We start from the raw sequence: 57,671 nt of genomic DNA, 5'->3' as shown, positions 1-57,671 counted from the left end.
GAACAAATGGCGCAGTGGTTAGCCGAGCTGCGTCCAGACCTGACGTTCCCACATCAGGCAGGTGAGACGGCAGATATCAACGTCGCTTACTGCCCTGAGCGCGTGCTGCCAGGCCAGGTGATGGTCGAGCTTATCAAGAACGACCGTGTCATTGGCGGTATGACGCCAGTGTGTTCTGCTCGTGCGAGCGAACTGTACAAAATCTTCCTGGAAGGCGAGTGCGTAGTAACGAACTCCCGCACGGCAGAAATGTGCAAGCTCACCGAAAACAGTTTTCGGGACGTGAATATTGCCTTTGCCAACGAGCTTTCACTTATTTGTGCTGATCAAGGGATCAACGTCTGGGAATTGATTCGCCTGGCGAATCGACATCCGCGCGTTAATATTTTGCAGCCAGGCCCTGGGGTCGGCGGGCACTGTATTGCGGTTGATCCGTGGTTTATCGTGGCGCAGAATCCGGAACAGGCACAACTGATTCGTACCGCGCGTGAAGTCAACGACGGTAAGCCGCACTGGGTCATCAACCAGGTGAAAGCGGCCGTTGCTGATTGCCTCGCAGAAACAGGCAAACGGGCCAGTGAAATTACGATTGCCTGCTTCGGTCTGGCCTTTAAACCCAATATTGACGACCTGCGTGAAAGCCCTGCCATGGAAATTGCTGAGATGCTCAGCGCCTGGCATAGCGGTAAAACGCTGGCTGTTGAGCCAAACATCCACCAGTTGCCGAAAAAGCTGGTCGGGCATTGTGAATTAGCCACTACCGATGAAGCCCTCGCGCAAGCTGATGTATTGGTGATGTTGGTTGATCACCAGGTATTCAAAGCCATTCCGGTCGAGCAAGTTCAGCAACGCTGGATTGTTGATACCAAAGGAGTCTGGCGCTAAACCACGCCAGGCACTGAAAAAGCCCATGACGCTTTTATCTCTTCCTGTTTACGCAAGAATTGAATCTCTTGACTGGGAGAATCAATTCTTTGCCGTGAACAGCGCAATTCTGCGTTTTGCAGAAGACGCCCCGCTGCTGACTTCACAAGATCTTGACGCGTTTTCCCGCGTGCAGGCGAAAATCGCTACCCATCAAACCGCGCTGTTGGATGGTTTACAGCAACTTGGTTTTCAACTGGTTGAAGGGGAAGTCGATTTTGCACTCACCGTTGGCACGCAAAATGCTGCACTTGCAATGCCGCGTGCGACCCACGCTGACATCCCTACTTTGCGGGATTTGGCTGCCCAAATATTCAAACAAAGCCGTTTTCGCGCACCCTGGTATCAGCCTGCGGATAGTGGCCGATTTTACGCCCAGTGGATTGAGAATGCCGTGCTCGGCACCTTCGACCATGAATGCCTGGTGCTAAAAAGTGGCGAAGCGGTACGGGGTTTTGTGAGCATGCGCCAGCTCAGTGACACTGAAGCGCGTATAGGATTACTCGCTGGACGCGGAGTGGGCGGACAGTTAATGGATGTCGCCCGTTCATGGTGCCAGCAACGCGGTTTACACACGCTGCGAGTGGCTACGCAAACCAGCAATACTGCTGCTCTGCGACGTTATATTCAAAGCGGTGCCAATATTGAAAGCACCGCCTTCTGGTTATACAGGTGAAAAAATGATCCCATTTAATGCTCCTCCAGTAGTAGGTACCGAAATCGAATACATGCAGGCTGCGATGGGTAGCGGCAAGCTCTGTGGCGATGGCGGTTTCACTCGCCGTTGCCAACAGTGGATGGAGCATCGTTTTGGCAGCAAAAAAGTGCTGCTGACGCCATCCTGCACCGCCTCGCTGGAAATGGCGGCACTCCTGTTGAATATCCAGGTCGGCGATGAAGTGATCATGCCGAGCTATACCTTTGTTTCGACTGCCAATGCGTTTGTATTGCGCGGGGCTAAAATTGTGTTTGTTGATGTTCGTCCGGACACCATGAACATCGACGAGAAGTTGATTGAAGCGGCTATCACCGAGAAAACGCGTGCAATTGTTCCGGTTCATTACGCGGGGGTTGCCTGCGAAATGGACACCATTATGGCGATTGCGACTAAACATAAACTCTTTGTGGTGGAAGATGCCGCACAGGGTGTGATGTCGACCTATAAAGGCCGCGCCTTAGGAACAATTGGCCACATTGGCTGTTTCAGCTTCCATGAAACCAAAAACTACACCGCAGGCGGTGAAGGTGGGGCGACGCTGATAAACGACGCATCGCTTATCGAGCGTGCGGAAATTATTCGCGAGAAAGGCACCAACCGCAGCCAATTCTTCCGTGGGCAGGTGGACAAATATACCTGGCGCGATATTGGTTCAAGCTACCTGATGGCAGATCTGCAAGCCGCGTATCTTTGGGCGCAACTGGAAGCCGCTGAAAAGATTAACCAACAGCGTCTGAAACTGTGGCATGCCTATAACGACGCGCTGGCACCTCTGGCTAAAGCCGGGCGCATTGAACTGCCATCGATTCCAAAAGACTGTGTGCAGAACGCGCACATGTTTTATATCAAACTGCGTAATATTGACGATCGCAGCGCGCTGATTGCCTATCTCAAAGAGGCAGAAATTATGGCGGTGTTCCATTACATCCCATTACATGATTGCCCGGCTGGCGAGAAGTTTGGTTACTTCCACGGCGAAGACCGTTTCACGTCTAAAGAAAGCGAGCGCCTGCTGCGCTTGCCACTGTTCTATAACCTGTCTCCAGCGAACCAGCGTACTGTTATCAATACGTTGTTAAGCTTCTTCTCCTGATATGTCACTCGCGAAAGCCTCAGTGTGGACCGCAGGGTCCACGCTGGTAAAAATTGCTGCTGGTTTGCTGGTGGTGAAACTGCTGGCCGTGGCATACGGCCCAAGTGGTGTTGGGCAGGCTGGAAACTTCCGCCAGATGGTCATCGTTTTAGGTGTGCTTGCCGGGGCGGGGATCTTCAATGGCGTGACGAAATATGTCGCGCAGTACCACGACCAACCCGAGCAGCTGCGCAAAGTTATCGGTACGTCATCAGCCATGGTGTTGGGCTTCTCGACGCTTTTAGCCATTATTTTTGTGGTGGCGGCAAAGCCCATTAGCCTTGGATTATTCGGGCATGAAAACTACCAGGGATTAGTGCGTCTGGTTGCGCTCGTGCAAATGGGTATTGCCTGGGCGAACTTGTCGCTGGCCATCATGAAAGGGTTTCGTGATGCGGCGGGTAATGCGCTGGCACTGATTGGCGGCAGTCTGATTGGCGTATTGGCCTATTACATTTGCTACCGCCTGGGCGGTTATCAGGGGGCGCTGTTGGGACTGGCGTTGGTGCCTGCGCTGGTACTGATTCCTGCTGGTATTATGTTGGTTCGCCGCGAACACGTACCGCTCGGTTATCTCAAACCGCAGTGGGATAAAGTCTATGCCAGCAGTCTTGGCAAGTTCACCATCATGGCGTTGATCACCTCGGTAACGTTGCCGGTGGCATACGTGATGATGCGAAATCTGCTTGCCGCGCATTACAGCTGGGATGATGTCGGAATCTGGCAAGGTGTTAGCAGTATTTCGGATGCGTATCTGCAATTCATTACCGCTTCGTTTAGCGTGTATTTGCTGCCAACGCTTTCCCGCCTGACCAGCAAACATGACATCAGCCGCGAGATTCTTCGCTCACTGAAATTTGTGCTGCCCGCTGTAGCTCTGGCGAGTTTTACCGTCTGGCTATTGCGTGATTTCGCCATCTGGCTGCTTTTCTCGCATAAGTTTATTGCGATGCGCGATCTTTTCGCCTGGCAACTGGTGGGTGACGTACTGAAAGTGGGCTCCTACGTATTTGGTTATCTGGTGATAGCCAAAGCCTCGCTTCGCTTCTATATTTTGACTGAAATCAGCCAGTTTGCATTATTGACCGGTTTTTCGCATTGGCTTATACCTGCGCATGGTGCGCTCGGCGCGGCGCAGGCATATATGGCAACGTATATCATTTACTTCACGCTCTGTTGCAGCGTTTTTCTTATTTATCGTAGACGAGCATGACGACACTGATTCACGTTTTGGGATCGGATATCCCGCATCATAATCAAACGGTACTGCGTTTCTTTAATGACGCACTGGCTACCGCGAATCCGCACGCCCGCCAGTTTATGGTGGTGTCACAGGACGACTCGCTGCTGTCGGCTTTTCCGACGCTTGCTGTCATGCTTTATCCAACCAAAAAAGCGCTGGCACAGGCCGTCACTAAAAAGGCCCGTGCCAATCGGAAACAACGCTTTTTCTTCCATGGTCAATTTAATAGTGCGTTGTGGATTGCCCTGCTGACGGGTGGTTTGAAACCCGCTCAGATGAACTGGCACATTTGGGGCGCCGATGTTTATGAAGCCTCCAGTAGCCTCAAGTTTCGGCTGTTTTACTTGCTGCGTCGCATCGCGCAGGGCCGAGTAGGACGCGTGTTTGCAACCCGTGGTGACCTGAATTATTTTCGTGAACGCCACCCGCGCGTGCCGGGGGAACTGATTTATTTCCCGACGCGTATGGACCCATCGCTCAACATGCTTGCCAACAGTGAACCTAAAACAGGCAAAATGACGGTGCTGGTCGGCAATTCGGGCGACCTGAGCAACCAACATATTGCCGCACTGAAAGCTGTTCACGATCAGTTTGGCGATACGGTTCGCGTGGTCGTGCCAATGGGTTATCCGGCCAACAATAATACTTATATCAATGAAGTGCGGCAGGCTGGGCGAGCGTTTTTCAGCGAAGAAAATCTGCAAATTTTGACCGAAAAAATGGAATTTGATGATTACCTGGCGATGTTGCGTCAGTGTGACCTCGGCTATTTCATTTTCGAACGCCAACAAGGAATCGGCACCCTTTGTCTGCTGATTCAGGCGGGGATACCCTGCGTGTTGAGCCGCAAAAACCCTTTCTGGCAGGATATGACGGAGCAGCACATTCCGGTGCTATTCGCCGGCGACCCGCTTGATGAGCCGATTGTGCGCGAAGCGCAGCGTCAGCTACGCTTACTGGATAAACAGCAAATTGCCTTCTTTAACCCTAATTACATTGATGGGTGGATTCGGGCGCTGGACATTGCATCAGGAGAAACCGCATGAGTTTGCTGCAATTTGGCGGTTTGTTTGTGGTCTGGTTTGTCTCGGTAATGTTCATTGGCATTTTAACGTACCAGGAATTCCGCCGGGTACGTTTTAATTTCAATGTCTTCTTCTCGCTATTGTATTTGCTGACGTTTTTCTTCGGCTTTCCGTTTACCTGCACATTAGTCTTCCGCTTTGGGGTGTCAGTCGTTCCAGCAGACGTTCTATTGCAAGCGCAGCTAGCAGCCGCGTGCTTTTATGGCATCTATTATGTTGCCTACAAAACACGCTTGCGGGAGAAACGAAGCAACGCGGTTCGGCAGCCTGTGTTTACGATGAATCGCGTTGAAACGCATTTGACGTGGGTGATGCTGGCCGTAGTGGCATTGGTGAGCGTCGGCATCTTCTTTATGCATAACGGTTTCTTGCTGTTTAAACTGCATTCGTACAGCCAGATATTCTCCAGCGAAGTCTCAGGCGTTGCGTTAAAACGCTTCTTCTACTTCTTTATTCCCGCGATGTTGGTGGTCTATTTTCTCAAGCAGGATGGCCGTTCCTGGATGTTTTTCCTGGTCAGCACCGTCGCGTTTGGTTTGTTGACTTATATGATTGTCGGCGGGACTCGCGCCAATATTATCATCGCGTTCGCCATCTTCTTGTTCATCGGTATTATTCGCGGCTGGATTTCGTTGTGGATGCTGGCGGCAGCGGGGATATTCGGCATTGTCGGCATGTTCTGGTTGGCGCTAAAGCGCTACGGTATGGACGTGAGCGGCGACGAAGCGTTTTATACCTTCTTGTATCTGACGCGCGATACTTTCTCGCCGTGGGAAAATCTCGCGTTACTGCTGCAAAATTACGACAAAATTGAGTTCCAGGGCCTGGCACCGATTGTCCGTGATTTCTATGTCTTTATCCCCACCTGGTTATGGCCGAGTCGTCCGGGCATCGTGCTGAATAGCGCGAACTACTTTACCTGGGAAATCCTCAACAACCATTCAGGGCTGGCGATTTCACCGACGTTAATTGGATCGCTGGTGGTTATGGGCGGCGTGTGGTTTATCCCGCTGGGTGCCGTTGTGGTGGGTCTGATTATCAAATGGTTTGATTGGTTGTATGAACTGGGCAACCGGGAAACCAACAAGTATAAAGCTGCCATTTTGCATAGCTTCTGTTTCGGGGCCATCTTTAACATGATTGTGCTGGCGAGAGAGGGGCTTGATTCCTTTGTTTCCCGCGTGGTGTTTTTCATTGTGATTTTTGGTGCCTGCCTGTTGCTGGCAAAACTCCTTTACTGGTTATTTGATAGTGCGGGATTAGTTCATCAACGGCTACGTCGTTCGCCACGCGTGATGTCTGACTCCCAAAATGCATCACAAGGAATATCATGAACGAGCTAACTACCGCTCCGTCTTATGCGATTCGCGGCCTGGAGCTTTTGGGCTGGCGCGATATGCAACATGCTTTGGATTATCTCTACGCAGGTGGCTCGCTGCGTAGTGGGACGCTGGTGGCGATTAACGCTGAGAAAATCCTTGCTGCTGAACGTGAGCAAGAAGTGCGAACGTTAATCGAGAATGCAGAATACAAATACGCAGATGGCATCAGTGTTGTGCGCTCGATTCGTAAAAAGTTTCCGGGGGCCGTGGTGTCGCGTGTACCAGGAGCCGATCTCTGGGAAGCATTGATGCAGCGTGCCGGGCGGGAGGGGACACCTGTGTTTCTGATTGGCGGCAAACCGGAAATACTGGCGCAAACTGAAGTAAAGCTGCGTGGGCAGTGGCAGGTCAATATTGTCGGTAGTCAGGATGGCTACTTTAAACCCGAACAACAAGCCGCTTTATTCGAGCGTATTCGCGACAGCGGTGCGGCGATAATCACGGTCGCGATGGGATCGCCACGCCAGGAAATCTTCATGCGCGATTGCCGCAAGGTTTATCCTGATGCTTTGTATATGGGCGTGGGTGGCACCTACGATGTTTTCACCGGCCATGTGAAACGTGCGCCAAAGGTCTGGCAAAACCTGGGTCTGGAGTGGTTATATCGATTATTGTCGCAACCGAGCCGCATTACGCGTCAAATTAAGTTGCTGCGATATCTGGGCTGGCATTACACAGGACGGCTGTAAGCGGCAGTGTTTGTAGAGATAAAGCGAGTTTAGCGGGTGTTTTTGGCTGTATAATCATCAGAATGTGCAAAGCGTAACCAAATGCGCATTTTATTGAAATAAGCACTAGACAGGTGGGCATGAAGGCCGTAATATCCGACCCCGCAACGGCGCTATGCGCCCGTAGCTCAGCTGGATAGAGCGCTGCCCTCCGGAGGCAGAGGTCTCAGGTTCGAATCCTGTCGGGCGCACCATTATTTGAATGGCGCTGGAGCTGCGGCGGCTCAACTTTCTTAGAAAGAAGACCGCGCGAAAAGATTTACAGTGGTGGCTATAGCTCAGTTGGTAGAGCCCTGGATTGTGATTCCAGTTGTCGTGGGTTCGAGTCCCATTAGCCACCCCATTAATTTAGTGATATTGCGAAGGTGGCGGAATTGGTAGACGCGCTAGCTTCAGGTGTTAGTGTTCTTACGGACGTGAGGGTTCAAGTCCCTCTCTTCGCACCATCTCTAAGTTAAGCAATAAGAAGTGAAGCAGTATTTCGGCGAGTAGCGCAGCTTGGTAGCGCAACTGGTTTGGGACCAGTGGGTCGGAGGTTCGAATCCTCTCTCGCCGACCAAATTCAAGAAAACCCAATCGAAAGATTGGGTTTTTTTACGTCTGTAGTTTAAAGAGGATAAGAATCTCCGAAGGAGGTTTGAGCCGAGCGAAGCGAGACAACGTTGCTTTAGCAACGGCCCGCAGGGGAATAATCCTCTCTCGCCGACCAAATTCAAGAAAGCCCAACCGAAAGGTTGGGCTTTTTTACGTCTGTAGTTTACCGTTTCGTAGGTCGTATCAGCGCAGCGTCATCCGACACCCTTGCGAAAACAGTCCATCTCAATCCCAGTCTCTTATTTGCGACATTCCTGCTTTTGTTGTCGCCGTTTGGTGACTCATAACTCATTGATATAAATAACTAGTTTTGATTGCCTGTTTATCTGTCTCTAAATGGAGACATTTATGCTATCCAACCAGGGTCCTTAAACAGCCAGCGCTGCGCCAACAATGAATCGCATAACATACTGATCAAAAAGAAATTACATTGTCATATTAATTTCGAATACAAACCTGGCATGCATCATGCAATAATATATGTGTAGATGCTCATTCCACTTCTTATGTTTGCTTAGGCTTCATAAACCCAGGAATGACGCAGAGCCGATTACGGTGCTTATCGTCCACCGACAGATGTCGTCTTTCAGACCTCATCCAACACCATGGACACAACGTTGAGTGAAGCACCACTTAGTTGTCATACAGACCTGTTTTAACACCTGCCTATTGGCAGGTGTTTTTTTTTGCATACGGAGAGGGAATTCGAGAAAGGAAAAGGGCGAAGAGATCGCCCTTGGGTGTTACGAACCCGTGTTGTTTTGCAGAGTGAGCAGCAGACCGTCACGGCGCATCAGAGCCGCTTCTTCCGGGTTATGCAGCTTATCCAGGCAATCAGCCAGCCATGCGTAATCAAAAGCGTCTGGGCGCTGTTTAATTGCCTCACGGAAAGCCTCGGATGCCTGCTGCCATTCACCGTGTTTCATCAGCAACTGGCCGAGCGTGCTGTATAACAACGGACGATCGCCCTGCGTTTTGATCTGCTGGCGCAGAGCTTTCTCAAGCTGCTCCGGATTGCCAGATTTCAGGCGCGGCATCAGTAATATCAGACGTTCGTCATAATGGCGCTTCAGGCCATCAAGAATGATTTCCTGCGCGGCGTCATGATCGTCACATTCAATAAGATGCTCTGCCATCGCGACTTGCAGCACGGTTTCGTGGCGAGTCTTACGGCTTTGATTCTTCCACCAGGTTTTCAGACCATCGTTGCCTTGCTCCGCCATTGCCTGATCCATCAAGCCAATCCAGGCTTGCTGTTGCAATGCGAGGCGATGAGTTTCGTCACCAATCTGTACTTTGTCCATCGCTGGCAAAATATCGAGTAACGAACCCCACGCACCGGTGCGGACATATGCCATTTCTGCAAGACGCAGAACCTCAGGATGGCGCGGAGAAATCTCCAGCAGCTTATCGACACCATGACGCGCGGCATGATTTTCATTGCGGGCTAACTGCAAACGAACACGGGTAATCTCGACCGGTAATTGATCGTTATCTGCCAGTTCGGAAGCTCGTTCAAGATGCTGATTGGCACGAATTTCATCCCCGCGTTGCTGTGCAGCTTCGGCCGCCATAAGGTAGTTCACCACAGGTTGCTCGGCATGATCGGCATTTTTCAGCATCAGCTTTTCAACTTGTTGGTGATCACCTTCAGCCAGTTTCAGCAATGCAGCTTTTGTTTGCTTACGTGCGCGACTGCTCTTGCGCCCAACAAACCAACCACGAGTACGAGCACCGGTGCGGAATACGCGGCGCAGCACCCATTCAATGGCGAAGAGCACTACCATGGTCAGGATCAGAATGATCACCAGACCCGTGACGCTGGTTTCGACGTTGTAGTTGTCAGTCTGAATCAGAACGTAACCCTGGTGCCCGGCTAACATTGGCCCAAGTACGATCCCGGCGATCAGCAGCAGAAAGAGTAATAAGACTTTAATCATGCTTATTCTCCTTGAGCGGGTGCGGGAGCCTGTTCAGGCGCGGGTTCTGCTGGAGCACTGGCATTTGCAGCGGGTTGAGCGAGCAAATTACGCACCCGAGTCTGCATCAGCTTTTCCAGCAGCGGCTGGCTTTCCAGAGTTTGCGGGACATCCATATTGATGGTTTGCTGGCTGAGCGAGTCCAGATCATCAAGGAAAGATTTTGTCACGCTGTCGCTGGTGTCGTAATAAGCACGCACCCAGGTCGAAACATTTTCCAGCGATTGCTTGTAGGTTTCTTCCTGATGACGTGGCACTGCTTGCGCTGCAACCAGCAAGCGCGAACGGATGTTCTCACGCAGATAAACATCCTGGTTCGGAGCCAAAAGCGGAACGGCGGTTTCATCGCGGCGACGAATAGTAATGAAGCTATCCATAAAGTTGTGCCAGCTTTTGGTCAGATTTTGACGCCATTCAGTCACGGTAGAAGAAAGTTCACTACCATCGGAATCCATCGGCGTATCGTCGGTATCGTTATCCGCCAGACGCAGGTTATCAACTTGATTAGAAAGCTGATTGAGCTTGAGAATTATCCCGTCGTAATCAACCTGAGTAATCGCAGACAGCGTTGATATGTCGTCTGTTAGCGCACGACGAACGGGAAGCAGGCTTGGGTCATTCATATCTGCCAGGCTGGCATCGGCACTTTTCAATAATGCGGCGGCGGTCGTGACGTCCTGATCGCTCCACAGTTTGCGCCCTGCCAATTTCACCAGGAAGTCGGATTGTGCCAGCAGCCATGTTTTCGCATCGCTGCCAGAAATAGTAGCGACTTTTTGCTGTACTTCATTCAGTTCACGCGCCAGATTTGCCTGTTGGCGATTCGACTCTTCAAGCGCAGTGGCCTGCTGCTTGATGGTGGCTTCCAGAGCTGATTGCTGCTGCTCTTGCTGCTTTTGGATCGCGGTCAGTTGCGTTGCCAGAGCATCGCTGGTGGTGTTTTGTGCCGCCACCTCATGCTTACCGTAGCTGTACAGACCTGCACCCAGCGCCAGAGCAATTGCAATGGCGATAGCGCCCAGCGCAATGCCTGCAATACCACTACGATTTTTTTGTGGTGGTTGTTCTGGAAGCGGTTTGTTTTCTACCGCAGGTGTGGTCTCTTCAACCATGGCGGAGGTGTTCTGTTGTTCCGTCATTGTGGCATCCCATATTATTTACCCTTCATGCTTCAAGCCGCCTTCCTGGAACTCGAATTATTTTGGGTCAAGGTTTATTGTAATGCGCGAAGCAGCGCATCATTGTCAGCGTTATCGGCGACCCGAATATCTTGCCAGCCCAATTCCTGGGCAAGGCCTGCCAGACGCTCACTGACGACGATAAGCCGGCAGTGGAGTAACCAATTTGTTCGATACCATTCGGGAATGAGTGCATAAAGTTGTTGTAGCATTTCACCGCTCGTTACGACCAGCGTTGAAACCCCACGTTCGCGCCAGCGAAAGGCTTCTTCCGTTCCATCATAAATCCTGGCATTTCTTTGGTAGCATTCGCAGAAAATGACCTCTGCGCCGCGTTCTGCCAGCGTTTCGCCCAACAGTTCACGACCACCATTCCCACGCAAAATGAGCGCCCGTTTCCCGGCAACATTTTGTAATTCAGGTAATTGTAGCAACACTTCCGTCGTTTCTCTGTCTTGCGGATAACGAACCGGTAAATGGCTAACAGTGTGAAAAGCTAACGCAGTTGTACGTCCAATAGCAAACCAGGCAAGACTTGCAGGCCATGACATAGCGTTCTGCTTTAATTGCGGATGAGCAAAATGTATAACGTGCTGCGATAAAAGGAATACCAGGTCACCTTCGGAAAGGCTCGCCAACATGGACGGCAATTTATCCAACTGCCGCCCCGGGGAAAACTCGATGAGAGGGAAGCTATACGCCACCTGCCCCAGTGCGCGCAGTCTGCTCACTAATTCATCCCCTGCGGGGGAAGGGCGGGTGACCAGTATCGTCATGCCGGAGCATCTCCGTCATAAACGGCGGCAAGAATTTCGCGCGCGCCTTTATCGAGAAGCTCTTCTGCCAGCGAAACGCCCATGACTTCGGCGTCTTCTGGCTTACCGCGGCGTTCACCACGTACCAGAATCGAGCCGTCAGGTGCGCCCACTAATGCCCGCAGCCATAGCTCACCGTCTTTCAATTCTGCATAACTGCCAATCGGCACCTGGCACCCACCTTCAAGGCGCATATTCATGGCGCGTTCAGCACGGACGCGAGTTGCAGTCTCTTCATGGTTAAGTGAAGCGAGCAGTGCTTGAGCGTGCTCATCATCAAGACGGCATTCAATCCCCACCGCGCCCTGGCCTACAGCGGGCAGAGACACTTCCGCTGGTAATGCGTAACGGATACGTGATTGCAGACCAAGACGGTTCAGCCCGGCTACTGCCAGAATAATCGCGTCATAATCACCGTTGTCGAGCTTACCCAGACGGGTGCCAACGTTGCCGCGCAATGAACGAATCACCAGATCCGGGCGGCGTTCGGCAATCTGACACTGGCGGCGTAGGCTTGAAGTACCCACGATGCTGCCTGCGGGTAAATCATCCAGACTGGCGAAATTATTCGAGACAAAGGCGTCGCGAGGATCGTCGCGTTCGCAAATGGTCACTAAACCTAAGCCTTCAGGAAATTCGACCGGCACATCTTTCATTGAATGCACGGCAATATCTGCCCGGCCTTCAAGCAGTGCGAGTTCCAACTCTTTGACAAACAATCCCTTACCGCCTACTTTTGCCAGCGGTGTATCAAGAATGATATCGCCACGCGTAACCATAGGCACCAGTTCAACCGTGAGCTGGGGATGGCACGCTTCGAGGCGTTGTTTGACATATTGTGCTTGCCAAAGTGCTAATGGGCTTTGGCGAGTGGCAATTCTTAATACATTGTCTAACATTGCTTGTTACCGTAATTATCGTCCCTGACCATCCTACCACTCTTCAAGGAAGGCTGTCAGTTTCAACGGGTTTGCGGAAAAGAGGGACATATTTCGTATTATGGAAGATAAAGCGGGTAGACGGTAAGGAACTTGGCGAGTAGCGCATCTTTCTTTACGGTCAACCAGCAAGGTGTTAAATTGATCACGTTTCCAGCAATTCTTTGCCTTGTCGTTTATAATAGAGGCAATAACCGGGAAACGGGTTTTTTCGTAATACTGAAACCATCAGGCGATATGTCTTGTACCTCTATATTGAGACTCTTAAACAGAGACTGGATGCCATTAACCAACTGCGTGTAGATCGCGCACTTGCTGCCATGGGGCCTGCTTTCCAACAGGTCTACAGTCTTCTGCCAACATTGTTACATTATCATCACCCGCTGATGCCAGGTTACCTTGAGGGTAACGTTCCACATGGCATATGCATCTACACGCCTGATGAAACCCAACGTCACTACCTCAACGAACTCGAATTGATGCGCGGCATGCCGCCGCAGACAACAGAATCGGGTGAATTGCCTATCACTGGCCTTTATTCAATGGGCAGTACCTCGTCCGTTGGGCAGAGCTGTTCATCCGATCTGGATATTTGGGTTTGTCACCAGTCATGGCTCGATAACGACGAGCGCCAGTTGCTGCAACGTAAATGTAGCGTGCTGGAAAGCTGGGCCGCTTCGCTAGGTGTTGAGGTCAGCTTCTTCCTGATTGATGAAAACCGCTTCCGCCACAACGAAAGCGGCAGTCTGGGCGGCGAAGACTGTGGTTCTACCCAACACATCTTGTTGCTCGATGAATTCTACCGCACCGCAGTACGCCTGGCGGGTAAACGTATTCTGTGGAGTATGGTGCCTGGCGACGAAGAGGATCATTACGATGATTACGTGATGAGCCTCTACTCGCAGGGCGTGCTCACGCCAAACGAATGGCTGGATCTCGGTGGTTTAAGCACGCTGTCGGCGGAAGAGTACTTTGGAGCCAGCCTGTGGCAGCTCTATAAAAGTATCGATTCACCTTATAAAGCGGTGCTGAAAACGCTGCTGCTGGAAGCCTATTCCTGGGAATACCCGAATACTCGTTTACTGGCAAAAGACATTAAGCAGCGCTTGCATGATGGCGAGATAGTCTCCTTTGGGCTTGATCCGTACTGCATGATGCTGGAGCGTGTGACCCATTACCTCACGCAAATCGAAGACACTGCGCGCCTGGATTTAGTGCGTCGTTGTTTCTATCTGAAAGTGTGCGAAAAACTGTCTCGCGAGCGTGCCTGTGTAGGCTGGCGTCGTGAAGTTTTAAGCCAACTGGTCAAAGACTGGGGCTGGGACGAACCGCGTCTGGCGATGCTCGATAACCGCGCTAACTGGAAAATCGACCAGGTTCGCGATGCGCACAACGAACTTCTGGATGCGATGATGCAAAGCTATCGCAACCTGATTCGTTTCGCTCGTCGTAACAACCTCAGCGTCAGTGCAAGCCCGCAAGATATCGGTGTATTGACCCGTAAACTGTACGCAGCGTTTGAAGCGCTACCGGGTAAAGTCACGCTGGTTAACCCGCAGATTTCTCCTGATTTGTCAGAACCGAACCTGACCTTTATCCATGTTCCGCCGGGTCGTGCTAACCGTTCAGGTTGGTATCTCTACAACCGTGCGCCAAACATGGATTCGATCATCAGCCATCAACCGCTGGAATATAACCGTTATCTTAATAAGCTGGTGGCATGGGCCTACTTCAACGGCCTGCTGACCTCGCGCACCCGCCTGTTTATTAAGGGCAACGGCATTTGTGATTTGCCAAAATTGCAGGAAATGGTGGCTGACGTTTCGCACCACTTCCCGCTGCGTTTGCCTGCGCCAACCGCCAAAGCGTTGTATAGCCCGTGCGAAATTCGCCATCTGGCGATTATCGTTAACCTCGAATACGACCCGACGGCGGCATTCCGCAATCAGGTGGTTCATTTCGATTTCCGTAAGCTGGATGTGTTCAGTTTCGGGCAGCAACAACAGTGCCTGGTGGGAAGCGTTGACCTGCTTTACCGCAACTCCTGGAATGAAGTGCGTACCCTGCACTTCAACGGCGAACAGTCGATGATTGAGGCGCTGAAAACCATTCTGGGCAAAATGCACCAGGATGCCGCGCCACCGGATAGCGTTGAAGTGTTCTGCTATAGCCAGCATCTGCGTGGGCTTATCCGCACCCGCGTTCAGCAATTGGTTTCTGAATGTATCGACTTCCGTTTATCGAGCACACGTCAGGAGCCGGGCCGCTTTAAAGCGCTGCGTATTTCTGGCCAAACGTGGGGGCTGTTCTTTGAACGCCTGAGCGTATCGGTGCAAAAACTGGAGAATGCGGTCGAGTTCTACGGCGCGATTTCCCATAACAAACTGCATGGCTTGTCGGTGCAGGTTGAAACTAACCAGCAGGTTCAGTTGCCGCCGGTGGTAGATGGTTTTGCCAGTGAAGGGATCATTCAGTTCTTCTTTGAAGAATCGAATGAGGACCAGGGATTTAATATCTATATTCTGGATGAGACTAACCGGGCAGAGGTTTATCACCACTGTGAAGGAAGCAAAGAAGATTTAGTGCGCGACGTCAGCCGCTTCTACTCGTCTTCACACGACCGCTTTACCTATGGCTCAAGCTTTATCAATTTCAACTTGCCACAGTTCTATCAAATTGTGAAAGTAGATGGGCGCTCACAGGTGATTCCATTCCGCACCCAGGCCATTACAGCAGCGACGCCGGCTAATCATGACGATAGCTCAACCCCGCTGCTTCAGCAGTACAGCAATAGCTAGTTAAAGCTAACTGGCTCTCCAGCTTGCTGTGTGCAGGCTTCTTCCAGCAACTGCCAAAACTCTGCGCCGCTGCGGTCGCAAATCCACTTATCGTCTTTCAGATTAAAATGGTAACCCCCACTTTTGGTGGCAAGCCACACCTGATGTAAAGGCTCCTGGCGGTTGATAATAATCTTGCTGCGATTCTCAAAACTTAGCGTCAACACGCCACCATTGATTTCGCAGTCGATATCACTGTCACCATCCCAGTCATCCAGGCGTTCTTCGATTGTTGACCACAGGCCGTCGGCCAGGCGATGAAATTCACTGTCGTTCATATGTTTTTCTCAGTTGTTCGTCTTTACGGCAGTATAAAAGCAACGCCCGCCAATAGAAAAGAGTATTGCTTTTCAGGGATCACCTGCGATGATAGAAGACAGAATATTGGATTACAGGCATCTCAATAATGAAGAAAATTTTCTGCCCACTGGCACTCTTGCTGGCACTTTCCAGTCTTTCTGGCTGCGGTCTTAAAGGGCCTCTGTATTTTCCGCCCGCTGATGGCAAAACCAAGCCTACGAGCCAGGTAACACCGGATAAACAAACACAATCTACCGCGCCGGAACGTAACGACCGTGGGACTGATAACGCACCGACTCAGGTTATCTACTAGAAAACATTTAAAAAGTAGCCGCGTATATGGAGCAGAAGATGCAGTTCTCAAAGATGCATGGCCTTGGCAATGACTTTATGGTCGTCGACGCGGTGACTCAAAACGTCTATTTCTCCCCTGAGTTGATTCGTCGCCTGGCAGACCGGCATTTAGGTGTGGGTTTCGATCAGCTGCTGGTGGTTGAACCGCCATACGATCCCGACCTCGATTTCCATTACCGCATTTTCAATGCCGACGGCAGCGAAGTCTCACAATGTGGCAACGGCGCACGCTGTTTCGCTCGTTTTGTGCGCCTGAAAGGGCTGACCAACAAACGCGATATTCGTGTCAGCACCGCCAATGGCCGCATGGTTCTGAGCGTGACGGAAGATGAACTGGTGCGTGTGAATATGGGCGAGCCGAATTTCGAGCCATCCGCCGTGCCGTTCCGCGCCAACAAAGCGGAAAAGACCTATATTATGCGTGCCGCCGAACAGACCATTATGTGCGGCGTCGTGTCGATGGGTAATCCGCACTGCGTTATTCAGGTTGACGAAGTGACGACCGCCGCCGTAGAGACTCTGGGGCCGGTGATGGAAAACCACGAACGCTTTCCTGAGCGGGCGAACATCGGCTTTATGCAAGTCGTGACCAGAGAACATATCCGCCTGCGTGTTTATGAACGTGGTGCCGGAGAAACACAAGCTTGTGGCAGTGGCGCTTGCGGCGCAGTCGCCGTGGGCATTTTGCAAGGAATACTTGCGGAACAGGTTCGCGTGGAGCTGCCTGGTGGCCGTCTTGATATCGCCTGGAAAGGGCCGGGAACCCCGTTGTTTATGACCGGCCCGGCGGCCCACGTCTATGATGGATTTATACATCTATGAAGAATGCCGAGGAACAGCAAGAAGCCGTACTGGAACTGGATGACCGCATGGTGGCGGAATATCTGCTGCGTCATCCCGATTTCTTTATTCGTAACGCCCAGCATGTAGAACAGATGCAAGTGCCGCATCCGGTACGCGGCACGGTTTCGTTGGTTGAATGGCATATGGCGCGTAGCCGTAACCACATCAATTTTCTTGAAGAAAACATGACCTTGCTGATGGAGCAGGCGAGTGCCAATGAAGGTTTGTTCTACCGCTTACTGAAGCTGCAAGGCCGTCTGGCTTCTGCCACCAGCTTGCAGGACATGCTGAACCGCTTGCATCGTTGGGCGCGCGAAATGGGTCTGGCGGGCGCGAATGTGCGTCTTTTTGCAGACCGTTGGCGGATTGGTGCTCCTTCTGATTTCACCCATCTGGCATTGAATCGCCAGGCTTTTGAGCCGCTGCGTATTCAACGTCTGGGCGACAGGCAGCATTATCTTGGGTCATTAAATGGCCCTGAATTACTGGTCGTTTTGCCTCAGGCGAAAGCGATTGGCTCGGTGGCGCTTTCTCTGATGGGCAGCGATGCGGATTTAGGCGTACTGGTATTCAGTAGCCGTGATCCCCAGCATTACCAGGAAGGGCAAGGTACACAATTACTGCATGAACTGGCGCTAATGTTGCCAGATTTGCTGGAGCGTTGGGTCGAGCGAGTATGACCGACTCCCAGCTGCAAACCGCTGTTGAGGGTTTTCTGCGTTACCTGAAAGTGGAGCGCCAGTTAAGCCCGCTTACTCTGCTCAATTATGGCCGCCAGCTTACCGCGATAATCGGCCTGGCAAGCGAGATGAAACTAAGTACCTGGCAACAGTGCGATGCTGCCGCGGTTCGTTCAATCACGGTTCGCAGCCGCAAAGCGGGGCTTGGGCCATCAAGCCTGGCGTTACGCCTTTCTGCATTACGCAGCTTTTTCGACTGGTGTGTTAGCCAGGGTCAACTCAAAGCCAATCCCGCAAAAGGGATTTCCACGCCGAAAGCGGGTCGCCACCTACCAAAAAATATCGACGTCGATGACGTGAGCCGCCTGCTGGATATCGACATTAACGATCCGCTCGCGGTACGCGACCGTGCGATGCTTGAAGTGATGTACGGCGCGGGGTTGCGTCTCTCCGAACTGGTGAATATGGACTGTCGCCACATCGATCTGGCGACGGGTGAAGTGTGGGTGATGGGGAAAGGCAGCAAAGAGCGTCGGGTGCCGGTGGGGAAATCTGCGGTCACCTGGATTGAGCACTGGCTGGATCTGCGTGAGCTTTTTGGCCCGGACGACGATGCGTTATTTCTCTCAAAACTGGGGAAACGCATCTCGGCACGCAACGTTCAAAAACGCTTTAGCGAGTGGGGGATAAAACAGGGGCTAAACAGCCATGTGCATCCACATAAACTGCGCCATTCATTTGCCACGCATATGCTGGAATCGAGCGGGGATCTGCGCGGCGTGCAGGAATTATTAGGCCACGCCAACCTTTCTACTACGCAAATCTATACCCATCTCGACTTCCAACACTTAGCCTCGGTGTATGATGCAGCCCATCCACGCGCTAAACGAGGGAAATCGTAATGCACTTTTACCGCCCACTTGGGCCTATCGCCGCGCTCACTTTTGATCTCGACGACACGCTGTACGACAACCGCGAAGTGATTACGCGTACCGAACGTGAATCAATGAGCTTCGTGCAAAATTACCATCCGAAGCTTAACCACCTGCAACGTCAAGATTTTCTGCATATTCGGCATGCGCTGCGCCTCGCAGAACCGGATATTTACCACGATGTGACCGAATGGCGTCGCCGTGCCGTTGAACAAGCGATGCTGGATGCGGGTTTGTCAGCAGATGAAGCAGCCGCTGGCGCACTGGCTTGTATGGCGAATTTCGCCCACTGGCGCAGCCAAATCGACGTGCCGCAAGAAACGCACGACACATTAGCAAAGCTTGGTGAGAAATGGCCGCTGGTGGCGATTACCAACGGTAACGCCGAGCCGCACCTTTTCGGCCTCGATAAGTACTTCAAGTTTGTACTGCGCGCCGGCCCTCACGGTCGCTCTAAGCCATTCAACGACATGTATCACCTGGCGGCTGAAAAGCTCGATGTGCCGCTCGGCCACATTCTGCATGTGGGTGATGACCTGACGACAGACGTCGCCGGAGCCGTTCGCTGTGGGATGCAGGCATGCTGGATAAACCTGCGTGATGGCGATCTGATGCAGATTAATGACAGCCGTTTATTGCCACATCTGGAAATTTCGCAGTTGGCATCCCTCACCGCGCTGATATAATCTGATTAATTCTGTATAAAACCACAGTATATTTTTATCTCCTCAACGGCGGTGCCAATGGACGTTTCTTACCTGCTCGACAGCCTCAATGACAAACAGCGCGAAGCCGTCGCAGCCACGCGTAGCAACATGCTGGTGCTGGCAGGGGCGGGTAGTGGTAAGACGCGCGTATTAGTGCACCGCATTGCGTGGTTGATTAGCGTGGAAAACTGCTCGCCGTATTCTATTATGGCGGTGACGTTTACCAACAAAGCGGCGGCGGAAATGCGCCACCGTATCGGCCAGTTGATGGGAACCAGCCAGGGCGGTATGTGGGTGGGCACTTTCCATGGCCTTGCACATCGCTTGCTGCGTGCGCACCACATGGACGCTAACCTGCCGCAGGATTTCCAGATTCTGGACAGCGAAGATCAGCTGCGCTTGTTAAAACGCCTGATTAAAGCCATGAATCTCGATGATAAACAGTGGCCGGCACGCCAGGCCATGTGGTTTATCAACGGCAAAAAAGACGAGGGTTTACGTCCGCATCACATTGAAAGCTATGGCAACCCGGTCGAGCAAACCTGGCAGAAAGTGTATCAGGCCTACCAGGAAGCCTGTGACCGCGCAGGCCTGTTGGACTTTGCCGAGCTATTGCTGCGTGCGCATGAGTTGTGGCTGAACAAACCCCATATTCTTAACCACTACCGCGAACGCTTTACCAACATTCTGGTGGACGAATTCCAGGATACCAACAGCATTCAGTACGCGTGGATTCGCATGCTGGCGGGCGATACTGGCAAAGTGATGATCGTGGGTGACGATGATCAGTCAATCTACGGGTGGCGCGGCGCGCAAGTTGAGAACATCCAACGCTTCCTGACCGATTTCCCCGGCGCACAAACCATTCGCCTTGAGCAAAACTACCGTTCCACCAACAACATTTTGAATGCCGCCAACGCCCTTATTGCGAACAACTCGGGTCGCTTAGGCAAAGAGCTGTGGACGGATGGCAGCGACGGCGAGCCTATCTCACTTTATTGCGCATTCAACGAATTAGATGAGGCGCGTTTTGTGGTTAACCGCATCAAAACGTGGCAGGAAGCAGGCGGAGCGCTCGAGCAGTGCGCGATTCTGTACCGTAGCAACGCCCAATCGCGTGTGCTGGAAGAAGCATTGTTGCAGGTCAGCATGCCATATCGCATTTATGGCGGCATGCGCTTCTTCGAACGTCAGGAAATCAAAGATGCACTCTCGTATCTGCGCCTGATTGCCAACCGCAATGACGATGCGGCGTTTGAGCGCGTGGTTAACACGCCAACGCGTGGCATCGGCGATCGTACATTAGACGTAGTGCGTCAGACCTCCCGCGATAAACAACTCACATTGTGGCAAGCCTGCCGTTTGCTGCTGCAAGAAAAAGCGCTGGCGGGACGTGCGGCCTCTGCGCTGCAACGATTTATGGAACTTATCGACGCACTGGCACATGAAACTATCGATATGCCGCTGCACGTACAAACCGACCGGGTTATCAAGGACTCGGGCTTAATGATTATGTATGAGCAGGAAAAGGGCGAGAAAGGCCAGACGCGTATCGAAAACTTAGAAGAACTGGTCACGGCAACGCGCCAGTTCAGCTATCAGGATGAAGACGAAGACCTGATGCCGCTGCAAGCATTCTTGTCTCACGCGGCACTTGAAGCCGGTGAAGGGCAAGCCGATACCTGGCAAGACGCAGTGCAACTGATGACGCTGCACTCGGCGAAAGGGCTGGAGTTCCCGCAAGTATTCATCGTCGGTATGGAAGAGGGCATGTTCCCAAGCCAGATGTCGCTGGATGAAGGCGGACGCCTGGAGGAAGAACGCCGCCTGGCTTACGTTGGCGTGACGCGAGCGATGCAAAAACTCACGATTACCTATGCCGAAACCCGTCGTCTATACGGCAAAGAGGTGTACCACCGTCCTTCTCGTTTCATTGGCGAGTTGCCTGAAAACTGTGTGGAAGAAGTTCGCCTACGTGCCAGTATCAGCCGCCCGGTTAGCCATCAACGTATGGGAACACCGATTTCCGAAAACGACACTGGCTACAAACTTGGGCAGCGTGTCCGTCATGCAAAATTTGGTGAAGGCACCATCGTTAACCTGGAAGGGAGCGGCGAACATAGCCGGGTTCAGGTGGCATTCCCAGGACAAGGAATTAAGTGGTTAGTTGCCGCTTATGCACATCTTGAAACCGTGTAAGTCAGCGGAATAACTCATAGTTTTTTACGCTTTTGCTACCCTTTAAACACCGAGGGTATTTATTCGCAAGCGGTGTCCCGTTGCGTGTTGACGCCATATTTGTGGTGGCGTAACATGCGCGCACGATTACGCTAAGAGGACACTCGCCTTGGACACACCCAGTAAATACTGGCTCAATTACCTGTCATCCAGGTACAACCACTAAGGCTATCCTCGAATGCTGATAGCCTTAGTGGTTGTCGGCGACCCCATATCTCGTATATCCCGTCGCAATGAGTCAGACTTTTTAATGGTCTGAAACCTATATTGTTTCTGTCTGTGTGCCAACCGAACTGTCCCTGATATTTTTTTGCATTGGGAGTACCGGTCATGCTGAGCGCATTTCAACTGGAAAACAATCGTCTGTCCCGTCTTGAATTAGATGAGGCCGATAACCTGAGCAATTCTGTTTGGGTTGATTTGGTCGAGCCTGAAGAGAGCGAGCGTCAGCGCGTGCAAACGGAACTTGGTCAAAGCCTGGCAACCCGCCCGGAACTGGAAGACATCGAAGCATCCGCGCGTTTCTTTGAAGACGAAGACGGTTTGCACATCCACTCATTTTTCTTTTATGAAGATGCAGACGATCACGCGGGCAACAGCACCGTGGCATTCACCATTCGTGAAGGCCGCCTGTTTACGCTGCGTGAGCGTGAACTACCTGCATTTCGCCTCTATCGTATGCGCGCTCGTAGCCAGAATATGGTTGACGGCAACGCCTATGAATTACTGCTCGATCTGTTTGAAACCAAAATCGAACAGCTGGCAGATGAAATCGAAAACATTTATAGCGACCTCGAAAAACTCAGTCGTGTAATCATGGAAGGGCACCAGGGCGATGAATATGACGCCGCGCTTTCTACGCTTGCTGAGCTTGAAGATATCGGCTGGAAAGTCCGTTTGTGTCTGATGGATACCCAACGCGCGCTCAACTTCCTGGTGCGTAAAGCACGTTTGCCGAGCGGTCAGCTTGAGCAGGCGCGTGAGATCCTGCGCGATATCGAATCCCTGTTGCCACACAACGAATCGCTGTTCCAGAAGGTGAACTTCCTGATGCAGGCGGCGATGGGCTTTATCAACATCGAGCAGAACCGCATCATCAAGATCTTCTCGGTGGTATCGGTCGTATTCCTGCCACCGACGCTTGTTGCATCCAGCTACGGGATGAACTTTGAGTTTATGCCCGAGTTGAAACTGAGCTTCGGTTATCCGGCGGCGATTATCGTCATGATCCTCGCAGGCCTCGCGCCGTATCTCTACTTCAAGCGTAAAAACTGGTTGTGAGATGAAAATGAGAAGGGAGCCGATTGGCTCCCTTTTTTACTTCTGCGCGACCGCGCGCGCCGCTATCCGCGAATTTCTCTGCGTATAAACCGCATCCAGGATAAACAACGCCAGCGCTGCCCAGATAAACCCAAAGGTCAGCAACTTATCTTTGCCCACCACTTCACCGTAGAACGTTACTGCCAGCAGGAACATCAGCGTTGGACCAATATACTGGAAGAAACCCAGTGTCGAGAGGCGCAAACGCGTTGCCGCAGCGGTGAAACACAGCAATGGAATCGTTGTTACCACGCCCGCGGCAATCAGCATTAAGTTCAACGACATTGAGTTTTGCCCCATATGGCTGGTTGAGCTATCAGCGATGCCAAATAAGTAAATTGCGGCAATGGGCAACAGCCACAGCGTTTCTACTAACATGCCGGTTTGTGCATCCACGGCAATTTTCTTACGCACCAGGCCGTAAAACGCGAAGCTAAATGCAAGACCAAGAGCGATGACTGGCAGCGAGCCGAATGTCCAAAGCTGAACCAGAACCCCACAAGCAGCAAGGCCCACGGCTACCCACTGCATTGTGCGGAAACGTTCGCCGAGAAAAATCATCCCCAGCAATACGTTAACCAGCGGGTTGATGAAATAACCCAGGCTGGCTTCCAGCATGTGATTGTTATTCACCGCCCAAATGAACAGTAGCCAGTTACCACCAATCAGCACCGCCGAGAGTGCCATGGCAAAAACCTTCTTACGGTTCTGGCAGGATTTTTTCACCTGTGGCCACTGGCGGCTCAGACTAATCAGCACCACCATAAAGAAGAATGACCAAATCACGCGATGCGTCAGGATTTCATCAGCCGGGACATAGTTAATTAACTTGAAATATGCAGGCGCGATACCCCACATAAAGTACGCCGCCAGCGCAAGTAACACGCCCTGGCGGGTTTGTTTCGCATCCATGAAAAGAACTCGTTGGTAAATAGTTTGCAAATAGTAACAGGATTTATCTTCTCACCCTACCATGTAGGTCGCCGTCGCACTGGCGATATGCAGCTGGTCTTCGTTGTGTAATTCCACACGCGCAACCGCGACTTTATTCCCGGCACGCAGCAGGCTGCTGCTGGCGGTAAAACGTTGCCCGCGCCCAGGTCGCAGGTAATCGACACGCAGGTCGATGGTGCCCATTTTCGACAGACGCTGGCGTAGTTCTTCTTCGCTAATGCTGTCGTGGCGAGTCAGCGTGCTGCCCACGCAAACCAGGCCAGCCGCGACGTCTAGCGAAGAGGCAATCACCCCGCCGTGCAAAATACTTTGTGCCCAGTTTCCTACCATCATCGGCTGGTTATTGAAGCAAAGCTCGGCGTAGTCTTTCTCGTAACGTATGAGTTCCAGACCCAGCGCCCGGTTAAAAGGCATGTGATAAACAAAAATCTCACCAACCAGTTGGAGGGCAGCTTCAGGGGTCAGAAATGGGGTAGACATGGATCATCCTCGATCAAAGCAAAAAACGTAATGTTAATTATTTGTTTATTTTATGCTTCGCAATCGTTGATTGCCACTTTAAGAAATGTAGACCGAGCGTGCACATTCATTCCTATGTAGAATGTGTCTCAGAAAATAATTTGAAACCTTTTTTATTCAGGAGAACATTGCCGATGCGCACGTTTCTGGGATGGTTAGTGGCTGCAAGCCTGTTGCCTCTGACTGCTTACGCACAGGAAGCAACGATCAAACAAGTGCATGACAAACCCGCCGTACGCGGTAGCATCATCGCCAATATGCTTCTGGAACACGATAATCCATTCACGCTCTATCCGTATGAAACTAACTATTTGATTTATACGGTGACAGACGACCTCAATAAAGAAGCGATCCGCAGTTACAACTGGTCTGATAATGCCAGAAAAGACGAAGTGAAATTCCAACTGAGCCTCGCGTTCCCTATCTGGCGTGGCATCGTCGGGCCAAATTCCGTCCTGGGCGCTTCTTATACTCAGAAATCCTGGTGGCAGTTGTCGAACAGCGGTGAATCTGCACCCTTCCGCGAAACCAACTATGAGCCGCAAGTTTTCCTGGGCTTCGCAACGGACGAGTCATTCGCGGGTTGGACATTGCGTGATGTTGAATTTGGTTATAATCACGACTCCAATGGTCGTTCCGACCCAACTTCCCGGAGCTGGAACCGCCTCTACACGCGTCTGATGGCGGAAAACGGTAACTGGATGGTGGAAGCGAAGCCGTGGTATGTCATTGGCAGCACTGATGATAACCCGGACATCACGAAATACATGGGCTATTACCAGTTGCGTGTCGGCTACCAGTTTGGCGATGCCATTCTGAGTATGAAAGGCCAGTACAACTGGAATACCGGCTACGGCGGTGCGGAATTAGGCTTTAGTTATCCGGTGACTAAACACGTTCGCCTCTATACCCAACTTTATAGCGGCTACGGCGAGTCATTAATTGATTACAACTTTAACCAGACACGCTTCGGTGTCGGCGTTATGCTTAACGATCTGTTCTAAGAAATTGGCGGTTTTTGTGGTGGGGAAAGCGTGACACAGGCGGAAGTAATTAATCAGGCAGTGCTGGCCAGACAGGTTTTGCAAGATACCTTTGGCTATCAACAGTTCCGCCCGGGTCAGGAAACCATCATCGAAACGGTGCTGGAAGGGCGCGATTGCCTGGTTGTTATGCCAACCGGCGGTGGTAAATCCCTGTGCTATCAGATTCCGGCCTTGGTATTTGGCGGGCTAACGGTTGTCGTCTCCCCGCTGATTTCCCTGATGAAAGACCAGGTCGATCAGCTGCTGGCAAACGGTGTGGCGGCGGCCTGTCTTAACTCCACGCAAACTCGCGAACAGCAGCAAGAAGTGATGGCGGGTTGTCGCACCGGGCAAATCCGCCTGCTTTATATCGCACCAGAACGTTTGATGATGGATAACTTCATCGACCAAATCAGCCACTGGCATTTGTCGATGGTGGCGGTGGATGAAGCGCACTGTATTTCTCAGTGGGGTCACGATTTCCGCCCGGAATATGCCGCATTAGGCCAACTGCGCCAACGCCTGCCGACGGTGCCATTTATTGCCCTCACCGCAACGGCTGATGACACCACGCGTGCTGATATCGTGCGTCTGCTTGGCCTGCACGATCCGCTAATTCAAATCAGTAGCTTTGACCGCCCAAATATCCGATACATGCTGATGGAGAAGTTTAAACCTCTCGATCAATTGATGCGTTACGTACAAGACCAGCGCGGAAAATCCGGCATTATTTACTGCAATAGCCGCGCAAAAGTTGAAGACACCGCCGCGCGTCTGCAAAGCAAAGGGATCAGCGCTGGCGCTTATCACGCCGGGCTTGAACACCAGGTTCGCGCCGAAGTGCAGGAAAAATTCCAGCGCGACGATCTGCAAATTGTTGTCGCCACTGTGGCTTTTGGCATGGGTATCAACAAACCCAATGTGCGGTTTGTCGCGCACTTTGATATCCCACGTAACATCGAATCTTACTACCAGGAAACCGGTCGCGCCGGGCGTGACGGCCTGCCTGCGGAAGCGATGCTATTTTACGATCCGGCCGATATGGCGTGGTTGCGTAAATGCCTCGAAGAAAAGCCGGTCGGGCAATTGCAGGATATCGAGCGCCACAAACTCAACGCGATGGGCGCATTTGCCGAAGCGCAGACTTGTCGCCGCCTGGTGTTGTTGAATTACTTTGGAGAAGGCCGCCAGCAATCTTGCGGCAACTGCGATGTTTGCCTCGATCCGCCGCGTCGCTACGACGGGCTGGTGGACGCGCAAAAAGCACTGTCCTGTATTTATCGCGTCAATCAGCGCTTTGGTATGGGTTATGTCGTGGAAGTCCTGCGCGGTGCCAATAACCAACGTATTCGCGAGTTTCAGCACGATAAATTACCCGTTTATGGCATTGGCCGTGACCAGACCCACGAGCACTGGGTTAGCGTTATTCGCCAGCTGATTCACCTCGGCGTGGTGACGCAAAATATTGCCCAACACTCGGCGTTGCAACTTACCGCAGCGGCTCGCCCGTATTTACGTGGCGAAGAACCGTTAATGTTGGCGGTGCCGCGTATTGTGGCCATCAAATCGAAATCCAGCCCGAAAGTGTTCGGCGGCAATTACGATCGCAAACTGTTTGCCAAATTGCGCAAGCTGCGTAAAGCCATTGCGGATGAAGAAAATATCCCGCCCTATGTGGTGTTTAACGATGCCACGCTTATCGAAATGGCTGAACAAATGCCGCTCTCTCCGGGTGAAATGCTGGGCGTTAACGGTGTCGGTACACGAAAACTGGAACGCTTTGGCCGCGAGTTTATGGCACTTATTCGTAGCCATGTCGACGGCGAAGATGAGTAGTAGCCAGTCCTGCACGAACGTGGCAGGATAACCTTTCATTGAATATTTTTTGCGCGAGTTATTTCCTATGTTGATGCTTTTCCTCACGGTGGCGGTTCTACATATCGTCGCATTGATTACCCCTGGCCCGGATTTCTTCTTTGTCTCGCAAACAGCCGTTAGCCGTTCACGTAAAGAAGCCATGATGGGTGTGCTGGGTATTACCTGCGGCGTCATGGTCTGGGCCGGTGTGGCGTTGCTCGGCCTTAACCTTATCCTTGAAAAAATGGCATGGTTACACAGTATTATTATGGTCGGCGGGGGCTTGTATCTGTGCTGGATGGGGTATCAGATGCTGCGCAGTGCATTGAAAAAAGAAACGGTTAAGCCGACAGAAGAAGTCAGTGTTGAGCTGGCTCGCAGCGGGCGTAGTTTCCTGAAAGGCTTGCTGACTAATCTCTCGAATCCTAAAGCTATCATTTACTTCGGCAGCGTGTTTTCACTGTTCGTCAGTAATGATGTTGGCAGCGCCGAGCGTTGGGGGTTATTCGTGATGATTGCCCTGGAAACCTTTGCCTGGTTCACCGTCGTTGCCAGCTTGTTCGCACTGCCGCAAATGCGCCGTGGTTATCAGCGCGTTGCGAAGTGGATTGATGGAGTTGCCGGTGCCTTGTTTGCCGGATTCGGCATTCACCTGATCATCTCCCGTTAATTATGCCTGGCGTGCTCCGGCAAGGAGTGCGCCAACCAGCATAAACAGCGAACCAAATACGCGGTTCAACGCTTTCATCTGCTTTGGCCCTTTAATCCAGCCTGCAATTCGCGTCGCCAGCGTCGCATAGCCAATCATCACAATAATATCGACCACTACGGTGGTTACGCCGAGCACTAAATACTGCGCCGCCTGTGGCTCATGGGGTGCGATAAACTGCGGGAAAAGTGCAGCCAGAAACACAATGCTTTTGGGGTTGGTCAGGTTCACAAAAATTGCACGTTTAAACAGGCGGCTGCGTGGTTGGCTCGTGGCGAGAGTGTTCAAGTCAATGGCACCTGCGGCACGCCATTGCTGAATGCCAAGCCAGATAAGATAAGCAGCCCCCGCCCATTTCAGAATTTCAAATGCCAGCAGTGAACGTGAAAACAATGCGCCGAGGCCAATCCCAACTAATACGATGTGAATCGCCAGCCCGGTTTGCAGCCCGGCAATCGACGCCGCTGCTCCTCGATAGCCATGGCTAATGGCCGTAGTCATCGTATTTATCGCCCCGGAACCGGGTGAAAGACTCAGGATTATCGTGGTCAAAAGATAGGTTAACCACCACTCAACGCTCATGTGAAATTCCCTGGATGGACACTTTTATGCCACAATACGCTATTGTTGATGAGCGTGCTACGAATCACAAAAAAGCGATATGACTCAGCATAAAAATGGATGGTCAAACAGGGAAAACGCCTTTGCGGCTTTCACCACCGGTCCGTTGATGGACTTCTGGCGACAGCGCGAAGAGTGTGAATTTTCAGGCGTCGATGAAGTGCCGGTACGCTACGTACGGTTTCGCTCGCAGGATCATGACCGGGTGATTGTTGTTTGCCCTGGGCGCATCGAAAGCTACGTCAAATATGCTGAACTGGCTTATGACTTATTCCATTGTGGATTCGATGTTTTAATCATCGACCATCGTGGACAAGGCCGTTCAGGGCGCATGCTATCGGATTCGCATCGTGGCCATGTCGCGAGATTTAGCGACTATGTCGACGATTTTGACCGCTTTTATCAACATGAAGTCGCGAATGGCCCGTGGAGAAAACGCTATGCGTTAGCGCATTCCATGGGCGGTGCCATCATCACTTTGTGGCTTGAAAAAAACTCACAATGTTTTGATGCGGTTGCACTTTGTGCGCCAATGTTTGGCATCGCGCTGCGCTGGCCGGATTGGATGGTGCGCCATATTCTTGACTGGGCCGAGGGACATCAGCGTTTTCGTGAAGGTTATGCAATCGGAACAGGCCGCTGGCGCGCTCTACCATTTGGCGTTAATGTCCTGACCCATAGCCGTGAACGTTACCGCCGCAACCTGCGTTTTTATGCTGACGAGCCAGCATTGCGGGTGGGCGGGCCAACGAATCATTGGGTAAGAGAAGGGATACTCGCAGGAGAACAGGTTTTAGCGGGAGCCACTGCTATCACCACGCCGATTTTTATCCTGCAGGCAGAAGAGGAACGTGTGGTGGACAACCGCGCCCATGACCAATTCTGTGAAATTCGAGCCGCGGCGGGCAACCCTTGTGAGGGGGAAACACCTTACGTCATAAACGGTGCGTATCATGAGATCCTGTTCGAAAAGGACGATATGCGGACCGAAGCGCTGAATGCCATCATCGCTTTTTTTGATAGGCATAACTAAATACCGACTTAAACACCAGAGGTTCCAAATCCTATGTACCATGTCGTTGCGTCTGACTTAGATGGCACGTTGCTGTCCCCCGATCACCTTCTTACTCCGTATGCAAAAGAAACGCTGAAACTGCTCACTGCTGAAGGAGTTAATTTCGTCTTCGCAACGGGTCGCCACCATATCGACGTGGGGCAAATTCGCGATAACCTCGAAATCAAAGCCTACATGATCACCTCTAACGGCGCGCGCGTGCATGATACTGACGGCAACCTGGTGTTCAGCCACGATCTCGACCATGACATCGCTCAGGATCTCTTTGGTGTCGTGCATACCAATCAAGATATCGTGACCAACGTCTATCGCGGCGATCAGTGGTTTATGAACCGCCATCGTCCTGAAGAGATGAAGTATTTTAAAGAAGCCGTGTTTAACTACAGCCTGTTTGAGCCAGGTTTGCTGGAAGCCGATGGCGTCAGCAAAGTGTTCTTCACCTGTGATTCTCACGAAAAATTGCTGCCGCTGGAGCAAGCGTTGCTCGCTCGCTGGGGCGATCGCGTGAACGTGAGTTTCTCGACGCTGACTTGCCTGGAAGTGATGGCAGGTGGCGTGTCAAAAGGCCATGCGCTGGAAGCGGTATCCAAAGCGATGGGCTACGGCCTGAAAGACTGTATTTCCTTTGGCGACGGCATGAATGACGCTGAAATGCTCAGCATGGCGGGCAAAGGCTGCATCATGGGCAACGCTCACCAGCGCCTTAAAGACTTGCTGCCAGAGCTGGAAGTCATCGGCACCAACGCTGATAACGCGGTTCCACATTACCTGCGTAAGATGTTCCTCGGTAAAGATTGATTCGTGAAATCGAGTGGTGAATAAATCACCACTCGTCAACCAAATAGTTCAGCTCCGGTTCATACCCTTCGCTACAATGGTGAATAAATTGCCTGTAGTTGAGACTTCATCGTGCCGTTACTCATCATCACCACCATTCTGTGGGCCTTCTCTTTTAGCCTGATTGGCGAATACCTTGCCGGGCATGTCGACAGCTATTTTTCCGTGCTGATGCGCGTCGGACTTGCGGCGTTAGTGTTCCTGCCGTTCCTGCGTTTCAAAGGCTACAGCGCGAAAACGCTGCTGCTGTACATGCTGGTGGGCGCGTTACAACTCGGTGTGATGTACCTGTTTAGCTTCCAGGCTTATCTCTACCTCACCGTTTCTGAATTCCTGCTGTTTACGGTAATGACGCCACTTTACGTCACGCTGATTTACGACCTGATCAGTGGCAACAAACTGCGCTGGGGCTATGCGTTAAGCGCCGGGTTGGCGGTGATTGGCGCGGCGATTATTCGCTACGACAAAGTCAGCGATCACTTCTGGATTGGACTGTTACTGGTGCAGGGCGCAAACATCTGTTTCGCCATCGGGATGGTGGGTTATAAACGCCTGATGGAAACGCACCCGATGCCGCAACGTTGCGCATTTTCGTGGTTCTACCTCGGGGCGGCAGTCGTGGCTGTAACAGCCTGGTTTGCGCTTGGGAACCCGCAAAAACTGCCGACGACAAATCTGCAATGGGGCATTCTGGTGTGGCTTGGGGTTGTCGCGTCAGGATTGGGGTACTTCATGTGGAACTACGGTGCCACGCAGGTGGATGCGGGCACGCTCGGCATCATGAACAACGTGCATGTTCCGGCGGGGCTGCTGGTTAACCTCGCCATCTGGCAAGAGCAACCCCACTGGCCGAGTTTTATTATTGGTGGGTCGGTGATAATGGCTTCGCTATGGGTACATCGCCATTGGGTCGCTCCGCGTTCTTCACAAACGGCAGATGCTCGCAAGCGTGTGAACGCGTCGAGCGAATAAAGGCTTCCGTCACCGGTTGACGCTGCTCGCCATCGCGCACGGCTGCGTACAACCGGCTCCACAGTCCTTCACCCAGGGTTTTGGTCACAACCAGACCCTGGCGTTCAACATTCTCCACTACCCAATGCGGCAGCGCGGCAATTCCCATGCGTGCCGACACCATCTGAATCAACAACAACGTGTTATCGACACTTTTCAGCGACGGACTTACGCCCGCTGGTTGCAGGAAATGCCGCCAGATATCCAGACGTTGGCGCTGGACCGGGTAAATCAATAACGTTTCGCTGCTCAAATCTTCCGGCTCAATACGCGTTTTATTCGCCAGCGGGTGATCCGTGGCCAGCACCAGGCGCACTTCATAATCAAACATCGGCGAATAGTGCAGACCGCTGCGCGGCAGGATGTCAGACGTTAACACGATATCCAGCTCACTTTGTTGCAGAGCAGGCTGCGGGTCGAACGTCACGCCAGATTTGAAATCCAGATCCACCTGCGGCCAGGTTTTATGGAAGTTTTCCAGCGCGGGCGTCAGCCACTGAATACAGCTATGGCATTCGATTGCGATGCGAAGCCGGGTCTGGTGTGGTTCGTTACAGGCCTGTAGCGCGCGGCTTATCTGCGGTAACACTTGTTCAGCCAATTGCAGTAGCACCTCGCCCTGCGGCGTAAACCGTAGTGGCTGACTTTTACGGACAAACAGGCGGAACCCAAGCCGCTGCTCCAGATCGCTGAACTGATGAGAGAGCGCCGATTGGGTTTGATGCAACGCGGCGGCGGCGGCGGCTAAAGAGCCGCAATTTCGTAACGCCTGGAGCGTCCGCAGGTGTTTGATCTCGATCATGAAAGTCCTTCACTTCGGCATGAGCAAATTGCGCTTGAGGAATATACAGTACATTTGCAAGATGGCGGTGTAAACATCTGGATGGCTAAATACGAAAAATTCCTCAAGGGGCATAACATGACAATACTTAATCACACCCTCGGCTTCCCACGTGTTGGCCTGCGTCGCGAACTGAAAAAAGCACAAGAAAGCTACTGGGCAGGCAACTCCACTCAGGAAGAATTGCTGGCGGTGGGCCGCGAACTGCGTGCTCGCCACTGGGAACAACAAAAAGAAGCTGGTGTGGAACTGCTGCCAGTGGGCGATTTCGCCTGGTACGATCACGTTCTGACCACCAGCTTGCTGCTTGGCAATGTGCCGGCTCGTCATCAGAACGCGGACGGCAGCGTCGATATCGACACTTTATTCCGTCTGGGCCGTGGCCGTGCACCCACTGGTGAGCCAGCCGCAGCCGCTGAAATGACCAAATGGTTCAACACTAACTACCACTACATGGTCCCGGAATTCACCAAAGGCCAGCAGTTCAAACTGACATGGACACAGCTGCTGGATGAAGTAGACGAAGCGCTGGCACTCGGCCATAACGTAAAACCTGTGCTGCTTGGCCCGGTCACTTATCTATGGCTGGGTAAAGTGAAAGGCGAGCCGTTTGACCGCCTGAGCTTGCTGAAAGATATTCTGCCGGTTTACCAACAGGTGCTGGCTGAGCTGGCAAAGCGTGGCATCGAATGGGTGCAAATCGACGAACCTGCTTTGGTGCTGGAGTTACAGCAAGAATGGCTGGATGCGTTCCAACCGGCTTACGATGCACTGGCGGGTAACGTTAAACTGCTCTTGACCACCTATTTTGAAGGCGTGACGCCCAATCTGAATACGATTACGGCGCTGCACGTTCAGGGTTTGCACGTCGATTTCGTGCATGGCAAAGACGATATCAACACGCTGCATCAACAACTGCCAGCCAACTGGCTGCTGTCGGCGGGTGTGATTAATGGCCGTAACGTCTGGCGTGCTGATTTAACGGAGAAATATGCGCAACTGCAGGGTCTGGTGGGCAAACGTGATCTTTGGGTTGCCTCTTCTTGCTCGCTGTTACATAGCCCAATCGACCTGAGCGTTGAAACCCGTCTGGATGCAGAAGTAAAAAGCTGGTTTGCCTTCGCGCTGCAAAAATGTGCCGAGTTGTCTTTGCTCACTGATGCGCTGAACAGCGGCAACACTGAAAAACTAGTTGAGTGGAGTGCGCCAATTCAGGCTCGCCGCCATTCACAGCGTGTCCATAATGCGGCAGTTGGCAAACGTCTGGCGACCATTACGGCGCAAGACAGCCAACGCCAGAGTGACTACGCCGATCGTGCCGTGGCACAGCGCCAGCGCTTCAATCTCCCGACCTGGCCGACAACGACTATCGGTTCATTCCCGCAAACGACGGAAATTCGTGGCCTGCGCCTGGAGTTCAAAAAAGGTAACCTGGATGCGAATAACTATCGCACCGGTATCGCCGAACATATCAAACAAGCCGTTGCTGAACAGGAACGCTTAGGTCTGGACGTGCTGGTGCATGGTGAAGCGGAACGTAACGACATGGTGGAGTATTTCGGCGAGCATCTCGACGGTTTCGTATTTACGCAAAATGGTTGGGTGCAGAGTTACGGTTCCCGCTGTGTGAAACCACCGGTAGTGATTGGTGACATCAGCCGCTCGGAAGCGATTACCGTGGAATGGGCGAAATACGCGCAATCCCTGACCGACAAACCGGTAAAAGGCATGCTGACTGGTCCGGTGACCATTTTGTGCTGGTCATTCCCACGCGAAGATGTGAGCCGCGAAACTATCGCTAAGCAAATCGCATTAGCGCTGCGCGACGAAGTGGCAGATCTGGAAGCTGCAGGTATCGGCATCATCCAGATTGATGAACCCGCTCTGCGCGAAGGTTTACCGCTGCGCCGTTCCGACTGGCAGGCGTATCTGGAATGGGGTGTGGAAGCCTTCCGCCTGAACGCTGCCGTGGTGCGAGACGACACGCAAATCCACACGCATATGTGTTACTGCGAGTTCAATGACATCATGGATTCTATTGCAGCGCTGGATGCAGACGTGATCACCATCGAAACCTCGCGTTCCGATATGGACCTGCTGGAGTCATTTAAAGAGTTTGAATACCCGAATGAAATCGGGCCGGGCGTATATGACATTCACTCACCGAATGTGCCGAGCGTGGAATGGATTGAAGCTCTGCTAAGGAAAGCGGCAGAGTCTGTTACGGCAGAACGTTTGTGGGTGAACCCGGACTGCGGTCTTAAAACCCGTGGCTGGACGGAAACTCGCCAGGCACTGGCAAACATGGTGAAAGCGGCACAGAATCTGCGTAACGCTTAAGTAAAACGGTGGATGACGCTGGCGCTTATCCACCCTACAAAATTTAAACGTGTATGCCGGATAAGCACAGCCTCATTCGGCATTATTGCTTTTTCTCTATCTTCCAGTTTCTGGGTTCGATGGTCTTACAGAGTTCTAAGTCAGTGACATAATAATTGCCGAGTTTTTCTTGCGGGCAATTACTATAAGGTGAAAACGCCAAGCCGATGGGGATTAGGAATGCGATGATGAGACATACTATGCTGATAATTAAACTAAATGCTCCATAAATTCTTCCAATGAAGGTTTGGGTCGTTGGGGGTTTTATTCCTCTCATGAAAAGTACTCGAAGTGAAATTAATATAAAGTAAATATATATTGGGGTTCCTGCTGCTCCAGCGACAGCTTTAGTATGGTAAACGATAATTTCATCATGCATATATAATGAGTGAAGGTCATACATTGGTACGGAGAAGAAAATAAAATAAAGTACGGCGGACATAATTGCTATCAAAACGACAGCAGCGCCACGATACAGGAGCCATTCTAAAATAGTTTCTCTACTCATGTCTTTCTAAGGTCCAGTTTTTGTAATCGATGTTTTTGCATAGCTTTAAGTCTGTAACATAAAAAGCACCGAGCTTTTCCTGAGGGCAGTTGTGGTAAGGTGTAAACATCAGGCCGATGGGAATTAAAAATGCGATGATGAAGCCTGGAATGGTCGTAATTACAAAAAATGGCATGAAAATAACGCCAATAGCTGTTTGCTTGGTGGGTGGCATTACTCCTTTTGAGAAAAGCACACGAATGCCCGCACATATACTATAGATATAAATAGGGAGCCCGGCCGCACCCGCTATACCTTTAGCATTGTATGAGATAATGTCACCATGCAAATATAATGACCATAACTGATCTATCGTGTCGTCGATAAATAAAATGCAATAAACTATCGCAGACATTATTAAGATCAAAATAATAGCAGCGCCTTTATAGAGCAACCACTTTAAGATAGTATTTCTGCTCATTTTTAGTCCGATGTATTCGCGAGTAAGTTTAAAAATGAAGAAGAGTGTTGTTGATTCCACTCGTTGATCCGTTGCTCTTCTGCCAGGGCAATGCGTAATTTTTCTTTTAGGCTGGCAGATAAACCAATCTGATCATCTAATGCATTTAGTTCGGAATTTAAGATAAGACCAAGTATTATAACTCCAAATGTAGTAACTATTATCGGTGCGCCAAACAAAACTGCTACCCCACCCACAACCCCAACCGCCACACTCGACACAATAATCTTTGCCACGTCCATCGTGACATCAACTAAAAAATCAACCAGATCATAATTCGATTTAAATATCAGTTCCACGGCTCGCCAGGCAAGTGAGCAACAAATACAAAATTTAGTGCCTTTAACAATTGAAGTACCGAGTCCACGTATTCCAATCCCCACTTCCAGTATTTGTGGATTGCGTAAACTATAACGTGTGCCATTCAGAATACGTCGTAATGCAGGGTAGCCAGTTAATTTAATATAATCCGTTCCGCCTATACGGCATTTTAGCGCTCTGATTCCCAGTGACTGGAATCTGATAACGAGTTTTCCAAATTCATTATGGTATGTCATCAATTTACTGGCAGTTCGAAACCCATCCAAACCGTCTTTAATGTTTCCTGGGCCAGCCCGGTAAGAAAACATGTAATCGACCTTGCCGAGAAGTTCATCCACAACATTCTGCGCTTCATCCAGCGTAAGCAACATGATGTAGCGGCTTTCTGTAATAAATGTACCGTTCATTACGGCCATATCACGTATTGCGGGGCTCATGCTGGGAAAGGAGCTAAAGGTATGCTCGTCTAACAAATAGTCTTTGGGTTTATGCGGCCTCAGTTCTGACATGATTTATTCCCTTTATCATGGTTTCTTAAGAAATATGTTTTAAACAGAAGGTTTTCAGATTCTGTTCTTAAGAATAAAGGGATGCAAATTATTTATAGAATCAATCCGGTTATTAACTATTTATATACTTAATGCCCATCCTGTAAATTATTGATTAAATATATAAGCCAATAAAAATATGTAACAGGCTATAGAACTAAGTTCCCTCTACTTAAACCCACCTTCATTTTCGAATGTAATCAATAATCCATACACCAACGTGCTGTAAGGCGACAGAATTAAAATAAACAGACTCAAGAGTGTGAGCTAATACACTTATTATCTCTATGGAAATGCCCTGGCGGCACCAGGGCGAAATCCGTTACTTCTTGGCCGCGTAACGCTCGAACCAGCGCAGCATGCGCTGCCAGCCATCTTTTGCTGATTCTTCATGGTAGCTCGGACGATAATCTGCATTGAAGGCATGACCTGCTTCGGGATAGACGATAATTTCTGCGTTAGCATTCGCTGCGCGTAACGCCTGGCGCATGGTTTCTACGGTATCCAGCGGTATTCCCGTATCTTGCCCGCCGTAAAGTCCGAGTACCGGTGCATTAAGGTTGATAGCCACATCGACCGGGTGATGTGGAGAATTCAGCGATTTTTCTCCCACCAGTTTACCGTACCAGGCGACCGCCGCTTTCAGTTGTGGATTATGCGCGGCGTATAACCATGCGATACGTCCACCCCAACAAAAACCAGTCACCATCAGGCGGTGTGCATCACCGCCATTTCTCGCTGCCCAGTTGGCTACGTGATCGAGATCTGCCAGAACTTGCGCATCGGGAACTTTAGAAACCAGCCCGCTAAACAGCGTCTGAATATCAGCAAAATCATTAGGATCGCCCTGGCGGAAGTAGAGCTCCGGCGCGACAGCAAGATAGCCTTCTAACGCCAGGCGACGGCAAACATCCCGAATGTGTTCATGTACGCCGAAAATTTCCTGCACCACAATGACGATCGGTAAAGAGCCTTCAACACCTTTCGGCCTGGCGTGGTAAGCGGGCATGTTTTCGCCCTGAGTGGGTATAGAAGTTTCCCCTGCCAGAACTCCGTCGTCCGGGGTATGTAATACAGTGGAAGCAAGAGGGGAGGCCGCGGGTGCGAAATTTCCGCCCGGCGATTGACCTGATTGTCGTTCTTCTTTCATTGTCATTATCCTTTTTTAATAGCGCACAGCGGTAACTATAGCCAACCCCGTGCAAATTGAATGAATTTGGGAGTGGTTCGGTGTCTGTTGTTTCGGTATAAGCGCAATGAATGAATACCTGCATAAATGTGATTTTCATCACTATTGCAGTTGAAAATAATGTAACTTGTTTCATTCAAAGTGAAATGCGTCACGAAATTCTTTGCCGGGGTTCTGTACAGTACCTCTAAGCAATGCAAGCCAACCTATTAAACAGAGGAGTCTGTTATGTCCAAGTCTGATGTTTTTCACCTCGGCCTCACTAAAAGCGACCTGCAGGGGGCAACACTTGCCATCGTCCCGGGCGACCCTGAGCGAGTTGAAAAAATCGCTGTACTGATGGACAAGCCGGTCAAATTGGCTGCCCACCGTGAATTTACTACCTGGCGTGCTGAGTTAGACGGCAAGCCAGTGATCGTCTGCTCAACCGGTATCGGTGGCCCGTCTACTTCTATCGCTGTGGAAGAATTAGCGCAGTTGGGCATTCGTACCTTCTTGCGTATTGGCACGACCGGTGCGATTCAGCCACATATCAACGTCGGTGATGTTCTGGTGACTACGGCTTCTGTGCGCCTTGATGGTGCCAGCCTGCACTTTGCGCCAATGGAATTCCCAGCGGTTGCTGATTTTGCGTGTACCACCGCTCTGGTTGAAGCTGCGAAGTCTATCGGCGCGACCACGCACATTGGTGTGACGGCGTCCTCCGATACTTTCTACCCAGGCCAGGAGCGTTACGACACCTTCTCAGGCCGCGTAGTGAACCGCTACAAAGGCTCCATGGAAGAGTGGCAGCAGATGGGTGTGATGAACTATGAGATGGAATCCGCCACACTGCTGACCATGTGCGCAAGCCAGGGTCTGCGTGCCGGTATGGTTGCAGGCGTGATTGTAAACCGTACTCAGCAAGAAATTCCTAACGCTGAAACCATGAAGAAAACCGAAAGCCACGCGGTGAAAATTGTGGTCGAAGCTGCTCGTCGCTTAATCTAATCCCTTAAAGCCGGTGCAAGCCGGCTTATTTTTACGCTTTGCGTAACGCCTCGCAGTAAACTCCTTTTCATCTGGACATTTATACAGCACAATTTTATTTTGCTGATGCCTGGTATGGCTTTGTGGGAGTGACTGTGGATATTTCTATTTTATTCGGGCTCGGTATTGCGCTGGTTGGTGTTCTGACTGGCTGGTTGCTGGCAAGTTTACGGGCAGCCCAGCGGCAATCTGCACTGTATGAAGAGCAGCGAGAAATCTACGGCGAACTCACTGCTGCCCGGCAAGAAATGCAGCAAAACCAGCACTGGAAAGAAGAATGTGAGCAACTCAATCGTGAATTACGCACGCAGCTAGAAATCAACAGTGCGCAGGAAGCGGATATCCGCGAACTCTCCACATTGCTGGAACAAACCCGTCTAAATGCTGACGATAAACATCGCCAGATGCTTAATAGCGAACAGCGACTCAGCGAACAATTTGAAAACCTCGCCAACCGAATCTTTGAACAAAGCGGCCGAAAAGTTGAAGAACAAAACCGCCAAAGTTTGAATGGCTTGCTGTCGCCATTGCGCGAACAACTGGATGGCTTTCGCCGCCAGGTGCAGGATAGCTTTGGTCAGGAGGCTCGCGAGCGGCACACGCTGACTCATGAGATCCGCAACCTTCAGCAGCTAAATGCTCAGATGGCGCAAGAGGCGCTAAACCTCACCAAAGCCCTGAAAGGGGATAACAAAACGCAGGGTAACTGGGGCGAGGTCGTATTGACCCGCGTACTGGAAGCATCCGGTTTACGTGAAGGTTATGAATACGAAACTCAGGTGAATATCCAGCTCGAAAATAACAGCCGTATGCAGCCAGATGTCATCGTACGTTTGCCGCAAGGCAAAGATGTGGTGATCGACGCCAAGATGACGCTGGTGGCCTATGAACGTTATTACAATGGCGACGACGAGTTAACGCGAGAAAGTGCGCTCAATGAACATATTGCAGCGATGCGTAATCACATTCGTATGCTGGGCCGCAAAGATTATCAGCAATTACCGGGTTTGCGTTCGCTGGATTATGTGTTGATGTTTATCCCCGTCGAACCTGCATTTTTACTGGCGATTGACCGCCAGCCTGAACTCATCAGCGAAGCGCTGAAAAATAACATCATGCTGGTTAGCCCAACCACATTGTTGGTGGCATTAAGAACCGTTGCCAATTTGTGGCGTTATGAACATCAAAGCCGGAATGCGCAACAAATTGCCGAACGTGCCAGTCGGCTATATGACAAAATGCGCCTCTTTGTTGATGATATGTCGGCGATAGGCCAGAGCCTCGATAAAGCGCAGGATAACTACCGGCAGGCGATGAAAAAACTCGCTTCGGGACGTGGCAATATTCTCGTGCAGGCCGATGCGTTTCGTGGCCTGGGTGTTGAGGTTAAACGTGAGATTAATCCAGATTTGGTCGAGCAGGCCAGATTTGAAGAAGACGATAATTCAGCTCGCCACGAGCATGAATTAGATGAAGAAAACCTGGATGACAACAATTTGGATAACAGACATATCGTGGGTGAACGTTAAACCCAGGTCAAGCGCATGGCTTGAAGCATAGGGCTTTAGGCCTCATTCTGTTACACTTCACAAACATTTTTTGGACAAGCAGGCATTGAGATGGTTGAAGAATCCCAGGAAACAACACACTTTGGTTTTCGCACTGTAGCGAAAGAGCAAAAGGCCGATATGGTCGCTAATGTGTTCCACTCTGTGGCCGCAAAATACGACGTAATGAATGATCTGATGTCATTCGGCATCCATCGCATCTGGAAGCGTTTCACCATTGATTGCAGTGGTGTCCGTCGTGGTCAGCGTGTACTCGATTTAGCGGGAGGCACCGGTGATTTAACCGCTAAATTCTCTCGTCTGGTCGGTGAAACAGGCGAAGTGGTTCTGGCAGATATCAACGACTCAATGCTGAAAATGGGCCGCGAGAAACTTCGCAATATCGGTGTAGTTGGCAATGTGAACTATGTTCAGGCTAACGCCGAAGCTCTGCCATTCCCGGATAACTTCTTTGACTGCATCACTATCTCTTTCGGTCTGCGTAATGTGACAGACAAAGAGAAAGCACTGCGTTCTATGTATCGCGTATTAAAGCCGGGCGGTCGCCTGTTGGTTCTGGAGTTCTCCAAACCGATTATCGAACCCCTGAGCAAAGCCTACGACGCGTACTCATTCCATATTCTGCCGCGTATCGGTGAAATCGTGGCGCAGGATGCAGAAAGCTACCGTTATCTGGCGGAGTCGATTCGCATGCACCCGGATCAAGAAACGCTGAAAGCGATGATGGAAGATGCGGGCTTTGAAAACACCACTTACTTCAACCTGACCGCTGGCGTTGTTGCTTTGCACCGTGGTTATAAATTCTGACAGGGAGTTCGTGATGCCTTTTACACCTCTGATGACTGCTGGGATTGAAAGTGTTCTCAATACCTTTCTCTGGCGTGACCGGGGATTAAAAGCGGCACGTCAGCGCTTAATGGGTAAGGTGTTGCGCGTCGAGCTCAAAGAGTTCGCTTCTCCCCTCGTTTTAGTCTTCAGCGAGCAGCAAATTGACGTGTTAGGTCAATGGGAAGGTGAAGCAGATTGTGTGGTGAAAACCGCTCTTAGCACTCTGCCAAAACTGCGTGACAGGCAACAGCTTACTGCGCTGATTCGTAGCGGTGAGCTGGAAGTAGAAGGCGATCTTCAGGTCGTTCAGAATTGGGTTGCGTTGATGGACCTTGCTGAATTTGATCCGGCAGAATTGTTGGCTCCGTATATCGGCGACATTGCTGCGGAAGGCATCGGCAAGGTGATTCGCGGCGGCAGTAAGTTGCTAAAAAAAGGCTTCAGCCGTAACCAACAATACCTTTCAGAAGCGATTACTGAAGAGTGGAAGATGGCTCCAGGCTCGCTGGAAGTCGCATGGTTTGCTGAGGAAACGGCAGCAGTCGAACGTCAGGTCGAAGCACTCGTTGCGCGACTGGAAAAACTGGAGAACAAATGACGCCTGGAGAAATTCGCCGCCTCTATTTCATCGTTCGCACTTTCTTGAGTTACGGTTTGGATGAGCTGATCCCGCGTATCCGCATTACGCTGCCGTTACGTATCTGGCGACGTATGCTTTTCTGGATGCCAAACCGTCATAAAGACAAACTCCTCGGTGAGCGTTTACGGCTGGCATTACAGGAACTGGGTCCGGTATGGATTAAGTTTGGGCAGATGCTCTCAACTCGTCGCGACCTGTTTCCACCGCAAATAGCTGATCAGCTTGCCATGCTCCAGGACCGTGTTGCCCCGTTTGATGGAGCATTAGCAAAACAACAAATCGAACAAGCGATGGGCGGCATTCCTGTTGAGACCTGGTTCGATGATTTTGATATCACACCGTTGGCGTCGGCTTCTATCGCCCAGGTTCATACGGCTCGCCTGAAAGAAAATGGCCGAGAAGTGGTCATCAAAGTGATTCGCCCGGATATCCTGCCGATTATTAGAGCCGATATGAAGCTTATCTATCGCCTCGCGCGTTGGGTGCCACGACTCCTGCCTGATGGTCGCCGTTTGCGCCCGTTGGAAGTGGTGCGTGAATACGAAAAAACACTCATTGATGAGCTGAATCTTCTACGTGAATCTGCGAATGCTATCCAGTTGCGTCGGAATTTTGAAGACAGCCCAATGCTGTATGTGCCGGAAGTGTTCTCTGACTATTGTAGTCAGGACATGATGGTGATGGAGCGCATCTACGGCATTCCCGTTTCTGATATTGCCATGCTTCACAAGCAAGGGACTAACATGAAATTGTTGGCAGAACGTGGCGTGCAGGTGTTCTTCACTCAGGTTTTCCGCGACAGTTTCTTCCATGCTGATATGCATCCTGGCAACATCTTTGTTAGCTATGAGCACCCGGAAGATCCGCAATATATCGGTATCGACTGCGGCATTGTTGGCTCGCTCAACAAGGAAGATAAGCGCTATCTGGCAGAAAACTTTATTGCTTTCTTTAACCGTGATTATCGCAAAGTGGCTGAGTTGCATGTGGACTCTGGCTGGGTACCTCCCGATACCAACGTTGAAGACTTTGAGTTTGCGATTCGTACTGTTTGCGAACCTATCTTCGAGAAACCGCTGGCCGAGATTTCTTTTGGCCACGTGTTGCTGAACCTGTTTAACACGGCTCGTCGCTTTAATATGGAAGTTCAGCCACAGCTTGTTTTGCTGCAAAAGACGCTTCTTTACGTTGAAGGCCTCGGAAGACAGCTTTATCCAGAACTGGATTTGTGGAAAACAGCCAAACCTTTCCTGGAAGACTGGATCAAAGATCAGGTTGGAATACCGGCACTTATTCGCACCCTTAAAGAGAAAGCGCCGTTCTGGATTGAAAAAATGCCAGAGCTACCGGAACTGATGTACGACAGTTTGCGCCAGGGTAAACAATTACAAAATAGTGTTGATAAAATAACGCGTGATTTACAACGCAATCAGGTTCGTCAGGCACAATCGCGCTACCTGTTCGGCATCGGTGCGACGCTGATGATAAGCGGCACGTTATTACTCATTAACAAGCCTGAATGGGAATTTATGCCTGCCTGGATAATGGCTGGCGGCATTGTGACCTGGTTGATTGGCTGGCGGCGCTCGGCCTGAGTTGTTTTTAATCGTTTTTAACAGACAACGTGCGGTACAATACAGACCGTTATTCTTTTTATCACTGTGACTTTGAGGCAACATTATGGGTGGTATCAGTATTTGGCAATTGTTGATCATTGCCGTGATCGTCGTTCTGCTTTTCGGCACCAAAAAACTCGGTTCTATCGGCTCTGATTTGGGCGCATCCATCAAAGGCTTTAAAAAAGCCATGGGTGACGATGAAGACAAAGAGAAAGACAAATCCGTTCAGGATGCTGATTTCACAGCGAAAACGCTTGCTGATAAGCAGCCTGGCGAAGTGAAGAAAGACGAAGCAAAGAGCAACGATAAAGAGCAGGTGTAAACCGTGTTCGATATTGGTTTCAGTGAACTGCTACTGGTATTCGTTATTGGCCTGATTGTTCTCGGGCCACAACGTTTGCCTGTGGCCGTTAAAACGGTTGTTGGCTGGGTGCGCGCCCTGCGTTCACTTGCGGCAACCGTACAAAATGAACTGGTTCAGGAACTGAAAATCCAGGAGCTGCAAGACAGCCTAAAGAAGGTTGAAAAAGCGAGCATGGATAACCTGACTCCGGAGTTAAAAGCCTCCATGGATGAGCTGCGTCAGGCGGCTGAGTCTATGAAGCGCTCGTACACGCATGAACCTGAGAAGGCGAGTGACGAGGCTCATACCATCCATAACCCGCTGGTCAAAGATGCCGAGGACAGTCACGACGGTGTGACACCGGCAGCGGCTGCGCATCAGGCTAGTGCGCCTGAAAAAGTGCCTGAAACTGCAACGGAAGAAGCATCTGTCGAGTTAATTCAGCCTCAGATTAAACCCGTCGCAGAGCCAGTCAAAACTCCAGTTTCTTCTCAACCTTCGAGTGATAAACAGTAAACATGGCCGTTGAAGATACCCAACCGCTTATCAGCCATCTGATAGAGCTGCGCAAGCGACTGTTAAATAGCATTATCGCTGTGCTGGTGATTTTCCTGGCACTGGTTTACTTTGCCAACGACATTTATCAGATTGTCTCAGCCCCGCTGATTAAGCAGATGCCGATTGGGTCAACGATGATTGCGACCGATGTTGCGTCGCCGTTTTTTGCCCCAATTAAACTGACAATTTATGTCGCCGTGTTCTTATCGGCTCCAGTCATTCTTTACCAAATCTGGGCGTTTATCGCGCCTGCACTCTATAAGCACGAGCGCAAATTAGTGATGCCACTGCTGTTTTCCAGCACGCTGTTATTCTACATCGGCATCGCTTTTGCTTATTTTGTTGTCTTCCCGCTGGCATTTGGTTTCCTGACCAAAACTGCGCCAGTCGGTGTCATCGTATCGACCGACATTACGAAATACCTCGATTTTGTCATGGCTTTATTTATGGCGTTCGGTGTGGCGTTTGAAGTGCCGGTTGCCATTATTTTGCTGTGCTGGATGGGAGTAACTTCACCCGAAGCGCTGAAACAGAAACGCCCGTACATTTTAGTTGGTGCGTTTGTGGTCGGGATGCTGTTAACACCACCGGATGTGTTTTCGCAGACGCTACTGGCGATTCCGATGTACTGCCTGTTTGAAGTAGGGATTTTCTTCTCTCGTTTCTATGTCGGTAAAGGGCGTAGAAGAGGTGAGGAAGAAGACCCGGAAGAAGCACCAGAAGCAGAAGACGATCACTCTAAGTAAGAGTCATAATATCAGGCCGCCCATCAGGGCGGTCGTCGTTTGGAAGGCACAATTTAGAAGGCACTATGTTTGATATCGGTGTAAATCTTACCAGCTCTCAATTTGCCAAAGACCATGCGGATGTTGTTACCCGTGCACAGCTTGCAGGAGTGAGCGGTATGTTGCTGACGGGCACAAACCTTCACGAAAGCCAGCAGGCGCTTTTACTGGCGCAACAGTATCAGGGGTGTTGGTCTACAGCCGGTGTTCACCCGCATGACGCCAGCCAATGGCAGGACGAAACGGCGCAAGCCATTCGTGAACTTGCTGGTGCATCTGAAGTCGTGGCTATTGGCGAGTGCGGCCTGGATTTTAACCGTAATTTTTCAACACCAGCTGAACAAGAACGCGCTTTTACCGCACAATTGGCCCTGGCGGCCGACCTGATGATGCCGGTATTTTTACACTGCCGTGAAGCACACGAACGCTTTATTGCATTGCTCGACCCGTGGCTCGATAAATTGCCCGGCGTGGTGCTGCACTGCTTTACAGGCACTGAAGACGAGGCCCGTGAATGTCTGGCTCGTGGGCTTTTTATTGGCGTAACCGGTTGGGTATGCGATGAGCGTCGCGGCCTTGAATTACGTGAGTTATTGCCGGTGATTCCAGCGCATCAGTTATTACTGGAAACTGATGCCCCTTATTTGTTACCGCGGGATCTAAAACCAAAACCTGCTTCCCGGCGGAACGAACCCTGCTACTTGCCTCATATCCTGAACAAGGTGGCCGAATGGCGCGGAGAAGACCCCGCCTGGCTTGCGCAAGTAACAGATGACAATGCCCGCCGTCTTTTTCGGCTGGCTTAAATCAGGAGAAAATCAATGAGCTATGCATTTCCCGGTACGTTTCCTGGTCGCCGTATGCGCCGCGTCCGTCGTCACGATTTCAGCCGCCGCCTGGTCGCCGAGAATCAATTAACGGTTAACGACCTTATCTATCCTGTATTCGTGATGGAAGGTCAGAATCGCCAGGAAGAAGTAACGTCGATGCCGGGTGTTTACCGCATGACTATCGATTTGCTGCTCAAAGAGGCGGAAACCGTTGCGAAGCTGGGTGTGCCGGTGTTGTCTCTGTTCCCGGTTATTGAAAGCGCTGGAAAATCACTGCACGCCGAAGAAGCATATAACCCGAATGGCCTGGTTCAGCGTGCGGTGCGTGCGCTGAAAGATGCCGTACCGGAATTAGGTTTACTGACTGACGTTGCGCTCGATCCGTATACCACGCACGGTCAGGATGGCGTCATCGATCAGGACGGTTATGTTATCAACGACATTACCCGTGAGATTCTGGTGCGCCAGGCGTTGTCTCATGCTGAAGCCGGAGCCGAAATCATTGCCCCAAGCGATATGATGGATGGTCGTATCGGTGCGATTCGCGACCAGCTTGAACTGGATGGCTTCGTGAATACGCAAATCATGTCTTATGCGGCTAAATACGCTTCCTGCTATTACGGTCCGTTCCGCGATGCAATTGGTTCTTCAGGCAATCTGAAAGGTGGCAATAAAAAGACTTATCAGATGGACCCGGCCAATGGTGATGAAGCATTGCAAGAAGTCGCGCAAGATCTGCAAGAAGGCGCGGATATGGTGATGGTGAAACCGGGTATGCCGTATCTGGATGTGGTTCGTCGCGTGAAAGATACGTTCGGTGTGCCGACTTTTGCCTACCAGGTTTCTGGCGAATATGCGATGCATATGGCCGCGATTCAAAATGGCTGGTTGGCAGAAAAACCGGCCATTATGGAATCACTGTTGTGCTTTAAACGTGCTGGCGCTGATGGCGTGTTGACGTACTTCTCGAAGCGAGTCGCTCAGTGGCTGCACGATGAGCAAATGCAACGCTAGATGCTAAAAGTAAGGCCAGCATTTGCTGGCCTTATTTATTTCTTTTTAAAGTCTGTGTTCTTCACACTCTGCATAACCTGTTTATTTAACAGATTAAGCAGCAGCATCGAACGAGCCTCGCCGTCCGGTTCGCCAAAGATCGCCTCCAGACCTTCAAATGCCCCTTCTGTGATCACCACGCTATCGCCAGGGTACGGCGTTTCAGGGTCGGTGACATTTTCAGGCTGGTAATTCACCAGTTGTTCGATGACATCAGCCGGAACGGTTGCAGGCTGGGCACCGAAGCGCACGAAATGGCTGACACCACGGGTTGAATGGATTGTCGTCGTGTGAATAGTTTCAGGGTCAAACTGGACAAACATATAGTTTGGGAACAATGGTTCTTTGACCGCAGTGCGTTTGCCTCGCACGATCTTTTCGAGTGTGATCATCGGGGTGAGGCAATTAACTTCCTGGCGCTGAAGATGTTCTTGCGCCCGCAGTAATTGACCCCGTTTGCAGTAGAGCAGATACCAGGATTCCATAATTTCTCTTTTTCCTAATCAACCGAGGAAGAATAGCAAAAGGCCGTTATGAGGGATAGACAGCATAAGTATAACCAAACACCGATTGGTCATCCGTTACCCATTTACGCGTTATTAACAAAAATACAGCATGCGGTGCATGAAGACCGTATAATGAGCGCAAAATCCTGACTACGATTAATTGCATGAAATACCACGACCTACGCGACTTTCTGGAACTACTCGAACAACGCGGCGAACTCAAGCGTATCGCGATGCCAGTCGATCCTTACCTGGAAATGACTGAAATTGCCGATCGTACTTTGCGCGCCAATGGCCCCGCACTGCTGTTTGAAAACCCAAAAGGGTACGATATGCCGGTGCTGTGCAACCTGTTTGGTACGCCGAAGCGTGTCGCGATGGGAATGGGGCAGGAAGATGTTTCTGCACTGCGCGAAGTCGGTAAGTTACTGGCCTTCCTGAAAGAGCCTGAGCCGCCAAAAGGCTTCCGCGATTTATTCGATAAACTTCCTCAGTTCAAGCAAGTCCTGAATATGCCGACCAAACGGCTGCGTAATGCCCCTTGTCAGGAGCAAATTTTTGAAGGGGATGAAGTCGATTTATCGCGTATTCCTATCATGCAATGCTGGCCGGAAGATGCCGCGCCGCTGATTACCTGGGGTTTAACGGTAACGCGTGGTCCACATAAAGAGCGCCAGAATCTGGGCATTTATCGCCAGCAACTTATCGGTAAAAACAAACTGATTATGCGTTGGTTGTCACATCGTGGCGGCGCGCTGGATTTCCAGGAATGGTGTGCGGAGCATCCCGGTGAGCGCTTCCCGGTTTCTGTAGCATTAGGCGCTGACCCGGCAACAATTCTTGGTGCAGTCACCCCTGTACCCGATACGCTTTCTGAGTATGCCTTTGCTGGTTTGCTGCGTGGAACCAAAACTGAAGTTGTGAAATGTATTTCTAACGATCTCGAAGTGCCTGCCAGCGCTGAAATTGTGCTGGAAGGGTATATCGAGCCGGGCGAAATGGCGCCAGAAGGGCCATATGGCGACCATACAGGCTACTACAATGAAGTAGATGACTTCCCGGTATTTACCGTGACGCATATTACTCAGCGCCAGAATCCGATTTACCATTCAACTTATACCGGACGCCCACCCGATGAACCTGCCGTCCTGGGCGTGGCACTCAATGAAGTGTTTGTGCCGATTTTGCAGAAGCAATTTCCGGAGATTGTTGATTTTTATCTGCCGCCGGAAGGCTGCTCCTATCGCCTCGCGGTTGTGACGATTAAGAAACAATACGCGGGCCATGCTAAACGCGTGATGATGGGCGTCTGGTCTTTCTTGCGGCAGTTTATGTACACCAAGTTTGTCATCGTATGTGATGACGATGTTAACGCGCGTGACTGGAACGATGTGATTTGGGCCATCACCACGCGTATGGATCCGGCACGTGATACCGTTCTGGTAGAGAACACGCCGATCGATTACCTGGATTTTGCCTCGCCGGTTTCCGGTCTTGGTTCAAAAATGGGACTGGATGCCACCAATAAATGGCCGGGGGAAACCCAACGTGAGTGGGGTCGTCCTATTAAGAAAGATGCAGAAGTATGCGCGCGTATTGATGCAATCTGGGACGAACTGGCTATTTTCGACGACAGTAAAAACGCCTGAACGGCGGATTTTACCGTTTTGCATTATTGACCCGACAGAGGGGAAGCATGACAACCTTAAGCTGTAAAGTGACCTCGGTAGAAGCGATAACTGACACGGTATATCGCGTTCGATTACTGCCGGAAGCGAAATTCTCCTTTCAGGCCGGGCAGTATTTGATGGTGGTGATGGATGAGCGCGACAAACGCCCGTTCTCCATGGCATCCACGCCGAGTGACCATGAGTTTATCGAGCTGCATATTGGCGCTTCAGAGATCAATTTGTACGCCATGGCCGTGATGGACCGAATTCTCAAAGAGAAAGAAATCGTCGTTGATATTCCGCACGGCGATGCCTGGCTGCGTTATGACGAAGATCGCCCGCTGATTCTGATTGCAGGCGGCACCGGTTTCTCATACGTCCGTTCTATTTTGCTGACGGCGCTGGCGCGTAACCCACAACGTGAAATCGCGATTTACTGGGGTGGCCGTGAAGATAAGCATCTTTATGATCTGTCAGAATTAGAAGCGTTGTCTGTGGTTCATCCAAACCTGCGCGTTGAGGCGGTTGTTGAACAGCCGGAAGAGGGTTGGCGTGGGCGCACGGGCACGGTTTTAACTGCCGTGATGCAGGATTACGGAACGCTTGCCGGACACGACATCTATATTGCTGGACGTTTTGAAATGGCGAAAATTGCTCGCGATTTGTTCTGCAATGAACGTAGTGCGCAGGTTGATCGCATGTTTGGTGATGCGTTCTCGTTTATCTGATGCAATAAAAAACCCGCCCCTGACGGGCGGGAAAAACGGCAACTAAACTTTTTGAAAAAATCTGCAAAGAAAACGACTTAAACTCGTTCAATAACAGTGGCAATACCCTGGCCTAATCCGATGCACATAGTGGCGAGGCCAAACTGCGCATCGCGACGTTCCATCAGGTTTAACAGCGTGGTGCTAATGCGTGTACCGGAGCAACCCAGCGGGTGGCCCAACGCAATTGCACCGCCATTCAGGTTAATCTTCTCGTCGATCTTATCCATTAAGCCCAGATCTTTAATACATGGCAGGATCTGCGCGGCGAACGCTTCGTTCATCTCAAATAGGTCGATATCGGCAGCAGTCAGGCCCGCTTTTTTCAACGCCAGTTGTGATGCGGGAACCGGACCGTAGCCCATAATGGAAGGATCACAGCCCACAACGGCCATTGAGCGGACGTATGCGCGAATCTTAAGGCCGAGTTCTTTGGCTCGGGTTTCGCTCATCAGCAACATCGCTGATGCGCCATCGGAAAGCGCAGAAGAGCTGCCCGCCGTAACGGTACCGTTGACCGGGTCAAATGCCGGTTTCAGCGCCGCCAGACCTTCAACAGTCGTTTCCGGGCGAATCACTTCATCGTAATCAAAACGCTTAAGCACGCCGTCTGCGTCATGGCCGCCGATTGGCAGGATTTCATTTTTGAAATGACCTGCTTCGGTAGCAGCCCATGCGCGCTGGTGTGAACGTGCGGCAAACTGATCCTGCATTTCACGGCTAATGCCATGCATACGCGATAGCATTTCAGCGGTTAAACCCATCATACCTGCGGCCTTGGCGACGTTGCGGCTCAGGCCCGGATGGAAATCAACGCCGTGGTTCATCGGCACGTGGCCCATGTGTTCCACGCCACCAATCAGGCAAGCATGTGCATCACCGGTCTGAATCATTCGAGCAGCATCATGCAGCGCCTGCATGGATGATCCACATAAGCGGTTTACCGTAACAGCTGGAACTGAATGTGGGATCTCCGCCAGCAGCGAGGCGTTACGCGCAATATTGAAACCTTGCTCTAGCGTCTGCTGCACGCAACCCCAGTAAATGTCATCCAGCGCAGCGGCTTCTAAGGCCGGGTTGCGCGACAAAATTCCACGCATCAAATGAGCTGATAAATCTTCTGCACGCAAATTGCGAAACGCACCGCCTTTTGAACGGCCCATCGGGGTGCGGATGGCATCAACAATTACAACCTTTTCCATGATCACTCCTCAGGCACTTTTCAGGTCACTGGCTGGGCGCGCTGGCTCAACCGGTGGATAGTACGGCTCGTTATGGGACGCTTTAGTACGCAGACCGTCCGGCGCCTGGTAGAGCGGGCCAAGATGTTCGTACTGTTGCGCCATATCGAGATATTTCGCGCTGCCGATGGTGTCTAACCAGCGGAATGCGCCACCGTGGAATGGAGGGAATCCCAGACCGTAAACCAGTGCCATATCTGCTTCTGCTGGGCTTGCGATGATGCCTTCTTCCAGGCAGCGCACCACTTCGTTGACCATTGGGATCATCATGCGAGCAATGATTTCTTCGTCGCTGAAATCGTGACGCGGCTTGCTGACATCGGCCAGCAGGCCGTCAGTCGCTTCATCCTGCTCTTTGCGCGGTTTTCCTTTGCTGTCTTGTTTGTAACGATAGAAACCCTGCTGGGTTTTTTGGCCGTAGCGGCCTGCGTCAAACATGGCATCAACGGCATCGCGATAATCTTTCTGCATACGCTGCGGGAAACCTGCCGCCATCACTGCTTGAGCGTGGTGCGCGGTATCAATGCCGACAACGTCGAGCAGATACGCCGGGCCCATCGGCCAGCCGAACTGTTTTTCCATCACTTTGTCGATTTGACGGAAATCGGCACCGTCGCGCATCAACTGGCTAAAACCTGCAAAGTACGGGAACAGCACGCGGTTGACGAAGAAACCTGGGCAGTCGTTTACCACGATTGGCGTTTTGCCCATTTTGCTGGCCCAGGCGACGACCTTAGCGATAGTTTGCTCAGAGGTTTTCTCGCCGCGAATCACTTCCACTAACGGCATGCGATGCACCGGGTTAAAGAAGTGCATACCGCAGAAGTTTTCCGGGCGCTTCAGGCTATTTGCCAACTCGCCAATCGGAATGGTCGAGGTGTTCGACGCCAGAACGGTATCCGGGCGCACTTTATCTTCCACTTCTGCCAGAACGGCTTTCTTCACTTTCGGGTTTTCTACCACTGCTTCAACTACCACATCGACACGCTCAAAACCGGCGTAATCGAGTGTTGGATGAATGGTGGCAATCACACCCGCCAGTTTCATGCCGTCAATTTTGCCGCGTTCCAGCTGTTTGTTGAGCAGTTTGCTGGCTTCGTTAATACCCAGTTCCAGCGACTTCTCGTTAATATCCTTCATTAATACCGGCACGCCTTTCCAGGCAGACTGGTAAGCAATGCCGCCGCCCATGATCCCGGCACCAAGAACGGCTGCCTGTTTCGGGGTTTCGGTATTTTTGGTCAGCTTCTTCGCCTGACCTTTTATGTATTGGTCGTTGAGGAAAATCCCGACCAGCGCACGGGCCTCATTAGAACGCGCCAGCGGCACGAAACTTTGAGTCTCCAGTTGTAATGCTTCGTCACGGCCCATTCGTGCCGCGGCTTCGATGGTTTTGACTGCCGTCATTGGTGCCGGGTAATGCTTACCCGCAATCTGCATCACCATGCTTTTGGCAATAGTGAAGCTCATGGTGGCTTCGATCTTGCTCAGCTTCAAAGGTTGCAGTTTTGGTGCACGTTTGGCTTTCCAGTCCAGATCGCCATTAATCGCCTGGCGCAGTATAGCCAGTGCGCCATCGCGCAGTTTTTCAGTTTTAACGACACCATCAACTAAGCCGAGCTTTTGCGCTTCAACCGCACCAACATCTTTCCCTGCGGTGATAATTTCCAGTGCGCTGTCAGCACCCAGTAAACGTGGCAGACGCACAGAACCACCGAAGCCTGGCATGATGCCCAGTTTGGTTTCCGGCAGGCCGATGCGGGTATCCGGAGTTGCCAGACGGTAATCCGTTGCCAGCACACATTCACAGCCGCCGCCAAGTGCGTAACCATTTACCGCAGCAATGGTTGGGACGGGCAAATCTTCCAGGCGGTTGAATACGCTGTTGGCAAATTGCAGCCAGTGTGTCAGTTGCTCCGCTGGAACCAGGAACAGCGACAGGAATTCGGTAATATCAGCGCCAACGATAAACGCGGCTTTATTGGAACTAAGCAACAGGCCTTTCAGACTAGGCTGCTTTTCAAGTACATCCAGTGCCTGGCCGAGGCTTGCTACGGTCGCGGTGTCGAGTTTGTTCACTGAGCCGGGCGCATCAAATACCAGTTCTGCGATGCCATCTTCCAGCCAGTCGAGATGTAAGGTTTCACCTTGGTAGAGCATGTCAGTCTCCTGAATCCAGCAATGGGATCTGGTCGTACCAGATGGAGAGGAGTGTGGAATTGATGTTAATGAAATGCAAATGACTCTTTAAATATTTGCAAAGATGATCACAGCCACTGGAAATAAGTTCGCAAACTTTACGGTGTGCTAAGATGCGTGGCGTTCAGTTTATGAAAAAAACAGAAGGGTAAATCATGGATTCACTGGCCTCACTTTATAAAGATCATGTGGCAACTTTGCAGGAACGTACCCGCAATGTTCTGGCGCGTTTTAATCTCGACGCGCTGTTGATTCACTCGGGCGAGCTAGTCAACGTCTTCCTCGATGATCATCCGTATCCGTTCAAAGTTAACCCACAATTCAAAGCCTGGGTTCCGGTGACACAAGTGCCAAACTGCTGGCTGCTGGTGGATGGCGTGAACAAACCTAAGCTGTGGTTCTACCTGCCGGTTGATTACTGGCACAACGTTGAACCGCTGCCAGAATCCTTCTGGACTGACGAAATTGAAGTGATTGCTTTGCCAAAAGCAGATGGCATTGGCAGCCAGTTGCCTGCTGCGCGTGGCAATATCGGTTATATCGGGCCGGTGCCAGAACGTGCCATTCAGCTTGAAATTCAGGGTGCGAACATCAACCCGAAAGGAGTGATTGATTATCTGCATTATCATCGCTCTTATAAAACTGACTACGAGCTGGCGTGTATGCGTGAAGCGCAGAAAACCGCAGTGGTTGGCCATCAGGCAGCTCATGAAGCCTTCCTTTCCGGGATGAGCGAATTTGATATCAACCTGGCTTATTTGACCGCAACCGGGCACCGCGATACCGATGTGCCATATGGCAATATTGTGGCGCTCAACGAGCACGCGGCAGTTTTGCATTACACCAAATTAGATAATCGTGCACCTGCTGAAATGCGTAGCTTCCTTTTAGATGCTGGCGCGGAATACAACGGCTATGCGGCTGATTTAACGCGTACCTGGTCGGCTAATAGCGACAATGATTATGCTCAATTGGTGAAAGACGTTAATGCCGAACAACTGGCGTTAATTGACACCCTGAAAGCGGGTGTGCGTTACACCGATTACCATATTCAGTTCCATCAACGTATTGCGAAGCTGCTGAACCGCCATAAGCTAGTAACGGGTATTAGCGAAGAAGCGATGGTGGAAACCGGCATTACTGGGCCATTTATGCCACACGGTCTGGGTCACCCGCTGGGTTTGCAGGTTCATGATGTCGCTGGCTTCATGCAGGATGACGCAGGGACGCACATGGCTGCGCCTTCTCAATATCCGTATCTGCGCTGCACGCGTATTCTGGAGCCGCGTATGGTTCTGACTATCGAGCCGGGCATTTACTTCATTGAGTCGTTACTCGCACCGTGGCGCGAAGGCCAGTACAGCAAACACTTCGATTGGCAGCGCATTGAAGCAATGAAACCTTTCGGTGGCGTTCGCATTGAAGACAACGTGATTGTTTACGAAAACAGTGTTGAAAACATGACGCGTGATTTGAAACTGGCGTAATGGATAGCTGGCTGATTCCTGCTGAGTCCGTCACGGTCGCTGAGGAAATCAAGAAGAGTCGCTTTATTACGCTGGTCGCGCATACGACTGGCGTAATAGAGGCGAAAGCGTTTCTTGAACACGTGCGTTCTGAACACCCGGATGCCCGGCATCATTGCTGGGCCTGGGTGGCTGGTGCGCCTGATGACTCACAGCAATTAGGCTTTTCTGATGATGGCGAGCCAGCAGGCACAGCCGGTAAGCCAATGCTTGCCCAGCTTATGGGAAGTGGTATTGGTGAAATCACCGCTGTCGTCGTGCGTTACTCTGGCGGTATTAAGCTCGGAACGGGCGGCCTGGTAAAAGCTTATGGCGGCGGCGTGCAGGCGGCGTTAAATCAATTGTCTACGGTGCTCAAAGTTCCGTTAACCGAATATACTTTGCAGTGTGATTATGCGCAGCTTGCGGGAATCGAAACATTGCTTAAGCAGTTCGATGGCATCCTGGTGCAAAGTGATTTTCAGGCATCTGTATTATTACGTGTGGCGTTGCCGCCCGCAAAACTCGCTGACTTTTCAGTCAGACTTGCAGATTTTAGCCGCGGTGCATTGCATTTATTGCCGGCTGAATAATAATTCCCTCTCGTTATTTTTTGATAGTTAAGGAAGCGGCTGAAATGCATTTTCGCGCCATAACCCGAATCGTTGGTCTGTTAGTCATTTTATTTTCTGTGACCATGATTATTCCCGGGTTGGTAGCTTTAATTTATCGCGATGGTGCTGGCCGAGCTTTCACCCAGACTTTCTTCGCAGCGTTACTCATTGGTTCTTTTTTGTGGTGGCCTAACAGGCGGCAAAAAAGTGAGCTGAAACCGCGAGAAGGATTCCTGATCGTCGTACTCTTCTGGACGGTGCTGGGGAGCGTGGGGGCATTGCCTTTTATCTTCGCCGAACAACCGAATCTGACTATTACCGATGCATTCTTTGAATCGTTCTCGGGCTTAACCACTACCGGGGCGACGACGCTAGTCGGGCTCGATACGCTTCCTCACGCCATTTTGTTTTATCGGCAAATGCTGCAGTGGTTTGGCGGTATGGGGATCATTGTTCTCGCTGTAGCCATTTTGCCAATTCTGGGCGTGGGTGGGATGCAGTTGTATCGCGCTGAAATGCCAGGGCCACTTAAAGATAATAAAATGCGCCCGCGTATCGCGGATACTGCAAAAACCCTATGGCTCATCTATGTATTGTTAACCGTTGCATGCGCTCTTGCGCTTTGGTTTGCGGGCATGCCGGCGTTTGATGCAATTGGCCATAGTTTTGCGACTATTGCGATTGGGGGGTTTTCCACTCATGACGCCAGCATTGGTTATTTTGATAGTCCCACCATTAATACAATTATCGCCATCTTCCTGCTGATTTCCGGGTGTAACTACGGTTTGCACTTCTCTTTATTAAGCGGGCGTAATTTAAAAGTTTATTGGCGCGATCCTGAATTCCGTATGTTCATTGGCGTACAACTGACGCTGGTGGCTATTTGTACCTTGGTATTGTGGTTCCATAATACTTACCAGACGGCACTGTTAACGCTGAATCAGGCATTCTTCCAGGTTGTCTCGATGGCGACGACCGCCGGGTTCACAACCGACAGTATCGCGCGTTGGCCCTTGTTCTTACCGGTGTTGTTGCTGTGCTCTGCTTTTATAGGGGGTTGCGCGGGTTCAACGGGCGGCGGCCTGAAGGTCATTCGTATTCTGCTGTTATTCAAGCAGGGGAACCGGGAGCTGAAACGCCTCGTGCACCCAAATGCGGTATATAGCATCAAGCTCGGCAACCGCGCGCTGCCCGAACGTATTCTTGAAGCAGTGTGGGGATTCTTCTCTGCTTATGCATTGGTCTTCATCGTGAGTATGCTGGCGATTATTGCGACGGGCGTGGATGACTTCTCAGCTTTTGCTTCCGTGGCGGCTACGCTGAATAACCTTGGCCCAGGTTTGGGGGTCGTGGCAGACAACTTTGCCAGCATGAATCCTGTGGCGAAATGGATACTGATCGCTAACATGCTATTTGGTCGTCTTGAAGTGTTCACTTTACTTGTATTGTTTACGCCAACTTTCTGGCGAGAGTAACCGGAGCCTGTAGTGAGAACTTTAATTCTGTTTTCGACCCGTGATGGTCAAACTCGCGAGATTGCTTCTTATATAGCATCTGAGTTGAAAGAGCTGGGTGTTGAGAGTGATGTGGTTAACTTGCATCGCAGTGGCGTAATTGCCTGGGGCAATTACGAACGTGTAGTGATTGGTGCTTCTATTCGTTACGGGCATTTCCATTCTTCAGTGGCTGCTTTTGTGAAAAAGCATCAGCAAGCGTTGAATAAGATCCCCAGTGCTTTCTTCTCTGTGAACCTGGTGGCGCGTAAACCAGAGAAGCGCTCCCCGCAAACCAACTCTTATACACGCAAGTTTTTGCTGACGTCCCCCTGGCAGCCAAATCACTGCGCGGTGTTTGCTGGTGCGCTGCGTTATCCGCGTTATCGTTGGTACGATCGCGTGATGATTCGCTTAATTATGAAGATGACTGGCGGCGAAACAGATATTAGCAAAGAAGTTGTTTATACAGATTGGCCTCAGGTGGCCCGTTTCGCGCAAGAGATAGCCCATTTAAACAGCAAATAATGTCGAAAATGGTCGTTTTGTCGAAAAAAGAGGCGCTCAGTCATTTTTTTGCAATAAACACTTGTCAGCTTCCGG

Annotated in this window: 55 protein-coding genes, 4 tRNA genes and 1 other RNA gene (1 of these 60 running past the window's edge); 44 read left to right on the top strand and 16 right to left on the bottom strand. The window is 51.1% G+C overall.

Annotated features, from left to right (window positions below; genetic code table 11):
- From wecC to GBAG_RS21895, 12 genes are all read left to right on the top strand, one after another.
- Positions 1-885, top strand: the 3' portion of a protein-coding gene (wecC, locus tag GBAG_RS00290) for a UDP-N-acetyl-D-mannosamine dehydrogenase (protein WP_034492225.1). Its footprint begins 378 nt before the window's first position; the window shows 885 of its 1,263 coding nt (coding positions 379-1,263); its start codon lies beyond the left edge, outside the window; the stop codon is at positions 883-885.
- Between the two features lie 25 nt (positions 886-910).
- On the top strand, positions 911-1,600 hold the full coding sequence (gene rffC, locus GBAG_RS00285) for a dTDP-4-amino-4,6-dideoxy-D-galactose acyltransferase (protein ID WP_034492223.1): 690 nt from the start codon (positions 911-913) through the stop codon (positions 1,598-1,600).
- A gap of 4 nt (positions 1,601-1,604) precedes the next feature.
- Positions 1,605-2,735, top strand: coding sequence for a dTDP-4-amino-4,6-dideoxygalactose transaminase (rffA, locus tag GBAG_RS00280; protein WP_034492220.1), 1,131 nt, complete (start codon positions 1,605-1,607; stop codon positions 2,733-2,735).
- Position 2,736: 1 nt separating this feature from the next.
- Positions 2,737-3,987: a lipid III flippase WzxE gene (gene wzxE / locus GBAG_RS00275; RefSeq protein WP_034492218.1), complete on the top strand. Its 1,251-nt coding sequence runs from the start codon at positions 2,737-2,739 to the stop codon at positions 3,985-3,987.
- The gene (locus tag GBAG_RS00270) at positions 3,984-5,063 is read left to right on the top strand and encodes a TDP-N-acetylfucosamine:lipid II N-acetylfucosaminyltransferase (protein ID WP_034492216.1); all 1,080 of its coding nucleotides are present in this window, start codon (positions 3,984-3,986) and stop codon (positions 5,061-5,063) included. Before wzxE ends, GBAG_RS00270 begins: the two co-directional genes overlap by 4 nt.
- Entirely contained in the window at positions 5,060-6,436 is a 1,377-nt protein-coding gene (wzyE, locus tag GBAG_RS00265) for an ECA oligosaccharide polymerase (protein ID WP_034492214.1), read from the top strand. Before GBAG_RS00270 ends, wzyE begins: the two co-directional genes overlap by 4 nt.
- On the top strand, positions 6,433-7,173 hold the full coding sequence (gene wecG, locus GBAG_RS00260; protein WP_034492212.1) for a lipopolysaccharide N-acetylmannosaminouronosyltransferase: 741 nt from the start codon (positions 6,433-6,435) through the stop codon (positions 7,171-7,173). The genes wzyE and wecG overlap by 4 nt, the downstream gene beginning before the upstream one ends.
- 156 nt (positions 7,174-7,329) lie before the next feature.
- A tRNA-Arg gene (locus GBAG_RS00255) sits at positions 7,330-7,406 on the top strand.
- 73 nt (positions 7,407-7,479) lie between these two features.
- A tRNA-His gene (locus GBAG_RS00250) sits at positions 7,480-7,555 on the top strand.
- 16 nt (positions 7,556-7,571) lie between these two features.
- Positions 7,572-7,658 (top strand) — tRNA-Leu (locus GBAG_RS00245).
- 36 nt (positions 7,659-7,694) lie between these two features.
- Positions 7,695-7,771: transfer RNA gene (locus tag GBAG_RS00240), tRNA-Pro, on the top strand.
- Positions 7,772-7,807: 36 nt separating this feature from the next.
- A non-coding RNA gene (locus tag GBAG_RS21895) (RtT sRNA) lies at positions 7,808-7,921 on the top strand.
- Between the two features lie 628 nt (positions 7,922-8,549).
- Here GBAG_RS21895 and hemY read toward each other — a convergent pair.
- From hemY to hemC, 4 genes are all read right to left on the bottom strand, one after another.
- Positions 8,550-9,746: a protoheme IX biogenesis protein HemY gene (hemY, locus tag GBAG_RS00235; protein WP_034492210.1), complete on the bottom strand. Its 1,197-nt coding sequence runs from the start codon at positions 9,744-9,746 to the stop codon at positions 8,550-8,552.
- 2 nt (positions 9,747-9,748) lie between these two features.
- Positions 9,749-10,924 carry a uroporphyrinogen-III C-methyltransferase gene (gene hemX, locus GBAG_RS00230; RefSeq protein WP_034492207.1) on the bottom strand — a complete coding sequence of 392 codons (1,176 nt, stop codon included), beginning with the start codon at positions 10,922-10,924 and terminating at the stop codon, positions 9,749-9,751.
- Between the two features lie 74 nt (positions 10,925-10,998).
- Positions 10,999-11,739 (bottom strand): uroporphyrinogen-III synthase, encoded by a 741-nt coding sequence (gene hemD / locus GBAG_RS00225; protein WP_034492205.1) that lies wholly within the window; start codon positions 11,737-11,739, stop codon positions 10,999-11,001.
- Complete coding sequence (gene hemC / locus GBAG_RS00220; protein ID WP_034492202.1) at positions 11,736-12,677, bottom strand: hydroxymethylbilane synthase; 942 nt, start codon at positions 12,675-12,677, stop codon at positions 11,736-11,738. The genes hemD and hemC overlap by 4 nt, the downstream gene beginning before the upstream one ends.
- 281 nt (positions 12,678-12,958) lie before the next feature.
- Here hemC and cyaA point away from each other — a divergent pair, with 281 nt between their 5' ends.
- Positions 12,959-15,514 carry a class I adenylate cyclase gene (cyaA, locus tag GBAG_RS00215; protein WP_034492199.1) on the top strand — a complete coding sequence of 852 codons (2,556 nt, stop codon included), beginning with the start codon at positions 12,959-12,961 and terminating at the stop codon, positions 15,512-15,514.
- Here the strand turns inward: cyaA and cyaY are convergent.
- On the bottom strand, positions 15,511-15,831 hold the full coding sequence (cyaY, locus tag GBAG_RS00210) for an iron donor protein CyaY (protein WP_034492197.1): 321 nt from the start codon (positions 15,829-15,831) through the stop codon (positions 15,511-15,513). The two genes, cyaA and cyaY, sit on opposite strands and share 4 nt — an antisense overlap.
- Before the next feature lie 128 nt (positions 15,832-15,959).
- On the opposite strand from cyaY, the gene lptM reads away from it, so the two are divergent.
- The 8 genes from lptM (at position 15,960) to corA (ending at position 22,888) form a co-directional block, all read left to right on the top strand.
- Entirely contained in the window at positions 15,960-16,166 is a 207-nt protein-coding gene (lptM, locus tag GBAG_RS00205) for an LPS translocon maturation chaperone LptM (protein ID WP_034492195.1), read from the top strand.
- 38 nt (positions 16,167-16,204) lie between these two features.
- Entirely contained in the window at positions 16,205-17,029 is an 825-nt protein-coding gene (dapF, locus tag GBAG_RS00200) for a diaminopimelate epimerase (protein ID WP_034492193.1), read from the top strand.
- The gene (locus GBAG_RS00195) at positions 17,026-17,730 is read left to right on the top strand and encodes a DUF484 domain-containing protein (protein WP_034492189.1); all 705 of its coding nucleotides are present in this window, start codon (positions 17,026-17,028) and stop codon (positions 17,728-17,730) included. The genes dapF and GBAG_RS00195 overlap by 4 nt, the downstream gene beginning before the upstream one ends.
- The gene (gene xerC / locus GBAG_RS00190) at positions 17,727-18,632 is read left to right on the top strand and encodes a tyrosine recombinase XerC (RefSeq protein ID WP_034492186.1); all 906 of its coding nucleotides are present in this window, start codon (positions 17,727-17,729) and stop codon (positions 18,630-18,632) included. Before GBAG_RS00195 ends, xerC begins: the two co-directional genes overlap by 4 nt.
- Positions 18,632-19,348 (top strand): 5-amino-6-(5-phospho-D-ribitylamino)uracil phosphatase YigB, encoded by a 717-nt coding sequence (gene yigB, locus GBAG_RS00185; protein ID WP_034492184.1) that lies wholly within the window; start codon positions 18,632-18,634, stop codon positions 19,346-19,348. The genes xerC and yigB overlap by 1 nt, the downstream gene beginning before the upstream one ends.
- 57 nt (positions 19,349-19,405) lie before the next feature.
- Positions 19,406-21,568, top strand: coding sequence for a DNA helicase II (gene uvrD / locus GBAG_RS00180; RefSeq protein WP_034492182.1), 2,163 nt, complete (start codon positions 19,406-19,408; stop codon positions 21,566-21,568).
- 148 nt (positions 21,569-21,716) lie between these two features.
- Positions 21,717-21,773, top strand: a complete 57-nt coding sequence (gene ysgD / locus GBAG_RS23210; protein ID WP_425591286.1) for a YsgD/CorL family protein — start codon at positions 21,717-21,719, stop codon at positions 21,771-21,773.
- A gap of 164 nt (positions 21,774-21,937) precedes the next feature.
- Complete coding sequence (gene corA / locus GBAG_RS00175; RefSeq protein WP_034492179.1) at positions 21,938-22,888, top strand: magnesium/cobalt transporter CorA; 951 nt, start codon at positions 21,938-21,940, stop codon at positions 22,886-22,888.
- Positions 22,889-22,924: 36 nt separating this feature from the next.
- On the opposite strand, the gene rarD is transcribed toward corA, so the two are convergent.
- Both rarD and yigI read right to left on the bottom strand, forming a co-directional pair.
- Positions 22,925-23,839 carry an EamA family transporter RarD gene (gene rarD, locus GBAG_RS00170; RefSeq protein WP_034492177.1) on the bottom strand — a complete coding sequence of 305 codons (915 nt, stop codon included), beginning with the start codon at positions 23,837-23,839 and terminating at the stop codon, positions 22,925-22,927.
- A gap of 51 nt (positions 23,840-23,890) precedes the next feature.
- The gene (gene yigI / locus GBAG_RS00165) at positions 23,891-24,361 is read right to left on the bottom strand and encodes an acyl-CoA thioesterase YigI (RefSeq protein ID WP_034492175.1); all 471 of its coding nucleotides are present in this window, start codon (positions 24,359-24,361) and stop codon (positions 23,891-23,893) included.
- A gap of 173 nt (positions 24,362-24,534) precedes the next feature.
- Between yigI and pldA the strand changes: the two genes are divergently transcribed.
- The 3 genes from pldA to rhtC all read left to right on the top strand — a co-directional run bounded on the left by pldA (position 24,535) and on the right by rhtC (position 27,952).
- Entirely contained in the window at positions 24,535-25,404 is an 870-nt protein-coding gene (gene pldA, locus GBAG_RS00160) for a phospholipase A (RefSeq protein ID WP_034492172.1), read from the top strand.
- Positions 25,405-25,434: 30 nt separating this feature from the next.
- Positions 25,435-27,261, top strand: a complete 1,827-nt coding sequence (gene recQ, locus GBAG_RS00155) for an ATP-dependent DNA helicase RecQ (RefSeq protein ID WP_034492169.1) — start codon at positions 25,435-25,437, stop codon at positions 27,259-27,261.
- 67 nt (positions 27,262-27,328) lie between these two features.
- A complete protein-coding gene (gene rhtC, locus GBAG_RS00150; RefSeq protein WP_034492268.1) occupies positions 27,329-27,952 on the top strand; it encodes a threonine export protein RhtC in 624 nt (207 codons plus the stop codon).
- On the opposite strand, the gene rhtB is transcribed toward rhtC, so the two are convergent.
- Positions 27,953-28,573 carry a homoserine/homoserine lactone efflux protein gene (gene rhtB, locus GBAG_RS00145; protein ID WP_034492168.1) on the bottom strand — a complete coding sequence of 207 codons (621 nt, stop codon included), beginning with the start codon at positions 28,571-28,573 and terminating at the stop codon, positions 27,953-27,955. It abuts the gene before it with no gap.
- Between the two features lie 79 nt (positions 28,574-28,652).
- Here rhtB and pldB point away from each other — a divergent pair, with 79 nt between their 5' ends.
- From pldB to GBAG_RS00130, 3 genes are all read left to right on the top strand, one after another.
- Positions 28,653-29,645: a lysophospholipase L2 gene (gene pldB / locus GBAG_RS00140; protein ID WP_034492167.1), complete on the top strand. Its 993-nt coding sequence runs from the start codon at positions 28,653-28,655 to the stop codon at positions 29,643-29,645.
- Between the two features lie 33 nt (positions 29,646-29,678).
- A complete protein-coding gene (yigL, locus tag GBAG_RS00135; RefSeq protein ID WP_034492166.1) occupies positions 29,679-30,485 on the top strand; it encodes a sugar/pyridoxal phosphate phosphatase YigL in 807 nt (268 codons plus the stop codon).
- A 111-nt stretch (positions 30,486-30,596) separates the two neighbouring features.
- Positions 30,597-31,496 (top strand): carboxylate/amino acid/amine transporter, encoded by a 900-nt coding sequence (locus GBAG_RS00130; protein WP_034492164.1) that lies wholly within the window; start codon positions 30,597-30,599, stop codon positions 31,494-31,496.
- On the opposite strand, the gene metR is transcribed toward GBAG_RS00130, so the two are convergent.
- The gene (metR, locus tag GBAG_RS00125; RefSeq protein WP_034492162.1) at positions 31,384-32,337 is read right to left on the bottom strand and encodes an HTH-type transcriptional regulator MetR; all 954 of its coding nucleotides are present in this window, start codon (positions 32,335-32,337) and stop codon (positions 31,384-31,386) included. The genes GBAG_RS00130 and metR overlap by 113 nt on opposite strands.
- 117 nt (positions 32,338-32,454) lie before the next feature.
- On the opposite strand from metR, the gene metE reads away from it, so the two are divergent.
- Positions 32,455-34,716, top strand: coding sequence for a 5-methyltetrahydropteroyltriglutamate--homocysteine S-methyltransferase (gene metE, locus GBAG_RS00120; RefSeq protein ID WP_034492160.1), 2,262 nt, complete (start codon positions 32,455-32,457; stop codon positions 34,714-34,716).
- An 82-nt stretch (positions 34,717-34,798) separates the two neighbouring features.
- Here metE and GBAG_RS00115 read toward each other — a convergent pair whose 3' ends face one another.
- The 4 genes from GBAG_RS00115 to GBAG_RS00100 all read right to left on the bottom strand — a co-directional run bounded on the left by GBAG_RS00115 (position 34,799) and on the right by GBAG_RS00100 (position 37,781).
- Positions 34,799-35,263: a DUF1240 domain-containing protein gene (locus GBAG_RS00115; protein ID WP_034492157.1), complete on the bottom strand. Its 465-nt coding sequence runs from the start codon at positions 35,261-35,263 to the stop codon at positions 34,799-34,801.
- Complete coding sequence (locus GBAG_RS00110) at positions 35,256-35,723, bottom strand: hypothetical protein (protein ID WP_034492154.1); 468 nt, start codon at positions 35,721-35,723, stop codon at positions 35,256-35,258. Before GBAG_RS00110 ends, GBAG_RS00115 begins: the two co-directional genes overlap by 8 nt.
- Positions 35,724-35,725: 2 nt before the next feature.
- Positions 35,726-36,592, bottom strand: coding sequence for a hypothetical protein (locus GBAG_RS00105; protein ID WP_081908359.1), 867 nt, complete (start codon positions 36,590-36,592; stop codon positions 35,726-35,728).
- Positions 36,593-36,953: 361 nt separating this feature from the next.
- Positions 36,954-37,781, bottom strand: coding sequence for a dienelactone hydrolase family protein (locus tag GBAG_RS00100; RefSeq protein ID WP_034492152.1), 828 nt, complete (start codon positions 37,779-37,781; stop codon positions 36,954-36,956).
- Positions 37,782-38,048: 267 nt separating this feature from the next.
- On the opposite strand from GBAG_RS00100, the gene udp reads away from it, so the two are divergent.
- The 10 genes from udp (at position 38,049) to hemB (ending at position 47,034) form a co-directional block, all read left to right on the top strand.
- Positions 38,049-38,810 (top strand): uridine phosphorylase, encoded by a 762-nt coding sequence (udp, locus tag GBAG_RS00095; RefSeq protein ID WP_034492150.1) that lies wholly within the window; start codon positions 38,049-38,051, stop codon positions 38,808-38,810.
- Between the two features lie 134 nt (positions 38,811-38,944).
- Positions 38,945-40,378 carry a DNA recombination protein RmuC gene (gene rmuC / locus GBAG_RS00090; RefSeq protein ID WP_034492148.1) on the top strand — a complete coding sequence of 478 codons (1,434 nt, stop codon included), beginning with the start codon at positions 38,945-38,947 and terminating at the stop codon, positions 40,376-40,378.
- Between the two features lie 90 nt (positions 40,379-40,468).
- Positions 40,469-41,224: a bifunctional demethylmenaquinone methyltransferase/2-methoxy-6-polyprenyl-1,4-benzoquinol methylase UbiE gene (gene ubiE, locus GBAG_RS00085; RefSeq protein WP_034492146.1), complete on the top strand. Its 756-nt coding sequence runs from the start codon at positions 40,469-40,471 to the stop codon at positions 41,222-41,224.
- Between the two features lie 13 nt (positions 41,225-41,237).
- Positions 41,238-41,843, top strand: a complete 606-nt coding sequence (gene ubiJ, locus GBAG_RS00080; RefSeq protein WP_034492145.1) for a ubiquinone biosynthesis protein UbiJ — start codon at positions 41,238-41,240, stop codon at positions 41,841-41,843.
- Positions 41,840-43,480 (top strand): ubiquinone biosynthesis regulatory protein kinase UbiB, encoded by a 1,641-nt coding sequence (gene ubiB / locus GBAG_RS00075; protein ID WP_034492143.1) that lies wholly within the window; start codon positions 41,840-41,842, stop codon positions 43,478-43,480. Before ubiJ ends, ubiB begins: the two co-directional genes overlap by 4 nt.
- An 85-nt stretch (positions 43,481-43,565) precedes the next feature.
- Positions 43,566-43,826, top strand: a complete 261-nt coding sequence (tatA, locus tag GBAG_RS00070; RefSeq protein WP_034492140.1) for a Sec-independent protein translocase subunit TatA — start codon at positions 43,566-43,568, stop codon at positions 43,824-43,826.
- Positions 43,827-43,829: 3 nt separating this feature from the next.
- Positions 43,830-44,363 (top strand): Sec-independent protein translocase protein TatB, encoded by a 534-nt coding sequence (gene tatB / locus GBAG_RS00065; RefSeq protein ID WP_034492138.1) that lies wholly within the window; start codon positions 43,830-43,832, stop codon positions 44,361-44,363.
- A gap of 2 nt (positions 44,364-44,365) precedes the next feature.
- Positions 44,366-45,151, top strand: a complete 786-nt coding sequence (gene tatC, locus GBAG_RS00060) for a Sec-independent protein translocase subunit TatC (RefSeq protein ID WP_034492136.1) — start codon at positions 44,366-44,368, stop codon at positions 45,149-45,151.
- A gap of 65 nt (positions 45,152-45,216) precedes the next feature.
- Entirely contained in the window at positions 45,217-45,996 is a 780-nt protein-coding gene (tatD, locus tag GBAG_RS00055) for a 3'-5' ssDNA/RNA exonuclease TatD (protein ID WP_034492134.1), read from the top strand.
- Between the two features lie 15 nt (positions 45,997-46,011).
- Complete coding sequence (hemB, locus tag GBAG_RS00050; protein ID WP_034492131.1) at positions 46,012-47,034, top strand: porphobilinogen synthase; 1,023 nt, start codon at positions 46,012-46,014, stop codon at positions 47,032-47,034.
- 35 nt (positions 47,035-47,069) lie between these two features.
- On the opposite strand, the gene rfaH is transcribed toward hemB, so the two are convergent.
- Positions 47,070-47,558, bottom strand: coding sequence for a transcription/translation regulatory transformer protein RfaH (gene rfaH, locus GBAG_RS00045; protein WP_034492129.1), 489 nt, complete (start codon positions 47,556-47,558; stop codon positions 47,070-47,072).
- A gap of 176 nt (positions 47,559-47,734) precedes the next feature.
- Here rfaH and ubiD point away from each other — a divergent pair, with 176 nt between their 5' ends.
- Both ubiD and fre read left to right on the top strand, forming a co-directional pair.
- Complete coding sequence (gene ubiD, locus GBAG_RS00040; protein WP_167333319.1) at positions 47,735-49,228, top strand: 4-hydroxy-3-polyprenylbenzoate decarboxylase; 1,494 nt, start codon at positions 47,735-47,737, stop codon at positions 49,226-49,228.
- Positions 49,229-49,275: 47 nt separating this feature from the next.
- The gene (gene fre, locus GBAG_RS00035) at positions 49,276-49,977 is read left to right on the top strand and encodes an NAD(P)H-flavin reductase (RefSeq protein WP_034492124.1); all 702 of its coding nucleotides are present in this window, start codon (positions 49,276-49,278) and stop codon (positions 49,975-49,977) included.
- Between the two features lie 77 nt (positions 49,978-50,054).
- Here the strand turns inward: fre and fadA are convergent, their stop codons facing one another.
- Together fadA and fadB are read right to left on the bottom strand one after the other, a co-directional pair.
- Positions 50,055-51,218 carry an acetyl-CoA C-acyltransferase FadA gene (gene fadA / locus GBAG_RS00030; RefSeq protein ID WP_034492121.1) on the bottom strand — a complete coding sequence of 388 codons (1,164 nt, stop codon included), beginning with the start codon at positions 51,216-51,218 and terminating at the stop codon, positions 50,055-50,057.
- A gap of 9 nt (positions 51,219-51,227) precedes the next feature.
- Complete coding sequence (gene fadB, locus GBAG_RS00025) at positions 51,228-53,417, bottom strand: fatty acid oxidation complex subunit alpha FadB (protein ID WP_034492118.1); 2,190 nt, start codon at positions 53,415-53,417, stop codon at positions 51,228-51,230.
- Between the two features lie 194 nt (positions 53,418-53,611).
- Between fadB and pepQ the strand changes: the two genes are divergently transcribed.
- Genes pepQ through hemG form a run of 4 tightly spaced genes read left to right on the top strand, consistent with a single transcriptional unit; the run spans position 53,612 to position 57,596 of the window.
- Positions 53,612-54,943: a Xaa-Pro dipeptidase gene (gene pepQ / locus GBAG_RS00020; RefSeq protein WP_034492116.1), complete on the top strand. Its 1,332-nt coding sequence runs from the start codon at positions 53,612-53,614 to the stop codon at positions 54,941-54,943.
- Entirely contained in the window at positions 54,943-55,554 is a 612-nt protein-coding gene (locus GBAG_RS00015) for an IMPACT family protein (protein ID WP_034492115.1), read from the top strand. Before pepQ ends, GBAG_RS00015 begins: the two co-directional genes overlap by 1 nt.
- Before the next feature lie 44 nt (positions 55,555-55,598).
- A complete protein-coding gene (gene trkH / locus GBAG_RS00010) occupies positions 55,599-57,050 on the top strand; it encodes a Trk system potassium transporter TrkH (protein WP_034461629.1) in 1,452 nt (483 codons plus the stop codon).
- Positions 57,051-57,062: 12 nt separating this feature from the next.
- Positions 57,063-57,596, top strand: a complete 534-nt coding sequence (hemG, locus tag GBAG_RS00005) for a menaquinone-dependent protoporphyrinogen IX dehydrogenase (protein WP_034492114.1) — start codon at positions 57,063-57,065, stop codon at positions 57,594-57,596.
- The last annotated feature ends 75 nt before the right edge of the window (positions 57,597-57,671 follow it).

The sequence above is a fragment of the Buttiauxella agrestis ATCC 33320 genome (genome assembly GCF_000735355.1).
GTDB classification, from domain to species: Bacteria; Pseudomonadota; Gammaproteobacteria; order Enterobacterales; family Enterobacteriaceae; genus Buttiauxella; species Buttiauxella agrestis.
Note: the sequence above shows the minus strand (reverse complement) of the source record. Positions and strands in the feature narration are given on the sequence as shown.

Bases quoted from the DNA above. Each gene is read 5' to 3' on its own strand.
- rffC (WP_034492223.1), top strand. From the start codon at position 911: ATGACGCTTTTATCTCTTCCTGTTTACGCAAGAATTGAATCTCTTGAC.
- rffA (WP_034492220.1), top strand. From the start codon at position 1,605: ATGATCCCATTTAATGCTCCTCCAGTAGTAGGTACCGAAATCGAATAC.
- wzxE (WP_034492218.1), top strand. From the start codon at position 2,737: ATGTCACTCGCGAAAGCCTCAGTGTGGACCGCAGGGTCCACGCTGGTA.
- GBAG_RS00270 (WP_034492216.1), top strand. From the start codon at position 3,984: ATGACGACACTGATTCACGTTTTGGGATCGGATATCCCGCATCATAAT.
- wzyE (WP_034492214.1), top strand. From the start codon at position 5,060: ATGAGTTTGCTGCAATTTGGCGGTTTGTTTGTGGTCTGGTTTGTCTCG.
- wecG (WP_034492212.1), top strand. From the start codon at position 6,433: ATGAACGAGCTAACTACCGCTCCGTCTTATGCGATTCGCGGCCTGGAG.
- hemY (WP_034492210.1), bottom strand. From the start codon at position 9,746: ATGATTAAAGTCTTATTACTCTTTCTGCTGCTGATCGCCGGGATCGTA.
- hemX (WP_034492207.1), bottom strand. From the start codon at position 10,924: ATGACGGAACAACAGAACACCTCCGCCATGGTTGAAGAGACCACACCT.
- hemD (WP_034492205.1), bottom strand. From the start codon at position 11,739: ATGACGATACTGGTCACCCGCCCTTCCCCCGCAGGGGATGAATTAGTG.
- hemC (WP_034492202.1), bottom strand. From the start codon at position 12,677: ATGTTAGACAATGTATTAAGAATTGCCACTCGCCAAAGCCCATTAGCA.
- cyaY (WP_034492197.1), bottom strand. From the start codon at position 15,831: ATGAACGACAGTGAATTTCATCGCCTGGCCGACGGCCTGTGGTCAACA.
- lptM (WP_034492195.1), top strand. From the start codon at position 15,960: ATGAAGAAAATTTTCTGCCCACTGGCACTCTTGCTGGCACTTTCCAGT.
- dapF (WP_034492193.1), top strand. From the start codon at position 16,205: ATGCAGTTCTCAAAGATGCATGGCCTTGGCAATGACTTTATGGTCGTC.
- GBAG_RS00195 (WP_034492189.1), top strand. From the start codon at position 17,026: ATGAAGAATGCCGAGGAACAGCAAGAAGCCGTACTGGAACTGGATGAC.
- xerC (WP_034492186.1), top strand. From the start codon at position 17,727: ATGACCGACTCCCAGCTGCAAACCGCTGTTGAGGGTTTTCTGCGTTAC.
- yigB (WP_034492184.1), top strand. From the start codon at position 18,632: ATGCACTTTTACCGCCCACTTGGGCCTATCGCCGCGCTCACTTTTGAT.
- uvrD (WP_034492182.1), top strand. From the start codon at position 19,406: ATGGACGTTTCTTACCTGCTCGACAGCCTCAATGACAAACAGCGCGAA.
- corA (WP_034492179.1), top strand. From the start codon at position 21,938: ATGCTGAGCGCATTTCAACTGGAAAACAATCGTCTGTCCCGTCTTGAA.
- rarD (WP_034492177.1), bottom strand. From the start codon at position 23,839: ATGGATGCGAAACAAACCCGCCAGGGCGTGTTACTTGCGCTGGCGGCG.
- yigI (WP_034492175.1), bottom strand. From the start codon at position 24,361: ATGTCTACCCCATTTCTGACCCCTGAAGCTGCCCTCCAACTGGTTGGT.
- pldA (WP_034492172.1), top strand. From the start codon at position 24,535: ATGCGCACGTTTCTGGGATGGTTAGTGGCTGCAAGCCTGTTGCCTCTG.
- rhtC (WP_034492268.1), top strand. From the start codon at position 27,329: ATGTTGATGCTTTTCCTCACGGTGGCGGTTCTACATATCGTCGCATTG.
- rhtB (WP_034492168.1), bottom strand. From the start codon at position 28,573: ATGAGCGTTGAGTGGTGGTTAACCTATCTTTTGACCACGATAATCCTG.
- pldB (WP_034492167.1), top strand. From the start codon at position 28,653: ATGACTCAGCATAAAAATGGATGGTCAAACAGGGAAAACGCCTTTGCG.
- yigL (WP_034492166.1), top strand. From the start codon at position 29,679: ATGTACCATGTCGTTGCGTCTGACTTAGATGGCACGTTGCTGTCCCCC.
- metR (WP_034492162.1), bottom strand. From the start codon at position 32,337: ATGATCGAGATCAAACACCTGCGGACGCTCCAGGCGTTACGAAATTGC.
- metE (WP_034492160.1), top strand. From the start codon at position 32,455: ATGACAATACTTAATCACACCCTCGGCTTCCCACGTGTTGGCCTGCGT.
- GBAG_RS00115 (WP_034492157.1), bottom strand. From the start codon at position 35,263: ATGAGTAGAGAAACTATTTTAGAATGGCTCCTGTATCGTGGCGCTGCT.
- GBAG_RS00110 (WP_034492154.1), bottom strand. From the start codon at position 35,723: ATGAGCAGAAATACTATCTTAAAGTGGTTGCTCTATAAAGGCGCTGCT.
- GBAG_RS00105 (WP_081908359.1), bottom strand. From the start codon at position 36,592: ATGTCAGAACTGAGGCCGCATAAACCCAAAGACTATTTGTTAGACGAG.
- GBAG_RS00100 (WP_034492152.1), bottom strand. From the start codon at position 37,781: ATGAAAGAAGAACGACAATCAGGTCAATCGCCGGGCGGAAATTTCGCA.
- udp (WP_034492150.1), top strand. From the start codon at position 38,049: ATGTCCAAGTCTGATGTTTTTCACCTCGGCCTCACTAAAAGCGACCTG.
- ubiE (WP_034492146.1), top strand. From the start codon at position 40,469: ATGGTTGAAGAATCCCAGGAAACAACACACTTTGGTTTTCGCACTGTA.
- ubiJ (WP_034492145.1), top strand. From the start codon at position 41,238: ATGCCTTTTACACCTCTGATGACTGCTGGGATTGAAAGTGTTCTCAAT.
- ubiB (WP_034492143.1), top strand. From the start codon at position 41,840: ATGACGCCTGGAGAAATTCGCCGCCTCTATTTCATCGTTCGCACTTTC.
- tatA (WP_034492140.1), top strand. From the start codon at position 43,566: ATGGGTGGTATCAGTATTTGGCAATTGTTGATCATTGCCGTGATCGTC.
- tatC (WP_034492136.1), top strand. From the start codon at position 44,366: ATGGCCGTTGAAGATACCCAACCGCTTATCAGCCATCTGATAGAGCTG.
- tatD (WP_034492134.1), top strand. From the start codon at position 45,217: ATGTTTGATATCGGTGTAAATCTTACCAGCTCTCAATTTGCCAAAGAC.
- hemB (WP_034492131.1), top strand. From the start codon at position 46,012: ATGAGCTATGCATTTCCCGGTACGTTTCCTGGTCGCCGTATGCGCCGC.
- rfaH (WP_034492129.1), bottom strand. From the start codon at position 47,558: ATGGAATCCTGGTATCTGCTCTACTGCAAACGGGGTCAATTACTGCGG.
- fre (WP_034492124.1), top strand. From the start codon at position 49,276: ATGACAACCTTAAGCTGTAAAGTGACCTCGGTAGAAGCGATAACTGAC.
- fadA (WP_034492121.1), bottom strand. From the start codon at position 51,218: ATGGAAAAGGTTGTAATTGTTGATGCCATCCGCACCCCGATGGGCCGT.
- fadB (WP_034492118.1), bottom strand. From the start codon at position 53,417: ATGCTCTACCAAGGTGAAACCTTACATCTCGACTGGCTGGAAGATGGC.
- pepQ (WP_034492116.1), top strand. From the start codon at position 53,612: ATGGATTCACTGGCCTCACTTTATAAAGATCATGTGGCAACTTTGCAG.
- GBAG_RS00015 (WP_034492115.1), top strand. From the start codon at position 54,943: ATGGATAGCTGGCTGATTCCTGCTGAGTCCGTCACGGTCGCTGAGGAA.
- trkH (WP_034461629.1), top strand. From the start codon at position 55,599: ATGCATTTTCGCGCCATAACCCGAATCGTTGGTCTGTTAGTCATTTTA.